Below are 57,671 nucleotides of genomic sequence, written 5' to 3'. Positions count from 1 at the left end.
GGATTATATTTCAGCTGGTCAAGCCTCGATGATATTCACGGCGATCACCTTAAACGACCTGCTAAAACAATGCCATTGAGTGTATCGCTGGTCTCACCGTCAATCCCAATACAGTTGTTAAGTCAACGGGGTGTTTCCGGTTCGTTGCTGGGTGTGCAGCTAATCGAGGTCTTGGGAAAGCCGGTGTACCAATTGTCGTATCAACTGACCGACAGCAACGGACAGACGATGCGCCACGTGCAGTTAGCTGATACCCAAACGGGAAATCTTCGGGCTGAACTCACCAAAACCGAAGCCGTTGCCCTGGCGCAACAGCGGTTTGCCGGCTCCTCGGCAGTAGAACAGGTTGAGTACCTGACCACTACCAATGGCCACCACGAATACCGTGAAAAGCCGTTGCCTGCTTATGCTGTTACGTTTCAGCAACCAGCCCATGCCATAGTATATGTAGCGGCTCAACTAGGAGCCGTGCAGACCATCCGTACTGACCCTTGGCGCGTATTCGACCTGCTCTGGATGCTCCACACAATGGATTATCAAGGCCGGGATGACATTAATAATGGCCTGCTCCGGGCATTTTCTATTCTGGGTCTGCTGACTATATCCTCCGGCTTTGCCCGCGTCGGCGGTCCGACTGTATTTTGTGTCATCGCCCCGCTTCCGGCGCAATCCCAACCGGGTGCAAAAATCAACAATTGCTTAATCTATGTTTCATCCAATCAATTTCTGTAAATCAATGAAAACCATTCGTTTCTCATTAGCCGCTATGGCCTTCTCGTTTCTATCTCTCATCGCCTATGCCCAGTCAACGGCACCGGCGTTAACGGCTTATTATGGTGTAAAAGATGCGTTAGTGGCCACTAACGCTACCGAAGCCAAAACCAAGGCAACGGCTTTAGTGGCGGCCCTGAATAAGGTAGAGGCCGCCAAACTGCCAGCTGCCGATAAAAAAGCCCTTGCTACGGCCAAAACCAGTGCTGTGGCGATCAGCAAAACGACCGACGTGGACACGCAGCGTAAGCAGTTTGAAGACCTGTCGGCCAGTATGATCACGCTGGCAAAAGCTACCAAACCTGCTAAAACCTACGTGCAGTATTGCCCGATGGTTGCTGCCTCGTGGTTGAGCAGTACCAAAGACGTTCGCAATCCGTATTACGGCGATAAAATGCTCAAGTGCGGGTCAGTAAAGGAAGAAATTTAACTGGCACCAAGCCCGAAACAGCTTACAGGCTGTTTCGGGCACTACGTTTCGACGATGGCTCAACAGGAACTCTTTATCAAAAACATGGTGTGTGACCGTTGTATTCGGGTTGTTCGCCAAGAACTGGAACAGTTAGGCTACTTGGTTGCGGAAGCCGAATTGGGGCGAGCCGTTATTGACGGCCCATTAGCTGACTTGACCCGAATCGAATCCATGCTGGAAAGTCATGGCTTTGCGTTGCTGACTGACAAAACCACCAGGGTTGTCAGTCAGGTAAAAACGCTGATCATCGAGTTGATACAGAGCGGGCGTATTGCCAGTTTCAACATTACCCTGTCAGATTACTTATCCGGGCAGGTGGGATTGGACTATGCACACCTGAGCCACCTGTTTTCGACCACGGAGAACCTGACCATCGAAAAATTCTGGATTATGCAGCGGATCGAACGGGCCAAAGAATTGCTCAGCTATGATGAAGAACCCATCAGCGAAATTGCCCGGCAGTTGGGGTACAGCAGTGTAGCGTATCTAACCAATCAGTTTAAGCAGATAACCGGCATGACCCCCGCAGCTTACCGGAACCAGAACATCACGGATCGAAATCCGCTGGACTGGATTTAAGCGGGCAAAAAAGTTGACAGTCCGGGCGGGAATTCTGTAACGAAACCAAGCCGCTTCCCAGCGATATTTGTTCTATAACCAAGATTAAAGAACAAACGCTATGGAAACGATAAAAATGAAGACCAATATCAAGTGCGGGGGCTGCGTGGCTTCGGTTACACCTTTTCTCAACCAGTCGGTGGGCGAGGGTAATTGGCAGGTCGATACGCAGAATCCCGATAAAGTACTGACGGTGAAAACGGTCGGCGTAACGGCCGATACCGTTAGAAAAGCCGTTCAGCAGGCGGGCTATAAGGCCGAGGTGCTGTCGTAACGGATAGTTACTTCGTCGTGAAAAAGCCGCCTTTACCGGGCGGCTTTTTTATGGGCCGCCCCATCGAAACCAGATGCTTAATACACTCAGTTATGATTGAGGGCTTAATCAAATTTTCGCTCCGTAACCGGTTCATTGTCCTGCTCATTGCCGCCGGGCTGTTCGGCTGGGGTGCGTATTCAGTGAAGACGAGCAAAATCGACGCGATTCCCGACCTGTCGGAAAATCAGGTTATTGTCTTCACCGAGTGGATGGGCCGCAGCCCGCAACTTATTGAAGACCAGATTACCTATCCGCTCGTGACTAATTTGCAGGGGCTGCCGCAGGTCAAATACGTGCGCGGTACGTCCATGTTCGGGATGAGTTTTGTATACATCATCTTCAATGACAAGACGGATGTGTACTGGGCGCGGGAGCGGGTGCTGGAGCGGCTCAACTACGCGGCCCGGCTGTTGCCCGGTGGTGTAACGCCCACGCTCGGCCCCGACGGAACGGGGGTGGGGCATATTCTCTGGTACACGCTCAATGCACCGGGCATGGACCTCGGCGAACAGCGGGCCGTACAGGACTGGTACATTAAGTTTGGCCTGCAAAACGTGCCGGGCGTGGCCGAAATCGCGTCCTTCGGTGGGTTTCAGAAGCAGTATCAGGTGACGCTCGACCCAAACAAACTGACCTACTATGGGCTGTCGGTGCCGCAGGTAATCGGAGCCATACGATCAAATAACAACGAAGCAGGCGGGCGCAAGTTCGAGATGAGTGGCATTGGCTACATCATCAAGACAACGGGCTACCTCCAATCCATTGAGCAGATTCAGAACATCCCGCTCAGAACGCTCAATAGTGTACCGGTGCGCGTAGCCGACGTGGCTACCGTGCAGATGACGGGCGAAACCCGGCTCGGCATTTTCGACCTGAACGGCACGGGCGAAGCCGTGGGCGGCATTGTGGTGATGCGCTACGGCGAAAACGCTGATGCGGTAATTGCCAGCGTCAAAAAGAAAATGACGGAAGTGGCGAAGGGATTGCCCGATGGGGTGAGTTTCAACATCGTGTACGACCGCAGCGGCCTGATTCAGGAATCGGTCAACTCCATAACACACACGCTCATTGAGGAAATGGTGGTGGTGTCGCTGGTGGTGTTTCTGTTTTTGTTACACTGGCGGTCGGCTATCAGCATCATCATTCAGATTCCCATTACCATCGCCACGAGTTTTATTCTGCTCAATGCGTTCGATATTTCCTCCAACATCATGTCGCTAACGGGCATTGCCTTAGCCATTGGTGTTATCGTGGATAATGGCATCATCATGGCCGAGAATGCCTACCGAAACCTGGCTATCCGGCAGGCCGAACTAACGGCAGAACGGGATGAAAAGGAAAGCGTACCCAGGTCGCAAAATGGTACCGATACACCTGACAATGGCCACGGACGAGCCGGAAAAATAACGGGTCTGCCAAAAACCAAATCAACCCCGCAAACGCACGACTAACCATGTGGAAAAAACTAAAAAGCTGGTTTGGCAAGCCCATGTTTGGGCCAAAGAGCTACGCGAAGCGTCGCCCGGTCGAGGTGCCCGACGACGAACGAATCGCCATCATCGAGCGGTCGAGTATTCAGGTATCAAGGGGGGTGTTCTACTCCACCATTATTATCATCACCTCGTTCCTGCCGGTGTTTCTGCTCAGCGGGCAGGAAGGGAAACTGTTCCACCCGCTGGCCTGGACCAAAACATTTATACTGCTGGTCGATGCGTTTCTGGTCATCACGCTGGCCCCGGTCATGCTGTCGATTTTTATGAAGGGCCGTTTCAAGGACGACCATGCCAACCCCATCAACCGCGTGTTGGAGCGGGTCTATGAGCCGGTCATTCGCTGGGTCATGCGCTGGCGTAAAACCACCATCGCCATCAACCTGCTGGCGCTGGCCATTAGTGTGCCAATGTTAATGAGTCTGGGGTCGGAGTTTATGCCGCCCCTGGATGAGCAAAGTATTCTGTTCATGCCCGTTACACTGCCTGATATTTCCAACGCTGAAGTCAAGCGTATTTTGCAGGTGCAGGACAAAATCATCAAGTCGGTGCCGGAAGTAGATGAAGTGCTTGGCAAAGCAGGCCGGGCCTCCACCGCCACCGATAACTCGCCCATCAGCATGATCGAGACGATCATCAAACTCAAACCTAAAGCGCAATGGCGGGCGGGCCTGACCAAACGCGACCTCATCAACGAACTGGATGCTAAACTCCAGATTCCGGGCGTGGTCAACGGCTGGACGCAGCCCATCATCAACCGGATCAACATGCTGTCTACGGGCATCCGCACCGATGTGGGCATCAAAGTTCACGGGCAATCCTTAGACAGTATTTACGCCGTGTCGGAGCAGGTGAAAGCAGCTCTGCAGGGCATACCGGGCATTAATGACCTCTACGTCGAACCCGTTACGGGCGGCAAATACCTGACCGTCGATGTGAATCGGGAAGCGTTGGGCCGCTATGGGTTAAGTGTGGATGATGTGAATGGCGTGGTGGAATCGGCCATTGGCGGCTCCCCCATTGGTCAAACCATCGAAGGCCGTCGGCGATTTTCGATCAATGTCCGGCTGGCGCAGGATTACCGCAACAGCGTGGAGCGAATCCGGCGAATCCCTATTGCAACGGCCGCTTTCGGGACCATCCCGCTCTCGGCGGTAGCCACGATCAAGTTTGAGAATGGCCCGCCCATGATCTCGTCGGATAATGCGCTGTTGCGGGGCGCGGTCATGTTCAACGTCCGCGACCGCGACCTGGGCAGCACCGTGCAGGAAGCCATCGCCAAAGTCGACCAGAACATGAAACTGCCCAATGGGTATTTTCTGGAGTGGAGCGGGCAGTATGAAAACCTGATTCGCGGGCAGCGGACACTGCTCATTATTGCGCCGGTGGTGCTGATCGTCATTTTCCTCTCATTGTACCTGGCCTTTGGGTCGGCGCGGGAAGCGTTTTTGAGTCTGATTACGATTCCATTTGCCCTCATCGGCGGAGCCTACATGGTTTATTTCTACGGGGTAAACCTGTCGGTGGCCGTCGCGGTGGGTTTTATCGCCCTGTTCGGCATTGCCGTGGAAACGGGTGTTGTGATGGTCATTTACCTCAACGATGCCATGAAGCAACTCGTGGCCCGGCAGGGTAATTCCCGCGACACCATCAGCCGCGATGACCTCCGCGAAGCGGTCATCAACGGGGCCGCCAAACGGCTCCGGCCCAAAATCATGACCGTGTCGGTGGCCCTGTTCGGCCTGGTACCCGTGTTATGGGCGGCTGGCGTGGGCAGTGATGTGATGCTGCCCATCGTGCTTCCCATGATTGGGGGGGTGCTTACGTCCTCGACCCATATATTACTGGTAACCCCATTGATTTTCTTACTCACGAAAGAATATGAACTCCGAAAATTCGGCAAACTTGATGTACTGGCGGCATCCCATTAAGGCGGTTGTTAGCCGGTTGCCCTGGCTAATTAGCTGTGTGTTTTTTGTCCTGACGAATAGCCTGAGTCAGGCGCAGTCCGTACTGCCGCTCGACAGTATCCTGGTTCGTATCGATCAGGACAATCCACTGCTGAAACCCTACGGCAGCCGGGCGGCTGCTGCCCGTGCTTATGCCGAGGGGGCGCGTAGCTGGATGGCCCCGATGGTGGGGCTGGGGACATTCATGATGCCGTATCCGGGACAAACGGTGGAAGCGCAAAACCGGGGCAATATTATGGTGGCCGCTGAGCAGGACATTCCCAACGGGGCTAAACAACGCGCTACGCAGGTCTACCAACAGTCGAAAGCGGCCATTGAGGAAGCCAGCCGGGGTGTTACGCTCAACCAGCTTCGCAGTGATGCCCGACAGCTTTATTATGACTGGCTTGTACTGGGAAAACAGCGGACCATTTTGCTCGAAAACCAGCGCATTCTGCAACTGGCTAAAAAGCTGGCCGACATCCGCTACCCGTACCAGCAGGGCAGTTTGGGGAGTATTTATAAAGCACAGGGACGACTCGACGAACTGGCCAATATGCTGATCATGAACGAAAGCAACGCGGTCCGTAAACGCATTGGCCTGAATACACTGATGAACCGATCTAAAACGGACACGTTTCAAATTGACACCACCTACCGCCCACAAGAACCGGGACTGATGCTGCCGACGACGGAAGAAATTGGGGAGGCCCGCTCCGATATTCAGCGCATCGATCGTCAGATTTTGAGTATGCAGGCAGGTATCGAAGCGCAGCGGGCACAGGTGAAACCCGATCTTCGACTGAGTTTCAGTCATATGTCTCCCCTGAGCCGAATGATGCCGCAGATGTTCACGGCCATGGGTATGATTTCGATTCCGATTGTACCCTGGGCATCGAGGGGCTACAAAGCCGAAATTAAAGGGATGCAACTGGATATACAGGCCATGCGGGCCGAGCGGGAAGGCATGCTTAATGATACCCAGGGTATGGTTGCCCAGATGCTCACCGACATTCGAGCGCTAAGAACGCAGCTGGGTAATTACGAAACCCGGATTATTCCCGCTCTGCGCCGAAACTACGACACCCAGCTTATTGCCTACGAACAGAATAAAAGCGAGTTGCCCCTGGTAATCGACGCCTGGGAAACACTGAATATGACCCAGATGGACTACCTGAACCGGTTGCAGGATTATTATCGCATGATTGTGAGTTATGAAAAAGAACTGGAGAAATAGACGGATGCGCTGGCTGTCCGGCACGCTGGCTGGACTGCTGCTGGTAATGACCGGCTGCCAGTCATCTACGGAGAACAAGGAAAGTAGTTCCCCGGCAAACCGTGCGACCGGTACGCCGGTGCGGGACCGCCCCATTACCAGCGACCGGCCCGCCCACAATCACGGGGCCGAAGCCGTTCAGTACACCTGCCCCATGCACCCCCAGATCGTGCAGGATGCACCCGGCTCCTGCCCCATTTGCGGCATGGACTTGGTGCAAAAGCATCCGGCAGGTGGTGGCGACAGCATGGCCGTAACTGCCGACCTGAAAGCATTGCTCAAGCCGACCAACTCGGTTGTGGTGGCCAACATCGGCACCGTAGAACCCGTACGACGCAGCGAACCCCTTACCGTGAACGCCAATGGCATCATTACGTATGACACCCGCCGACTCTACACCATTCCGGCCCGGTTTGGCGGGCGCATCGAGAAATTGTATGTCCGCTATAATTTCCAGCCGATTCGGAAAGGACAGAAACTTCTCGAACTCTACAGCCCCGATATCGTCACGGCCCAGCGCGAGTTGGTTTACCTACTCGAATCCGATGCGAACAACGCGCCCCTGATTGCCGCAGCGAAGCAAAAACTCCGACTATTGGGGGTAATGGACGGCCAGATTGCCACCCTCGTCAACACCCATAAGCCAAGTTATTCATTAGCCGTATTCAGTCCTTACGATGGCTACGTGGTAGAAGCAACAACCCCGGCACCAGCCGCACCCTCCCAAACGGGGGTTGCACAGTCGGGAAGCGGCATGAACGGGGGCGGGATGGGTACCAATGCTGCCGGGTCAGGCACGGACGAAATTACGTTTGCGCAACCCGCACCAGCTGCCGGGGGGATGGCGGGAACGTCGCCGTTGCTGTTGCGGGAGGGGCAGTATGTATCTACCGGACAAACGTTATTTCGGGTAGTAAACGGCAGCCGGTTATGGGCGGAGTTTCGGTTGTATGCCCGCGATGCTGCCGGTATCAAAGTAGGTGACCCGCTTACCATCAGCTTCGATCAGACTGGCCAGCCCCCGCGTCCGGCGCGGGTGAGTCTGGTGGTGCCGTTCCTGGAAAATGGTGCCCGCTTTACGACGATACGGGCTTATTTATCCGGTAGCAACCGTATCCGCGTAGGTCAGTTGGCCCATGCCGACATTCGCCGACCGGCCACCGAAGGGCTGTGGCTTCCGGCCGCAGCCGTACTGGATTTGGGGAACGAACAGGTGGCTTTTTTACAAACGGGTAACGGTATTTTCCAACCCGTTCGGGTGCAGACCGGCCCGCAGGTGGGCGGTCAAATCGCCATTACGGGCGGGTTGACCGCCGATCAGTCCGTAGCCCGGGATGCTCAGTTTTTAATCGATAGCGAAAGTTTTGTCAACGTAGCCGCCAAAAAATGAACTATCTCAACATAATTTACGGGTTTATGCTGCTGACGCTGGTTGCCTGTACCAAACAGAACGACTCACAGCAAACCACTGATTCGACCGTCGCCCTGAACCAACACCTCGAAGGCCACCAGCATCCGGCCGGAACACAGTATACCTGCCCGATGCACCCTCAGATTGTGCAGGACGCACCCGGTTCCTGCCCCATTTGCGGTATGGACTTGGTGCCGATTAAAAAAAACGATGCTACCAATACCTCGCTCGTCCTGAGCGAAAGCCAGATACAGCTCGCCAACGTTACGGCACAGCCCGTATCCACTGGCAGCATCGGCAACAGCACCGTGCTGAACGCCCGCCTTGCCGCTAACCAGGAAAAAGCAGAAGTCATTAGCAGCCGCGTGGCGGGGCGTATCGAACGGCTGTACGTGAAAGAAGCGGGTCAGGTAGTGCGACGCGGGCAGGTGCTCTACGAGATATACAGCGAGTCGCTGCTTACCGACCAGCAGGAATATCTGGTGGCTCTCCAGCAGGAGCAGGCCTTCCCGGCGGAAAAACGATACACCCAGTTTCGACAGGCGGCTGAGCAGAAACTTCGGCTCTACGGCATGACCCCGGCCCAGATTAGTTTGTTGGCAAAAACCAAAACGGTGCAGTCACGCATCCCATTTGTGGCCCCATCGGGCGGCACCGTGACCGAGATAGCCGTTAGCGAGGGGCAATACGTAGCGGAAGGCGCGTTGCTGTATCGGTTGGTGAATCTGAGTCAGCTTTGGGTCGAAGCCGAACTATATGCCGGGGAATCGGGCTACGTGAAGGTGGGCGACCGCCTGCCGGTGCAGGTAGTGGGCAACGAAGGGGCGCAGAACCTGACGGCGCGGGTAGCGTTTATCAATCCCGAATACCAGGCCGGGAGCCAGGTGTTAACCCTGCGGGCGGTGCTGCCCAATCCGGGTGGGCAGCTTCAGCCGGGACAGCAGGCGCGGGTCACCATCCGGCATGGCGTACAGCGCGGCCTGACCCTGCCCGCCGAAGCCGTGGTACGGTCGGGGGAGGGGGCAGTAGTGTTTGTGCAGACTGATACCAATACCTTCCAGCCCCGCCGGGTGCAAACCGGTACCGAAACTGACCAGCGGGTAGCCATCACGGGCGGACTTACTGGTAGCGAAACTATAGCCATGTCGGGGGCCTATCTGCTATACAGCGAAATGGTCCTTAAAAAAGGCATCAACCCGTTTACGAAGCAGGTGGATACGGAAGGCGTTAAAACCACCCCAACCATTGAGTCGAACCCGGTGCCGGTAGCTAAAAACAAGCAGCCAACGCCCGTAAAATCAGCGAATCCAGTAAATACGTCAACTGTATCTCCTGCCTTTAAAAAGCAGCTTACGGCGGTGTATGACGCATCGTTGAAACTCACCGAAACCTTAATCAATAGCGATACAAAAAAGGCGAAAGCAGCCGCCGACGAGGTGGCGAAATCACTATCGGGAGTCGATATGATGCAGTTGTCGGGGGCCGCGCATACGGCCTGGATGACGCAGTTGAACGCTATGAACACGGCTCTGAAAAGCATTCGCCTGGGGGACGATGTAGAAAAGCAGCGCATGGCCTACGCCCGGTTTGAGGACGTCCTGTATCAGAGCGTAAAAGCCTTCGGCATCACGGAGAAGCCGGTTTACCGCCAGTTCTGCCCAATGGCTCAAAATAATAAAGGCGCTTACTGGCTGAGTGACAAAAAGCCGATTCGTAACCCCTATTTCGGGGAGCAGATGCTAACCTGCGGGGAAACGAAGGAAGTGATTCAATAAGTAATTGGTACATCACATGAAAACGCTCAAAGCAGTCGTATGGCACATCCGCAACCAGGGCAGGAAATGGCTTCAGCAGCTGGCTGCTCACCTGGCGGATTCGTTCGGATACGAATTTCTATCCAAAGACCAAACCGTAGCTTACCTAAATCCCTACCTGAACGCCCTCCATCCTGAGGGATATACGCTGCTTCCCGAAGTACGTGCCGTGGACAACCCGAACCGGATTATCTTTTCGGAAACAGAAATCAGTACCGCTTCCTCACTGGTCTGGCATTACACGGTAGACAGCAGACAGGCGACAGTTTTACGGTGCGGACTACTGATGACCGGCAGAAAAATCCTGAATACGGACTACTGGACGAGTGATGCGCTGCTGGACGGTTTTAAGTTAAGAAAAAGGCCGTTATTGAGGACTAAGGTGCTGTTGGCGCCATTTGGTCATTATTTTGACGGCAATTTCTTTGTAGGCTATTATGATTTTATTTTTCTGGTGGCCGCCAAATTATGCCGTATGAAAGAATCCGTTAGTGCTGAGGATTTTCAACAGGCTATCGTATCCTATCCGCTGATTGGTACTAATTACGAGCGCGAATTCCTGCATTTAATGGGCTTTAGTCCCGACCAGGTTGTAGACAGCCGACGGGTTAGGGTGCAAACCGACAGCTGTTATCTGGGTAATCACGATAATTGGACCCATCAGAATCCGGCGGATGTGCGTCTGCTAAAAAAACACCTTGCCCCACTAATTCAAACGCCACGCACGGCCCGCACCCGGGTCTATATTTGCCGTGCCGGTCGGCGACGGGTTTTGAATGAAGAAGCACTTATTACCTTGTTACTAACCTACAATTTTATTATCGTAGAAGACAAACCCCGATCACTGGCCGACCAATATGCCATTTACCATAATGCCTCATTCATTATGGGGCCTCATGGGGCATCGTTTACTAACCTGCTCTGGTGTGAACCAGGTACGCATCTTTTCGAGTTGTTTGCCGGGGCATACGCGCCCACTCATTTTCTTTATTTAGCTCAATTACTGGGTCTACACTACTCAGCCTATAGCAAAGACGAGGTTGATCCGGTAGATTACACGGCAATCGGTCAGGACATAGAGGTGTCCATCCCGGTACTTGAGCAGTGTCTGAACAAGATTTTCAACAGTGTATAATGAACAGCCCATCCGTAGCCTATCAGAACCATTAGAAACCATTTTTATACGGAGTAGGGCTATTGGGAAATAATTTCTGACTGACATCTACATACATTTTTTCCTTCAACCCCGTTTTGATCAGCCACCAGTTGACGGGATGAGCTATCGGTACCAGTTCTGTCCGATGGCCCGGAACGGCAGAGGTGCCTACTGGCTGAGTGATAAAAAGCCCCTCCGTAATCCCTATTTCGGCGAACAGATGCTGACCTGCGGGGAAACGAAGGAAGTGATTCAATAAACAGTTTTGGGCTGGCAACGACAACATTAACCGTTCATATACGTAGTGGGGACAGGCATTTGTTGCACATTCATCGTGTAAAAATGACCGGATACGATCAACCAGACGCATACACCCGATGATTTTGTAATTCGCTCAGAGAAATTTGCAAAGGAGTAATGAACAGCCAATAGACTCAAAATAATGTCCTGCCAACTATGCCTGAGTATAGTTGGCAGGACGTTATTTTGAGTACGCCAACCTGAGAAATTCAGGTCCTTTGACAGCAGTCATAGCCAAAAAGGTTTCCCGAACAACGGCTGACAGGCCTGTTTCCCTATTCGGTCAACCACAGATGGATTTAACGCATTGCCGGATACCATTGAGGTTGATACCTTCCTTTTTCAGCCTTTCTTCAAACTCTTTGGAGAGGTTTTTTTCACTCAGCAAACAAGTCAGCAGGCGGCACAAATCCTCTTTTCCGGTCGTGCCACGGGGCGGCTGGTACGGTTGATTTCCTCCCGCCCATACGGCTGCCGTAGCCGACTGTTCGCGGGTAAAAGGCACACCACGCCAGGTAACCCCCCTGGCCATGAACCGGGCATAATATATCCCGGCAGTCGTAGCCTGGGTAGTAGCCTCAAAAAGGCCTGGTTCAACTTCGTTTAGGGGCAGCGTAATCAATGAGTTTCCGGGGCGGGTTAGTTCCACCTGCGCCTGCGCCCGGTGTTCAACCGGAATGCCGTACTCCGTCAGCGTGGTCTGGAACGTCAGCGTAGCACCCGGCTCGTAGCCGTTCTGGCCCGACCTAGCCGACATTCTCAGGTTCGAGTAGGTATCGATGACAACACTGTACCGTGCTCCGTGCGTGGCAAATGCCTGAAACCGCTCATCCTTCCGGCGACGCATGACCGAAAGTGTTTTCTTGAAGTCGTCGTCGTTCACCCGCAATACTACCTGCCAGACACCCGATTGCTGACCAGCCCCTACGGCCACTGGCAGGGTGAAGCGGTAGTATTTGTTCTGCGTACCCACGATGTAGGAAATCCCCAGTCCGGGCGCATCGGCGGGCCTGATGAGTTTACCATCCGGCGTTTCGAGGTAAAACTCAACCACGTTCTCATCCAGCATCAGCAGGGCAGTGCAGTCAATATCGGCTTCATTCAGCCGGAAGGGAATACGAACTTCGGTGCCGGGGGCAATGGAACCGGATGGGTCGAGGATAATACTATTGTTGGTAACGCCCGACAGAATCTGCTGGAAGTACTTTCGCAGCCGGAAATAATCGTCAATGGAGGCACTGAGCAGGCCCGTCAGCAGCAGATACCCGCCCGTATTTTGCGTCAGTGCCCGGAGTGCCGTTGTATTCACCTGGCTTTCGTTACCCAACCCAATGGCAAATGTCCGGTTATCGATGGACCCCGTTACATCGGCTATCCATAGCGGGTCATTCTCCAGACCGTCGGTCAGCACAATCATTGCCTTACGGTCGTAATCGCCCATCGGCAGCGCATTAAGTATCTGACGCGCCCGGTCCACGCCATCACCCACCGATGTATTACCCGCCGGATTGACGGTATGGGCATTGGCAGCCGCAATGGCGGCCACCCGGCCCGGATTGATGTCGTTGGTAGTGATTGGGGTTACGGGTAGGCCCGGAAATGTCGGGTCATTGACGGCGTAGGCATTATGGTCGAAGCGAATTAGACCAACCCCGTTGTTTTGCGGAATCAACTCCATGAACGTACGGGCAGCATCTTTCAACACGTCGATTCGGCTCACGCCCGATGTACCGGCTGGCCAGGCCATACTGCCCGACTGATCGAGTGCCAGCATGACCGCTACTCTTGGCCGGCTAATGGCGTTGGCTTTCAGTACGAAGGCAAACTCTTTGCCATTTTCAGGGCATTCAAACGTAACTGAACCATCGGCTACCGGAACCATAGCCGCCCCGGCCGTGAAGGCCAGCCAGATACGAACATCTACGTACAGATTGGCCCCGTGATGGCCTACGACGTTTCCCGAAGCGGGATGTATGATGGAAAAAGGAACTGCCGGACCAGCGCCCGCTTTTACCCGGACGGTCACGTTGCCGCAGCCATAAATCCGAAAAATGGCGGCTCGTACCGCCGTTTCTCCCGTTGGTACATCGTTGAAGTTGACCACGGGCGGCAAGCCGCTGTTGAGTACCTGTACTAGCGGAATGGCCGTATCGTTGGTATCGTAGCAGGGTGGAAAAACGATGGAGGGGTGCTTGTAGTTACGGGCAATGCCCTGGCTTTCGGGAGCCGCCCAGGGGCGGGCATCATTGAACTCGCCGTGCCCCGAAGACCAGGGTTCTATGTTGTGATTGACGTTCTGAATATGGCCTGAAACCAACACATCCAGGTTGGCTTCGGACCCATATACGGTGGCCGGATCGACTCGTTCCAGATGGGTCGGGTTGGTTTGCCATTTGGCAAAAAGGCGGTCAACGTTGGAGTGTAGCAGAAACACAAACGGATCGCGAAAGGAAATATGCTGCCCGCCCATATTCACGAAGCCGTGCATGGCATCGTGCGAGGCTTCCAGTAAATTCCTCATCACCGCATAATCGCCAGCCGTAATTACGCCATTGTCGCTGCCAATGGGCGATCCATTCACCGACCGGTTAACCGCCACCGGAGGATCGGCAGCCGTTCCGCCCACCCCGTCCCGGTGCGGATTGGCACCCGGCACATAATAACCGGCGGTCTGCCAGGGGGCGCCAATCAAATTAAGGGAAGCCCCTCCATATCCCATAAAATCAGCGGAAAATAGATTCAGTGTGCCCGTTACACCTCCGCCCAGATTGGCATTGGGAATGCTGCGGGGGTCCTGGGTCCAGTCCCAATAGTGCATCGACAACTGGGGGTTTATCAGCCTCAGTTGTGATTCCATATAGTTGACAACCTCCCGGTGCCAGGGTAGGAATTCCGGGCCGCGATGCACGTGAGTAGCCTGGTGTATTTCGTCCATTTTGAACCACCAGCTAACCCCACCGGGTAGGGCATCGTTGCGGGAGCCAGGATATTTTCGCTGGTTTAGTTCAATAAGTGCGTCGCGGAGCATTGCCCGCTCTGCCGGGTCCACATGCGCAATGTTGCGCCGGATACCATCGCCAAGTGCCATATGTGTAGGGATTTAGGTGCTTTTTATAGCCCTACAAATAGACAAGATAACCTTCTGATAATCAACAGTATTGATACCGATCTTGTCAGGTATAAATACGGCTTTGGCTACACCGTGTAAAAATACGTGGTTGGTCAATACTCCAGAACGGGCCTGTTGAATACGATACCCGCGTGTATCCTGATCGCACCCGTTATCTTCTATTTCATGCTTCGCTTCAGCAACTGTGCGTTCAAAGCCACGATGACCGTACTCGCACTCATCAACACGGCACCGATGGCCGGACTAAGCACGAAGTGCGGATACAATACCCCGGCTGCCAGCGGAATGGCAATGACGTTGTACCCCGTCGCCCACAGCAGGTTCTGAATCATTTTACGGTACGTCGCTTTGCCAAACTCGACAAGGTTGGTAATGTCGGTGGGTTTGCTGTTGACCAAAATAATGTCGGCGGTTTCGGCGGCTACGTCGGTGCCGGACCCCACGGCAATGCCCACGTTGGCCTGGGCCAGAGCCGGGGCATCGTTCACACCATCGCCGGTCATGGCCACAAACTGACCATCAGCCTGTAAGTCTTTCACGATTTTTACTTTCTGATCGGGTAGTACTTCGGCAAATACGCCGTCCAACCCCAGTTCTTTCGCTACTGAATCGGCTACCTGCCTGTTGTCGCCGGTGGCCATATAAACCTTGATACCCGATTCCTGCAAGCGCCGTACGGCTTCCTTTGAATCGTCCCGGATGCGGTCGGCTAAGGCTACGTAACCCGCCAATTGGTTATCAATCAGCACGAATACGACCGTTTCGGCTCCGTTGCCGAACGCGTCTTTCGGCTGTTCGATATTTTTCTCCTTCAAATAGCCGGGGCTAACCACCAGCACTGGCTGTCCATTTACCGTTGCCGATACGCCTTTGCCCGTAATGGACTGGAAGTTGCTGATTGCAGGCAATGACAGTTCCCGCTTTTTGGCTTCCCGTACAATACCCTGCGCAATGGGATGCTGCGACTGCTGCTCCAAAGCTGCTACTGTGCCGAGGAGTGTTTTTTCGCCAACCTTTGCGTCCAGCACGCTTATTCTGGTAACGCCAAACTCGCCTTCGGTCAGCGTACCGGTTTTGTCGAAGACCATCGCCGTAATCTTGCGGGATTCTTCAAAAGCCGTTCGGTTGCGAATCAGTAGTCCTTTCTGGGCTGAGATTGCCGTCGAGATGGCCACCACCAGAGGAATGGCCACGCCCAGCGCGTGGGGGCAGGTCGTTACCATCACCGTCACCATCCGCTCCACGGCGAAAGCCACATCTTTACCGCCCCACAACCACGCAACAAGCGTAATGAAACCAACCGACAAGGACAGCAGCGTAAGCCAGCCAGCCGCCCGGTCGGCCAGGTTCTGGGTCTGGGATTTAGCCGTTTGTGCTTCTTCCACCATTTTGACTACCTTGTTGAGGTAGCTATCGGCACCCTTGTGTGTCACCCGGATTTTAAGCGACCCTTCGCCATTAACGGCTCCGGCAATCACGTTGTCCTTAACCCCTTTCTGAGCCGGGACACTCTCGCCTGTTAGCATACTTTCGTTTACGGCACTACTGCCTTCTACTACTTCTCCATCCGTCGGGATGCGTTCCCCGGGGCGAACCAGTACCGTGTCGCCTTTATTGAGGGTATCCACCTGCACATCAGTAATGGTCTGGCCATCTACTTTATGCGCTTCGGAAGGTAGCATCTGTACGATCAGTTCGAGGGAGCGCGAAGCCCCCGCCACCGATTTCATTTCGATATAATGACCCAGCAACATGATGTCGATCAGTGTAGCCAACTCCCAAAAGAAATCCATACCCCGCAACCACCCCACCGATACCGCCACGCTGTACACATAAGCGGTTGTCACAGCAATGGCCACGAGGGTCATCATGCCCGGCTTCCGGGTGCGTAGTTCGCCAATCATACCGGTTAGAAACGGCCAGCCACCATACACGTAGATGATGCTGGCCAGGCCAATGACAATCCAGTTGCGCCCGACAAAATCCAACTCGTAACCGACCAGATTCTGGAACATCATGGACAGGGCAATGACCGGCACCGACAGAGCAATACACACCCAGAACCGGCGCAGGAAATCGGCAATCATAGCCCCATGGTCGTGTCCACCGTGGTTCATTTTGCTGTGGTCCATTGCCCCGTGGTTCATTTTGCTGTGGTCCATTTTGCCCGTATCCATACCGGTGCCGCCCTTATGCGGCTCAGGATTGTCTGGTCCGCTGTGTCCATCGTGGCCAATGTGCTGGAGGGCTTCCTGCTCCGCTGGTGGCTCTACGTGCTGATAGGGCGTTGCTTTGGGCGCATCTGCCATGTTCTGATGCGCCGGGTCGGTAGTTGGCGTAGTCTTGTCAGGATGTTGCTGTTTCATCATATTAGCGGAATTAATCAAATTGATTATCAGACTATTAAACTATTTTTTCCTGTTAAAGGAACGGTATCAGGTATAACACCAAAAGCAGCAAAAGGGAACCAGGAATGGAAATCTTGCAACGATGTTCCTGAATTTTGTAATCGTCGCGATTATCACAACCTTAGTTTCGTTTGTTTACCAAAGAAGCAAAGATGACTAATGACTATCAATCCAGAAGAAACGGCACAACTACGAATTCGGGGCATGGTATGCGCCCGCTGCATCGATGTCGTGCAGACGGAGCTAAGCCATTTGGGGTTTGAGGTAACGGACATTGACTTAGGAAACGTCGCGTTGCGTGGAACTATAGATGAGCACGACCTCACCCGTATTGGTCAGGTGCTGACCAAACAGGGGTTTAGTCTGATTCAGGACCAGAAACCCACCGTTCACCAACTTGCCAAAGCCTTCATAGATGCTTACTTCGGGCAGGCTGATTTGAGCGAATCCAAAATCGAATCGCCGAACCGTCGGCTGTCGGCCCAGCTTCACGCCGATTTAGGACTGGAGTACGACACAATCAGCAGTCAGTTTGCCAAAGCAGAAGGCATCACCTTGGAAAAATATATCATCAGCAAGCGCATCGACAAGGTGAAAGAGTGGCTGGTGTATTCCGATAATACCCTCACCGATATTGCCTACCGTACTGGATACAGCAGTGTACAGCATCTCTCGAACCAGTTTCGGCAGGTGACGGGCCTCACACCCTCCTATTTTCGGCAGGTCCGGCAGCAGAAACTGGCGTTACAGCAACAGGCTGCAACTTGAACCAGCCAATCAGACTTATTTCGTACTCGATGGAGCAGGCCCAGCTAAAATCTCGTAAGCAGGCCGGGTAATTGTGTAACGCATCCGGGGGCCGGTATGCCGACCTTTGTCGTATAAATTCTGAACCTTATGGTACCCAACGATATAGAACAGCTCATAACCTCGCCTAACGCCAAAACAGGTAGCGAAAAACGAACGCACCAAACGTTTCCGGTGCTGGAAATGACCTGTGCGGCCTGTGCGGTCAGCGTCGAGTCGATGCTCGGCAACACGCCGGGTGTGGCAAAAGCGACGGTCAACTACGCCAACCAGTCGGCTACGGTGGACTATGACCCGGCGGTCATAACCCCCGCCGGTATGCAACAGGTATTGCAGGGCATCGGTTATGATTTGGTGGTCGATGTGGAAGACCCCGGCCAGGTGCAGCAGGAAGCGCAGCAGCGTCAGTACGAAGCCCTGAAAAAGCGTACGATATGGGCGGTTTTACTATCGGTGCCGGTAGTGCTGATCGGGATGTTCTTTATGGGTTCGGTTCCGTATGCCAATTACATGATGATGGTGCTGTCGGCTCCGGTGGTCTTCTGGCTGGGCCGGTCCTATTTTGTGAATGCCACAAAGCAGGCCCGCCACGGCAAAACGAATATGGATACGCTGGTGGCCCTCTCCACCGGCATTGCATTTTTGTTCAGTGCCTTCAATACGCTGTATCCGCAGTTCTGGACGAGTCGCGGCCTTGAGCCGCACGTTTACTTCGAAGCGGCTGCGGTGGTGATTGCCTTTATCTCCCTGGGTAAACTCCTCGAAGAACGGGCCAAATCAAATACCTCGTCGGCCATTAAAAAACTCATTGGTCTGCAACCCAAAACGGTACGCATCGTTGAGAACGGTACAGAACGCGAACTCCCCATTGCGCAGGTGCAGGTAGGTCAAGTGATTGTGGTACGGCCCGGCGAAAAGATTCCGGTGGATGGGCTGGTTGAGTCGGGTGAGTCGTTCGTGGATGAGAGCATGATTTCGGGGGAGCCGGTGCCGGTGGTCAAATTGGCCGGGGCGGAGGTGTTTGCCGGGACTATCAACCAGAAAGGGTCATTCCGATTTGCGGCCCGAAAAGTAGGTGCTGATACGTTACTGGCCCAGATTATCCGGCTGGTGCATGAAGCCCAGGGCAGCAAGGCACCGGTACAGAAACTGGTCGATAAAATTGCTGGTATCTTCGTGCCGGTCGTTATCGGTATCGCCATCCTGACGTTTATTGGCTGGCTAATTTTCGGGGGTGAAAACGCCTTTACGCACGCCCTGCTGACTTCAGTTACGGTGCTGGTGATTGCCTGTCCCTGTGCGCTGGGGCTGGCCACGCCCACGGCCATCATGGTTGGTGTGGGCAAAGGAGCCGAAAATAACATCCTTATCAAAGATGCCGAAAGCCTCGAACTCGGCTATAAAGTGACGGCGGTGGTGCTGGACAAAACCGGCACCATTACCGAAGGCAAACCCACCGTGACGGACCTGACGTGGTTCGTTGCCGATACCGACGTGCCGGGGCTACAACCCGTGCTGTACGGTCTGGAAGCGCAGTCGGAACACCCGCTGGCCGATGCAGTCGTGGACCGGTTGAAAGCTGACGGCATACAGGGAACTACGCTAACCGGATTCGAGAGTCTGACGGGTAGGGGCGTAGCGGGCCGGTATGCCAACAAAACGTACCTGACTGGTAATGACCGGCTGATGACGGAACGCGGTATTGCTGTACCCGCCGATGGGCAGACCCTGGCGACCCGTTGGCGCGGGGAAGCCAAAACGGTGGTGTATTTTGCCGATGAAACGCGGGTACTGGCCGTACTCGCCATTGCCGACCCAGTGAAGGAAACATCACGCGAAGCCATTCAAACGCTGCAAAACCGGGGCATTGCCGTGTACATGCTCACCGGCGACAATCTCCAAACCGCCCAGGCCGTTGCTGAAGCCGTCGGTCTGACCAATTACCGGGCCGAAACCCTGCCCGCCGACAAAGCCGATTTCGTGAAGGAATTACAGGCCACCGGACAGGTAGTAGCCATGATTGGCGACGGTATCAACGACTCTCAGGCATTGGCGCAGGCCGACGTGAGTATTGCCATGGGTCGGGGGTCGGATATTGCGATGGACGTGGCCAAGATGACGCTCATCACCTCCGATTTGAACAGCGTACCCAGAGCCCTGCAACTTTCTAAAAGGACGGTGCAGACCATCCGCCAGAACCTGTTCTGGGCGTTTATCTATAACCTTATTGGCATTCCCATTGCCGCCGGATTGCTGTATCCCATCAATGGTTTTCTGCTCAGCCCCATGATTGCCGGGGCTGCCATGGCACTCAGTTCCGTATCCGTCGTGACCAATAGTCTGCGGCTGAAATCCGTTAAGCTGTAATTACTCAAGACTCGTTGTCCTGAGTGCTTCTAATTTTTTTTAGTTAAACCAACAAAAACCACGTTTATGGAAACTTTGAATTTCAAGACTGACATCAAATGCGGTGGCTGCGTGGCCGCCGTTACCCCTTATCTCAACGACATCGAACAGTTAGATGGCTGGAACGTAGACACCAATAGTCCAGATAAAATTCTAACCGTTCAAACCACCGACAATCGCGTTGGCGATACGGTCAGAAAAGCCGTTGAGCGGGCCGGTTATAAAGCGGAACCGATGCCACGACCGTAGCAGGAATTTTCGTAATCCACTGGCCAGAAGCCGCTTTGCCTATCAGGTGAAGCGGCTTCTACTTTATTAGGCCCATGCTACCCGCCAAATATTCTGTTATCCAGCCGGGCAATCTTACAAAAACCCTATTTGATACATGGGGTTCAATGAACAGTATCAAACTATTTATCAACTCAACACGATGAACGTAACTTTTCTGGTCAGGGGCATTGGTGTTATTGGTTTTGGAAAGTTCTGTTCCACGAATTGGTTTGCCTGCCTTCCTGCGTCGAATAAAGCGAGACTGCCTCCAACGCATTTAGTTACAGAATTTAACCGGCGTATTGTAGAATTTATGGTTACTGCTCCTTTCTGCTTTTCAGCGTGTTATAGTAGTAACAATCACAACGTTATACCATGATATCATCACTAAAACGAATTAATCTTCTTTTGATTAACGGGCTAGTAAACAGAACACTTCTTCAGAAATATGTCGGCATCCTACTTATTATCAGTGGCTTTGTTCCCGATTATAGCTTCGCACAAACTGCCGATAGTTTACTGAATCAGGAATACACACTTACCATCCGTAAAGAAACCGTGAACCGGGCCGGAAAAGAGGTAACCGGCATGACCATCAACGGGGGAATCCCCGGCCCCACCATCCGGTTTAAAGAAGGCGGTAGGGCGGTTATTTACGTAAAAAATGAGATGGACGTGGAAACCTCCGTTCACTGGCATGGTCTGCTGGTGCCTAACTTCTACGATGGAGTACCTTATCTCACGACCCCACCCATCAAGCCGGGCCAAACCCAGAAGTACGAATTTCCGCTGAAGCAGTCCGGCACGTACTGGTATCATGGTCATACCCAACTTCAGGAACAAAGTGGTGTATATGGCTCCATTGTGATTGAGCCGAAAGAAAAAACGCTGGACTACGACAAAGAACTGGTGCTCGTACTGTCGGATTGGACTAATCAGAAGCCTATGAACGTGCTGCGAAACCTGAAGCGGGGGAATGAGTGGTATAACATTCGTAAAGGGACGTCCACACCCCTAAACCGGGTTATCCGGCGCGGAGCCTTCGGTGCCCAGCTGAACTTCTGGAAACAGCGCATGGAAAGCGCCGACATTGCTGATATTTATTACAATGCCTTTCTGGTGAACGGTCAGAAGACGCAGGAGTACCCGGATTTCAAACCGGGAGAACGGGTGCGGGTGCGGTTTATCAACGCATCGGCCTCCTCCCAATACTGGCTGACGTTCGGGGGAGAAGACCCGCTGCTGGTAGCCGCCGACGGGCTGGATGTAGTGCCCGTAAAACACAATAAAACCTTTATTGCCATTGCCGAAACGTATGATTTCATTGTCATGATTCCACAAAGTGGGAAGCTGGAGATACGCGGGTCGGTGCAGGACGGTTCGGGGCAAACGTCGGCTTTTCTGGGGCAGGGGCCCATCGTAGCAGCTCCGGATGTACCCCGGCCCGATAAAATCGGGATGATGCAGCAGATGGCGAAGATGGATATGCGGATGGGTGCTCCGGCCATGAAACTCGACCCTGACCATGAAGAGCCCCAGAAGCTGATGGAAAACTGGGGCATGAAAATGGGCAAAAAGAAGGGAATGGCAGGTATGGCTGGCATGAACCATTCGACCAAAAAATCAACCATGGCCGGTATGGAAAAGTCAGAATCTATGGATATGTCGGGCTCTATGGCTGGTAAATCCATGCCGGGCAAAACTATGCCGATGGATTCGATGAATCACGCCGGAATGAACCATGGACAAGCGGATGCCCAAATGGATAAAATGCCCATGAACATGAATCACGAAAAGATGGGCGATATGGCTGACATGAAAATGGACGCTGATACGGGTAAGATGAGCATGGATAAGAAAATGCCGGGCAAATCCATGCCGGGCATGACTATGTTTGCTCAGTATAACTACGACTACCTGAAATCGCCCGAAAAGACCATCATTCCTACTGATGCCGGAAATCAGCGCCCCGTCCACAAAATTCTACTTAACCTGACGGGCAATATGTGGCGATACATCTGGAGCATGAATGGGGTGCCGCTATCAGAAGCGGACAAAATCAAAATAAAACAGGGGGAGGTGGCCCGTATTACCATAAACAACCTGACCATGATGCACCACCCGATGCACCTGCACGGCCATTTTTTTCGGGTTCTTAATAAAAACGGCGACTATTCTCCGCTAAAGCACACCGTGAACGTGCCCCCCATGCAAAAAGTGGTGATTGAGTTTGACGCAAAAGAATATGGCGACTGGTTTTTCCACTGCCACGTGCTATATCACTTGGTGGGCGGTATGGGCCGGGTGTTTAGCTACGATACCCTCCGCGACCCGCGCCTGAAGGGCTACCCGCTGACCAAACTCACCAACGAAGGCAATCATTTTTACACCTGGGGCGTAGCCGATGTGGCCTCCCATATGACCCAGCTCAATCTGGTATCGTCCAATGTTCGGAATCAGTTTAATGTTATGGGTGTGCGGGGATGGAACAAACGCTTTGAAGCCGAGGTGTCCTACGAGCGGTATATCTACGACTACTTCCGGGTGTTTGTGGGCGTAAATGCCGAAAACGAACGACAGTCCCAGCCCAACGAAATTGTCACGACGGCCATAGCGGGGGTTCGTTTCCTGACTCCCTATCTGTTTAACCTGGATGTGCGGATCGATAGTCGGCTGCGGCCCCAGATAAGTCTGAGCCGCTCCATCATGATTTTCCCGCGTACAATGCTGTTTGGTGAGTACGAGTATCAGGCTGATTTTGGCTGGACCAAGCGACCACCCCGCGAAGGTGAAACCCCGGCTCAGGCCAGCGCGTACCGGCAGGAAGTGACCTGGTCGGCGGGCATCGAATATTTTTTATCCCGCAATATGTCGCTGATGGGCAGCTACGCCAACCGCTTTGGGGTGGGCGGAGGGGTAACCATGCGCTTCTGACGAATACTGCACGTTTATAAAAAAGGCCATTCCCAGTGGGCTATGGCCTTTTTGTTATTTATCCATGCGAGCTAGAATGGCTTTCATCTGCGCGATTTCGCGTTCCTGAGCGTCAATAATATCCCGGGCCAGTTTCTGCACTTCGGGGTCTTGCAGGTTAGCCTCCCGGCTGAACAAAATGGCCGACGAATGGTGGGGAATCATGCCCTGCATATACTGACGGTCGCCAACAAACGTCTGGGTTCTGACCAGTATCAGTACAATAATAAACGTAGCGATACTGCTGCCGAAAATTAGGGCATTCATGCGTTTGTCTTTGTACATCGACCCCATGAATCCCAGCATGATCATCGCCATTAGTGCCACCATCAACGCGGCCATGTAAAGCCTGGTTAAGCCGATGTATACGTGGCTGAAATCGGCCACGTTCAGGTACATAACGCTCAGCATAACCACAAATGAGACGGCCAGCATCAGGGCAAATTTCCGGTAACTTCCCTGTTGCATTTTTTGCATATCCTTTGGGTTCGATTCAGTTATATTCATACAAATTGATTGGCTTACGTGTCCCTGTATAACTCCTACAGATGGGGTGAGTTTTTACAAGATTTCGCTTTTAACTTACAGAATTTTTAGTCATTAAAATGGTAGAACCTAAAACCGGCGTATGATGAGTTTGGCAAAACACGGTTGATTGGGCAATTCTATTTTTAATCCTTTTTCGATGTCTACTGAGTCGTTTTCTCCATTGATCGATAGCTATAAACACAACCCAGATCTTGTCTATCAGAGCTGGTTTCTGCATAATGAAGACCGCCTGAAAGCGTTTCGCTCCATCCGACGCGGAGTGCTGCAGGTCATCAGCGATATCAAAGACGGGACTTTTCCTAATGATTTCAAGGTCGGACCGCCGATGCGGTAGTTCGCTGGAATTTGTGCTAACCTGTATCACTGAACAGTAACAAGTTTTCGAGGGAGCATCACATCCCTTTTACTGGAAACCGAAACTACATATCCCGGATATTTATGAGAATCAGGACCACAAGCGATACTTCGGGCAGTTTCTGGAATGCTGCCTGAAAGCGACTAAACCCGAAACTATCATTCGGGAGATTGAACGGCTGGATGCCTATAAAATAAAAGGACTGGGACCCGCCGTGGCGAGTATCCTCTATTTTCTTCATCCCACGTGGGTACCCCCTTTCAATACAGCTATCATTAATGGCTATAACCGGCTGTTTAATGAACGGCGCAAGCTGGGTTCCTGGACTGAGTATCTGGCCATTCGGGAGAAGTTGCTAGCTGTCAACAACAAGTATTGCGCCAGCTTATCAACTGATTTAGGGGCATTGTCGGGGCTATTGTTTGAAATTGGAACGGGTAATCTATTGGTGCCCGGTCTAGCCGATCAGCCCGTTGAGGAACGTGAAAAAATCCAGAAACAGATTGAGAAACGACATCAGAAAGTAGTGGATGAGCAGCGGGAAGAGCAAACGCACAGCGAAATGCAGTTTCATTTGCTAACGATCGGTCGGGCGTTGGGATACAATGTGGTAGCGGCCCGTAATGATATGTCACGTTAATATAACGGCAATTTCTTTTCATTCCTGAGTTTACCCAGTCTGCCTCCGTTGCCCGTACCGGGCGAAACGAGTCAAACCATTAGCCTGATTGATGTAATGTGGTTAGACAAGGCGACTGGCCATATTGTCTGCGCCTTTGAAGTAGAAAAGAGTACCTCTATTTATTCAGGCATTCTGCGACTAACCGACCTGGCCAGTTCACTACCCAATCATGCGACAGTGCTCTACTTAGTTGTGACGGATAGTCGGCAGAAAGAGGTTGAGATGCAACTAACCCGACCATCTATTCGGCAAACGAATACCTCTATTTATTACATACTGATGTCAGCGTTACGGACCCATTGCGATGCCCTCTGTAAACTTGGGGATAGCCATCTCATTCTGGAAAAGATTGCCTGCACCGTTAACTAAATCAGATGATTGCAGCAGCAGTACATTAAATCGATAAAAAACCAGTTTCAGATTCAAATAGAGCGGCTTTTTAGTCTGATAAATTTTTTTGGAGTTGGAATCGGATGGCTGAGCGGCCAACCTTCCGCGACGGTGTACCTTGTTGAAGACCGGAAACTAAAACCTAACCATTCTCTTTTACAGCCTCGCCAGCCCAAGCCGGAATTTAACGTTTAAATGAATAAATTTGGGGTTGACCCGTCCTGATTTGTGTTAACCGTTTGTCCAATCCTGAAAATAAGCGGTCTGCCGTAGCGGTTGTTATCTTTTAGATGAGTAATGGATAGTCAAAATTAGTCCTAATAGGGGAGGGTTGTCGAATTGAATACCAAATCTCCATCACCTATTTTTTGCGGCCCCGATTCGAGGCAAATATTACACAATATGACCCGCGTTGGCCCGCTGTATAATGCTCATCGGAGTCTCCTCACGATGATGTTGGCATCAACCCGGTATGTATGACCCGCATCAGCTACCCGGCTGATGCAGATCATACGGTAGCCTTCGCCGACGAACTACCTTTGACCCATACTTATTTAGCAAACCAATTTCTTATGAAAAACGCAGCGAGCATACTCGTAATCAGTCTATTGATTGGAATCGGCAGTGTACAGGCTCAGACCCCAGCCAAAACAATGATGCACAAGCCCGGACAGATGAAAGACAACGGCATGACCCATGATTGTGTGGTAATGAAAGACGGCAAGATGATGGTGATGCAGGGCGAAAAGATGATGCCGATGACCAAAGAGATGACCATGACCGACGGCACCAAATGCCTGACCGATGGCACCTGTCTCAAAAAAGATGGCTCCAAAATGACCATGACCAATGGGCAGTGCATGATGATGGATGGGAGTATGACCACAATGGACAAAATGATGAAGGGCGGTACGATGAAATCGGGCCACAAAATGAACAAGGCCAAATCGTAACCTGTACAGTCAACAATCCAACGAAATAATGTCCCTGTATCAAGATGACTGACCTAAAACCAGGTATGTTTATGGCGCCAGTTATCGCCCTGATAGCCATCGCGATACTGTACAACCATTTTCTAAAGAAAGCGCCCGACAAACTACTTTTCCGGCGATTTGTCGGTGCAGTAGCCGGTTTGTCATTTCTGCTGAACTATGCCTGGGAAATAGGTCATTGCCCGTTATATACAGTTTGTACGTATGATCTGTCGCACTTTATCTTTCTGGCGTTAGCCTCGTTGGCTGATGTCATAATGGTCGGTTTACTTTATTTTGGTTTCGCATTGATCCACAGGAATGGCCTTTGGGTAATGAACCTGACGGCTTCCCGGGTTTTTTGGTTGATGATAGCGGGTGGTGCCGGAGCCACCCTATCGGAGATAGCCCATTTAGTCGCCGGAAATTGGGCATACACTGATCGCATGCCCATCATTCCCGGCATTGAGGTAGGACTTACGCCCGTTTTGCAATTTGCGATACTGCCTGTCTTGATTTATAGTCTGAGTAACTTACTCGCACTCAAATTCTATGCGACTTCCCATTGAGCAAAAGTCTATAAAGGTGTATACGGATAGGAAGCGGGTCAGTATCCATTACTTTTTTGTGGGCGCCGGCGCCGGGGGATCTGCTGATGATTTTACCGATACAGTAGATACCCTTTTCTATACCCTGGCCAGTTCCAGCCGGAACCTGATTGTTAAATGAACAACTTCGATCTATCACGTAACAATTCCTGGGTGGTAAATTCACCAGCCTTCTCTGGCTATTAATAAAGCGTTAACTTGAACAACCAGCAGGAACAAGCCTGCTGATGATAGCCTACGGAAACCGGCTCGACTAGAATCGATTAAAACTTTAGATTCTGTACCCGTACTGCATTCAGGATTGCCAGCATTGCCACGCCAACATCGGCAAAAACGGCCTCCCACATCGTGGCCAGACCGCCCGCGCCCAGCACCAGGACAATGCCCTTGACTACCAGCGAGAGCGTAATGTTCTGCCAGACGATTCGGCGCGTGGCCCGACCAATCTCGATGGCCGTAGCAATTTTGGCTGGTTCGTCATTCTGAATAATAACGTCGGCCGTTTCGATGGTCGCGTCGGAGCCCAGGCCGCCCATCGCCATGCCTACGTCGGCCAAGGCGACGACCGGTGCGTCGTTCACACCATCGCCAACGAAGGCCAGCTTTGCCGGGCGACGCTTCGTCTTTGCGTTACCCGCCAGCTCCGCCTTGAGCCGTTCGACCTGGGCTACTTTGTCTTCTGGCAGCAGGTCGCCGTGCCATTCGTCGATACCCACCTGCTTTGCCACAATCTCGACCACCGCCGATTTATCGCCCGACAGCATGACGGTGCGGATACCCTCCGCTTTCAGGCGTTTAATGGCCTCGGCTGCGTCGGGCTTCACCTCGTCGGCGATGGTAAAATAGCCCGCAAACTGACCGTCGATGGCTGTCATCACAATCGTGAACGGAATCTGGGTCAGGGCCTCATCGAACGGGACGTTGAACTTACGGAGCAGTTTGGCATTACCGGCCAGCATTTCCTTACCGTCGACCCGTCCTTTCAGGCCGTGCCCGGCAATCTCTTCTACGTTTTGGACCGCTATTGTTTCGTAGCCCGTACCTGCATACTCGATAATGGCCGTGGCCACCGGGTGGGTCGATTTACTTTCCAGGGCGGCCACCAAGCGGGCCAGTTCGGGCGCATCGAGATTCCTGGGTTTTACCTCCTGTACCTTAAAAACACCTTTAGTGAGCGTACCGGTTTTGTCCATAACGACCGTTTTTAGCTGGGTCATCAGATCCAGAAAGACGGAACCTTTGAATAAAATACCCTGCTTCGAGCCAGCCCCGATACCCCCGAAATAACCCAGGGGAATAGAAATCACCAGCGCACACGGGCAACCAATGACGAGGAATACCAAGCCCCGGTAGAGCCAATCCTGAAACTGATAGTCCGGAACAATGAAATACGGTACTACCGTGATTAGCAATGCCAGGGCGCAGATGGCGGGGGTATAAATCCGGGCGAAGCGGGCGATAAATTCCTGGGTCTGCGCCTTGCGGCCCGTGGCCTGCTGCACCAGTTTGAGAATGCGCGACAGTTTAGAGTCTTGGTAGGGCGTGGTCACATCCATCTCCACCAGCGACTGCCGGTTGATCATTCCCGCCAGCACCGCTTCCCCTTTCGCAATGGTGCGGGGTACGCTTTCGCCCGTCAGCGCGGCCGTGTCGAAGGTGCCGTTATCGGAACGCATCGCGCCATCCAGCCCTACTTTCTCCCCCGGCTTTATCTGAATGACATCGCCAACCCCAACGGTGGCAGCCTTGACGGTCTGCGCCTGTCCGTTGCGCAATACGGTCACCTCATCGGGCCGCACGTCAAGCAGGGCCTTGATGGAGCGACGCGCCCGCAGCACGGCCGCATCCTGAAACAATTCTCCAATGGTATAAAATAGCATGACTGCCACGCCTTCGGGGTATTCCCGAATGGCAAACGCGCCAAGAGTAGCCACACCCATCAGGAAAAACTCGGTGAACACGTTACCATTGCCAATGCTACTCACCGCCCGGCGCAATACCGGCCAGCCTACGGGCAGGTAAGCCAGTACGTACCAGCCAAGCCGCCACGGGTCGTTGAACCACCGGGCCACCGGACCGTTTTTCGCGTAATAGTCGAGCGCAATACCGGCCAGCAACAGCACCAGGCTGATTACGGCCGGGGCATACGTGCGCCAGTCCTGATCCGGACCTTTCCTGGTCGGGGCCGCTCCGGCGGCTGTCGCAGTCGTGCCTTCCTTGCTTAATTCGACGTCGTCACTTTCGTCGTGGTCATGATCATGGTCGTGAGCCATTGAGGGGTCAGAGTTTAATGAAAAAGATGAGAATGCCGAAGGCAATCAGAATGCCGCCAGTTATGCGTTTTTCGTAGTGCTCGAGCCAGTGCGAATCCACCGCACCGGCGGACCGGCCGGGCCAGTTTACGCGCGCCAACCCCCGATACGATACTGCCGTTAGCCCCACCATGCAGGCAATGGTCACGACGGTATAGCTGACGGCCAGCGTGGCGATGGCGGTCCAGCCCAGAGTGCCGGCCGTGAAAAAGAATGTTTCGATTTCCAGACAGGGCGAAAAAAGCATCGCTACCGACAGCGTCGTAATGATGGTTAATTTTGAGCGACCCTTCAGTCCTTTCGGCACGTGTTGGTGGGGCGATCCGGCATTGGCGTCGTGCATCGCAAAGTAAACCAGCCCCATGAACACTAACAGCAGCGATGCGATCAGCCGGGTCTGCTCTTCCATCCGCTCGGATACTTCCATGCCGATGGTCCCGATCACGATGCCCAGCACAACCGTACTCAGCGTATGAAAGAAACCGCTCAGGGCTACGACGCCCAGCGTTTCCCGTTCTGACCAGCCCTCGGCCCGGCCAATCAGCACGACCGGTAGCCAGTGGTTAGGAATGGCTCCGTGAACGGATCCTAATAAGATGCTGCCAATCAGTAAGTTCCAGAGCATCTAGTTGTTTTTTGACTATACATTATTTCAGTTGTGCCACTTTTTTGGATTTAGTACGAGTCGTTCTGGTCGAAATAGCACCAGCACAATCCCCGGTAACACCAGCGAGAGTAAAAGGCCGTACAGATAACTCGACTGCCCGTGAATTCAGGCAATGGCCCACCACAGGTGCGGCAAAGCGAAGTGCGGACCGAATTTCCCCCTGCTGGCTGGCCTCGATGTGCTCCCAAATCAGCGTTTCCGACGCAATTCCGGCTTAACTGTGCTCCAGTCCAGCACAGCGTTATACCAGTAACAACATCGAATAGCATACATAGTTTGCTCCCACAATGGCCAGACCCACTCACGTAAACGCATCTTCCGGCAAACTAATGGCCCGAGCGAAATATCGTGTGGTGAAGCCCCGGCTTTGGACTACCTGAAAAGTTTCCCGCAGGTGGGAGAGCACGCTTTTAAGTAGTAGTCCCTTTTGTCAGGTATTGTCATGCCTGCTCATTTATTGGTAAATAGCTGACTGTGGTTTGATTACGATTGATGACTGCCAGACGACAATACCTGACTACGAATGACAACGTACGTAAGGAACCTACCATGAATGGGCTTAAGGATTTGCTCTACAGGTCGAAGTACGACAACGGTGTATGCAACCTGTAGTCATAAAGAAGGTTATGTTGATTTAATCAATTACGTGCGAAGGGCGTTATTGCAAGTGGGGGAAAGCCTGCTTTTTAATCCCGGGAAGGGCTTTCTCGCGACAACGCATTCGGTATTGAATGATAGCCGATGACAGGATCGTCAACAGACCAATAACTAAGACTGAGGCATTCAGGCCCAGCCAATCCGCAATAAAGCCCGTTAACAGGGCGCCAATGGCATAGCCTAAATCGCGCCATAGGCGAAAGATGCCAATAGTTTCTGCCCGCTGGGCCGGGTGGGTAAACCGGGCAATTGCCGTCAGAAAGGTGGGATACACCAGAGCGGTACCAATACCCAGCAGTGCCGATAAGCCCAGAAATGAAGCATAGGAAGCTACCCACAGCATGGCAATCAGGGCCAACCCCTGAAGGAGCATGCCCCAAACGAGCATGGTTTTTGGGCACACGTAATCCGCCAGCTTTCCCGTACCCAACTGGCCAACACCCCAGAAAGCCGGGTAAACAGCCACTATGGTACCGATCTGTTCCAGGGTAAAGCCTTTGGTCGCCAGTAGTACCGGAAACAGGCCCCAGACCATACCATCATTGAGATTATTGACTAAACCCGCCTGCGTTATCGACCCCAGATTACGATCCCGCCAGGTTGTCTCCCAAAAGATATGCTGCCGTTTGTGCTGCTTACTGGACGAACCTTCCAGATCCGCGTGACGACGGGTATCGTTTACCCAGAGCCAACTGGCCCCCAAGCCTATGACCGAAAAGGCGATCCCCAGGTAAAAGGGATATGGTTGAAGGCCGTAGCGGGACGCGATCCATCCCGTAGCAAAAGCTGAAAAGGCCACCGCCAGATAGCCGGCTGATTCATTGAGACCCATCGCCAGCCCCCGATTCTTTTCGCCGACTAAATCAATCTTCATCACCACCGTGGAGGACCAGGCCAGGCCCTGATTGATTCCCAGCAGCACATTGGCCATGATTACCCAGTTCCAGCTATCGGCCCACATGAGCATGAAAGGTACCGGCAAGCCAAACAGCCAGCCCACAACGAGTAGGTTTTTACGGCCCATGCGGTTTGCTAAACTGCCTGCGTAGTAATTGGTCAGCGCCTTGGCAATTCCGAAGACAACAATAAACGTTAGGATAGCAGAATGGGCCTCCAGACCGAAGACCGTTTCGGCGAGCCGGGGCAGGATAGTTCGTTCCAAGCCGATCATGCCGCCAACAAAGGCCGTTATCAATACCAGCAGAGAAAACTGACCCCAGTTTTGGCGCAAACCCAGTTGGATACTCATGGAGTCAGTGTAGTTTTGGTGAGTACTTCAGCCGTAACATAGAGAAAATCAATCGATTAAGGGCTTGTTTTTTGTTCATCCTTCTCAAAATGGCTGGAGTATGGCTACGTAAATGTCGTCAACTGGTTGTTGAGGAGTCATAAAAGAAAGCGGGTTCATGATCATATTCAGATCATCCGCAAATAACGGGCAACCCACGTATTTTCCAGTCCGGAAACCCTTCGTCGAGTCGGGCAGCCCGGTACCCTTTGCTTTTTAAATAGGCCACCGCTTCGTCAGCAAACACGCAAAAAGGCCCCCGGCAATACGCAATAACCTCCTCACCAGTGGGCAGACCTTCCAGCTTCTGCCCCCATTCGCCAGGCGGAACAGAGAGGGCATTCGGAATATGACCCATCCGATACTCTTCAGCGGGCCTGACGTCTAATAAGATAACTTCGTCACGCTCTAGTTTACCAATCAGTACATTCAGGGAAATGCCTTTCAACGCGCCCTGACCGGTTCGATAGTCCCGGATTACCTTTTCGACGTCGGGCAGTTGACTAATACTTAAGCCGCGCAGTGCTTGCCAGACCGCAAACACATCGGCATTCGCCAGGGTGTAGAACATATAGTGCCCCTGTTTACGAATCGTGACCAGACGGGCCTGTTTGAGAACCTGGAGGTGCTGGGAAGCATTGGCAATCGATACATCGATTTCGGTGGCAATCGCTTCAACCATTTTCTCCCCCTGCGCTAACAGGTCGATAATTTCCAATCGATGGGGGTTCGCCAGGGCTTTAGTCAACTGACCAATACCACCATAAACCTCATGTTTAAACTCTCTTTTTTCCACAAAACAGATCTGGATGTAAATGATGAAGGCAAAGATAATCTTTTATTCAATTATTCAATAGTTTAATTGAATAATTGAAGAACCTACATGTCCTGAAAACAAGTGGAGGTTTAATTGAACGCATTTTGGGTTGACACGTCCTGGAAAGTGTTGACCGTTTGACCCGTCCTGAAATCGAATGATTGTGCCGGTCTCATTGAATACTCGGGATAAAACATAGCAACGATACTGAAAGGTTGAGAAGGTTGATTTGTGTTGTCGTTAACCTGTTCTGTACTGTAGTAGAGTCAATCCGATTTGGCTGCGCAGTAACCAGAACCCCCGTTCAGATGTTACTGAAACGTTACATCCTTACAGATTAAATGAGCAATGAGACTTATAATTAAGTATTTGCAGGGGATTTTCGATGGTAAATTTGAGTATAGCCTGCTCCAGGAACTGGTGGAAGCAGGCCAGTACAAACGGGCACCCGTGGGCACCTACCTGATTCGGCCGGGGGAATACATCCGCTCGGTTCCTATTATTGTCAGCGGCTCGGTCAAGATCATGCGATCGGATCAGGAAGGCCGTGAAGCGCTGTTGTACTACCTGGGCGGGGTTGACACCTGCGCCATGTCGCTAACCTGCTGCCTGAGCAGAAAGCAGAGCGAGATTACAGCCGTTGTAGAGGAAGAGACCGAAATGATTGTCATTCCGGTCGAAAAAATAGACGCCTGGATGTGTCAGTATACCAGTTGGAAACAGTTTATTTTCCAAACCTACCAGAAGCGGTTCGATGATCTGCTCAGCACCATTGACGAGGTGATGTTTCACAAACTCGATGAGCGCCTGCTGGCCTACATTCAGAAGAAGGTGACGAGTTGTCAGTGCAGTGAACTGGCGATTACCCACGAAGAAATTGCGCATGAGCTGGCCACCTCCCGTGAAGTGATTTCCCGGCTACTCAAGCAGCTGGAAAAAATCGGTCAGATTAAATTGATGCGTAACAAAATAGCCCTCGTCGGCTAATTTTGACCTGTGTAACTTTTGTCACGGATAGTGAGACGGTAAGGGTCGTACTTCGCTTAAAATATGAACGAGTATGACTTCACTACAACTGGTAGGCTTCTTAGCCTCTATTCTAATCGGGGTTAGTCTGGGACTGATCGGCGGTGGCGGCAGCATCCTGACCCTACCGGTACTGGTGTATCTGCTGGGGTTCAATCCGGTCATTTCCACGGCCTATTCGCTGTTTGTGGTTGGCACTACCTCCCTGGTTGGCTCCGTCAATTACATGCGGCATCACCAGGTCAATTACAAAGCGGCCTTATTATTCTCCATCCCTTCTTTTCTGGCCGTTTACCTGACCCGCAAATACCTGATCCCCAACATTCCGGACCCGGTCTTTACTACCACGTCGTTTGCGCTGAGCAAAAACGTGGCCATCATGATCTTTTTCGCCCTGGTGATGCTGGCCGCGTCGATCAGTATGATCCGGGACAAAAAAACACCCGATCAACAACTGGCCGGTTCGCTGAATTTTAACCTGCCGGTGATCGCGCTCGATGGGGTGCTGGTAGGTCTGCTAACCGGTATTGTGGGGGCCGGTGGTGGTTTCCTGATCATTCCGGCGCTGGTCCTGCTGGTTCGGTTGCCCATGAAAATGGCCGTTGGTACGTCGCTGCTCATCATTGCCACCAATACCCTGATCGGTTTCTGGGGCGGGACGGCCAATACCGTGATCGACTGGTCATTTTTGCTGAAGTTCACCGCTATGTCCGTTATGGGCATCCTGCTGGGTACCTACTTGTCGCAGTTCATTCCGGGCCAGAAACTCAAAAAAGCGTTCGGCTGGTTTGTGCTGGTCATGGGCGTCTACATCATCGGCCGGGAAGTTTTTTTATAAGCCTGCATGGGTGATAAAAGTCACTGATTCCCGATTGTTCACCGGCTACTTTTGGCTATTCTATTTCTAGTTACTAATCAACGTATCGTTATGTTTTTCCAGCAAATTTACGACAAGACTCTGGCACAGGCCAGCTACCTCATTGGCTGTCAGAAGACGGGTGAGTCCATCGTTATCGACGCCAAACGCGATGTCGATACGTACCTCGACATCGCCAAACAGAACGGCCTGCGCATTACCCAAATCACCGAAACCCACATCCACGCCGACTTCCTGTCGGGTTCCCGCGAACTGGCAGCCCTCACCGGTGCCACGCTGTACCTGTCCGATGAGGGCGGTCTGGACTGGCAGTACGAATTCAATCATGTGGGCCTGAAAGATGGCGATGTAATTACCGTTGGCAACCTTACTTTGACGGTGATGCACACACCGGGCCACACGCCCGAAAGCATCAGTTTTCTGCTGGTCGATAAACCGGCTTCATCGGCACCTGTCATGTTGTTTACCGGCGATTTCGTATTTGTGGGCGATATTGGCCGGCCTGACCTGCTCGAAAAAGCGGCTGGTCTGGTTGGCACACAGGATGCCGGTGCCCGGCAGATGTACCAGTCCATCCAGCGGTTCGAAGCTTTGCCCGATTTTCTTCAGGTTTGGCCGGGGCACGGTGCCGGGTCGGCCTGCGGTAAGGCACTGGGCGCCGTGCCCAGCACAACGGTGGGCTACGAGAAGATCCGGAACTGGGCGTTCCAGCACGAAAACGACCCCAAAGGCTTTGTGAACTACCTGCTGGCGGATCAGCCGGAGCCACCGAAGTACTTTGCCATGATGAAGAAGCTGAACAAAGTGGATCGTCAGCTGATCACCCAGGTGCCCGTTCAGAAGAAGCTGACGGCCGAAGAAGTAAAGGAAGCGCTGGACCGTGGCATTAAGCTGATCGATACCCGGAACAAAGTGGCTTTTGCCGACGGATTTGTTACGGGCAGTATCAACATCCAGGGCAACAACGCCTTTGCTACCTGGATGGGCTGGTTCATAACGTACCAAGAGCCATTTATGCTGGTGGCCGATGAGTCAAAAATCGATGACCTGACCCGTAAACTGATGCGTATCGGCCTGGACAATGTCTATGGGTTTGTTACCGATGTGGCCTCGCTGGGAATCGATCTGCAAAAGGCCGACGTCATCGGTATTGATACATTCAAAACTTACCTGGACCGCGACGATGCGCAGGTGGTCGATCTGCGCGGTGCCTCAGAATATAAGAGTGGCCACGTAGAAGGAGCCGAGAATATTTTCGTAGGTAGCCTGCCCCAGCATCTTGACAAGATCAGTAAAGACAAGCCGGTGGTCATCTACTGCCAGGGGGGCGACCGCGCTACCATTGGCTATTCGCTGCTGGTTCGCAATGGATTCTCGAATGTAAAAAACTATTCGGCCAGTATGAATGAGTGGATGAACAAAGGAAATCCGGTTGTGACCGAAGAACTCGAGGCAACCGTCTGATGCTTCGGAAACGGGTTGTATATCCTGCAACCAACTCATTATTGACCCTTTACGCATTCACTGGATGCGTAGAGGGAAATGACCACCTACCATCTGCCCCATGAAAACCGATTGCTTTCAACTTGTTCCCGATCTGGTGGGTAATCAGGTAGAAACGGTTCGTCAGCACATGAGAAATCTGAAGGGCGTCTTCTCGGTGCAGGTTGATGGGAACTGGGCAACGATTATGATTCAGCATACCCCCACCCTCAGCCGCCGGGCACTGGCGGGCGAACTGCTCCGACTAGGCTGCCTGAGAGCCCCTGGCCCCTATCCAGGAGTGGATGAATCCGTTTGAACGGGCAATTGACTTAAACACAAATAACGAGATGAACGACCAACCGACTCCGATACCCTGCTTTGGTGATAAGCGTGGACGAAATCAAACGGACACTCATTACTCTCCAGACCGCTACCGAAAACAAATGCTCGATGCCGCTCAACTGGAAACCGGGCGACCGGGTCATTCTGCCGACACCCAAAACGGTTGAAGCCCTGGAAGAGCGGATACATGGTGACCTGGAGATGGTAGACTTCTACCTGGCCACAGAAACGCTTTAAGGGTTACGTATAAAGGATTACCGTTAGTAATCTGAACTTCCACCTGATAAAATACACAAGACAATGCCCGAATCAGTAGCAACCGGAATGCCGTACAAAAACGTACCTGCGTCCGAATTCAACCAGTTAATGGCCAATCGTGCCGACGCCATTTTACTCGACGTACGCACACCGTCCGAAATCCGTCAGCAATCCCTCGGGGCGGATATCTCCCTTGATTTTAACCAGCCAGACTTTGCCGAACAGGTGGCGAAACTGGACAAATCCAAAACGTATCTGGTGTATTGCCGGAGTGGCAACCGGAGTGGGCAAGCCTGCCAGCTCATGAATCAGCAAGGTTTTACGGATGTGTATAACCTGGATGGCGGGCTATTGAACTGGCCCTATTAACCACCGTATTATGCTCGATTTCTGGGACAATCGCTACCGTGAAAATGCATACGCGTACGGTACGCAACCCAATCAGTTTTTCAAAGCGATGCTTGACCGACTTACGCCCGGGCGGCTGCTGTTACCCGCCGAGGGCGAAGGGCGTAATGCGGTGTATGCCGCCCGCAACGGCTGGCAGGTAACCGCCGTAGATTTCAGTGCTGAAGCCTGCCGAAAGGCGCAGGAGCTGGCCCAGTCATACGGCGTATTCATCACGTACGAAGTAGAAGCGCTTGAAGATTTCTCGCCAAAAGAAGCTGATTTTGATTTAATTGGCCTTGTCTTCACCCACCTGCCTCCAGGAGTGAGGCAACTCCTGCACCAGCGCGTGGCAGGCTGGGTGAAAAAATCGGGCTATGTCGTGCTCGAAGCCTTTAGCAAGGCCCAGCTCGGCAAACTGTCTGGTGATCCTAAAGAGGAATCCTGGCGGTATTCAGCCACTATGCTGGCTCAGGATTTCCGGCAACTTGACATCCTGGACTTGCAGGACCGGAACATTACCCTGGCGGAAGGCCAGTATCATACCGGAGAAGCCTCTGTTGTGCAGCTGGTTGCCCGCAAACCCTGAATTTTAAGCCCATCTGAAACCCTGTTAATCGTATTTTTCGGCTGGACCGCTTTTTATGTGCTAACCTCCTGATCGTAGCTACGTTGCTGGTCTGGTTTGGTAGATTTCGGCATAAGCAAGTTAATATCAGTTGGGTAGGTAATTTTTGTCACATAAATAGCCCGCGAAGAGCCGTTACTTGCCCAAAAAAATACGGGTATGAAAAAGAACATGGGCTTTATCGATCGAACTATACGGATAGTAATTGCCATCGTTCTGGTTGCCTTATACGCCACAAGTGTCATTTCGGGGACTTGGGCCATTGTGAGCCTGGTAGTAGCGGGGATATTCGTGCTGACCAGTTTGGTTGTCACGAATATCCCCGCTTTACTTACCGTCTGGTATTCACACGAACCATACACGTAAACAACCCTCTTCAACCTATAGAATCAGGGACTCATTCGGATTGTCCGGCCTGTTTCGGGTAGCTTTGGCTCTGGAACGCCCTGGCCGACCATCAACCTTTGGTGGGGTGCCGGACATATTTCTGATACTCCAGGCCCTATGGGATACCGGGGGAAACCGGTGGCTCTGGTATGCCGGCGAAGGAATCATTGTAAATCAGCCTTTGGGCGCACTTACCCCCACCGCTGGAACGAGGGGAGATCCAAATAACGTATTGGGTACGCCAGCTAGAATAAGCGTACCCAACGAAGCGAAACACTTCTGTCGTGGTTGGGCTAGCTATGGAGCCGCTTAAAAGACACCCATTTTTTATTGAGGTGTCTTTTAACGTATGTGACAAATGTTACGGATTTTATAAATTGTACAGACCACCTTTGTCTTGTAGTCTACCGGTTACCGAAAAAACTACTGACCATGAAATCAACTCTTTTTGTCCTGACAAACTTTATCCTGATGGCATCCGTAGGCTGGGGACAATCGACACCGTCTAACCTGACGGTGCAGACTTTCAGCGATAAACTGCGGCAGACACCCTTCAAGACCGTACTCGATGTGCGCACGGCACCGGAGGTGGTGGATGGCATGTTGCCGGGGGCCATTAATATCGATTTTTTTACTCCTGATTTCACGAGCCAGCTGGGCCGACTGGACAAAACCAGACCTGTATTCGTGTATTGCGCCGTTGGTGGACGCAGCGGTAAAGCGGCCCGGCAATTGCAGCAGGCGGGTTTTAAAACCGTATATAATCTGGCAGGAGGTATGCAGGCCTGGCAACAGGCGGGCTACGTCACTGTAAAGAAAAAACCATGAAGCAGTCGTTTATTGGGTGGCTTACACTGCTGACTCTATTTGCCGGTCCATTGTCGGCGCAGGCAGTGCGCAACCCGCGTTTTGACCGGTTGCTCCGGCTAATGCTGAACCGATCGGTGCCCACCGTTTCGGTCGATGAACTGCAGCGGCAACAGGGTGACGCGCTGGTGCTGGATGCCCGGGAGCCAGACGAGTTTGCGGTGAGCCACCTGGCGGGGGCTATTCCCGTTGGCTACAAACACCTCGACCTGCGGGCACTCGACAAGGTAGCTAAAGACAGATCCATTGTTGTTTATTGTTCGGTGGGTTACCGGAGTCAGAAAGTGACGAAGACTCTGGAAAAGCAGGGCTTCACGCGAGTCAGGAACGTGTACGGGGGCATCTTCGAGTGGGTTAATCGAGGGTATTCCGTTATCAATGCCGCCGGACCAACTGAAGCTGTTCATGCCTTCAACCCTTCCTGGGGCCGCTGGCTCGAGCGGGGGCAGAAGGTCTATAACTGATATAAAGCATGGATGAGTATATCAAAACATTTGTGAACGGGTACGCTGGTTATGGAGAATATCTGATGAACGAGGTAATTCATCCCGGCTGGACGAATTATTTCTACCTGCTTATCCTCATTTCCCTGACTGTCTGGGTGCTGGAACTGCTGTTTCCCTGGCGAAAAGACCAGCCCGTTTTTCGGCAGGATTTCTGGCTCGATACGTTCTACCTGTTCTTTAATTATTTCCTGTTCTCCCTCGTTGCCTACAATGCTGTTTCGGATGTGGGGGTTAAGGCCTTCAACGACTTTCTGGGCCTTTTCGGCATCCGGAACCTGGTGGCCATCAATGTGGCGAATCTGCCGGGCTGGGCGCAACTGTTGATTCTATTCGTGGTCCGGGATTTCATTCAGTGGAACGTTCACCGGCTGCTGCACTACTCGCCCTGGCTGTGGGAGTTCCATAAGGTACACCATTCGGTCGAACAGATGGGTTTTGCCGCGCACCTGCGGTACCACTGGATGGAAACGATTGTTTACCGCTCGCTGGAGTACATTCCGCTGGCTATGATTGGATTCGGGCTGACCGATTTCTTTATCGTTCACCTGTTTACCCTGGCCGTTGGGCACCTCAACCATGCAAACCTATACCTGCCCATCGGCCGGCTGCGGTACGTGTTTAACAGCCCCCAGATGCACCTCTGGCACCACGCCGAAGAACTGCCGCCCCACAGTCGGGAGGGGGTCAATTTCGGGCTGACCCTCAGCGTGTGGGATCACCTGTTCCGCACGGCCTACCAACCCCACGAAGGCAGTCACATCAAACTGGGCTTTCGGGGGGTGAACCGGTTTCCCAAAACGTTTTTCGGGCAGCTGCTATATCCGTGGCGCAAATCCACCCAACCCAAACGCGCCCCGGGAGTTTATAAACTACGCCGACCTGTAACCCACTAACTGCACTGACCTATGAATACGATACCATCTGCTCTGACCCCTGACGTCGATTCGGTTTTGGCTGATTGCCTACCTGACGCTGGGCCTGGCCCCCTACCTGCCGGAACCCCACGTGGTGGGGGAAATTCGCTGGCTACTGGGTGGCGCCACCGGCATGAAACTCATCGACTAGGGCGATCTGTTCCTGCATGGACTACCCTGGGTTGGCCTGCTGGGTAGCCTGGTCTGGTCATTTACCCGTAGAAACCGTATATGAATCAGCCAATGGATACGGGAAAAGACCACCGGGTAGTTTTTCAGTTTGTCGCCAGCGATCGCCCCTCGCAGAAGGCGCTGATCAGCAACCTCCGAAACCTGCTGGACTACTGGCCCGAAGCCGAAGTCGAAGTCGTTTTTCATGGGCCGGGTATCACTATGGTCACCACCGCCGACGCACCCTTGCCTGAACTGCTGCGGACATTGGTCCATGGCTATCATCTGCGGCTGGTGGTTTGTGGAAACACGCTGCGGGGGCATAAATTAACCCAGGCGGATCTTCTGCCGTTTGTTGGAACGGTGCCCGTTGCCATCGCCGAGCTCATCCGCAAACAGGAAGAGGGCTGGGCGTATATCAAAGCCGGGCTTTAGCCGATTTATCAACCGTCGATGCATGGAACCTTAGGCATGGATTGACACGACGAATTAACTGATTCGTAATATTTATCACTGACCCTCCGCGTAGCTAGGGCCCATATTTGAAGAATAAACCGTTAATGGCCATTTCCGATGAACTTACCCGACCAGGACCCTATTATTCGTAATCTGACCCGCAGTTTCTGGGCGTTAGCCGCTCTGCTCATGGTGGCAGCGGGTTTACTTTGTTATGTGCTCATATACCAGTGGCAGGTAGCACACCCAGCGGTTGCCGAATCAATTCCACCCACTTCAGTCGCGCCTAAAGACACCAATTTTACCCACCTCTGGACGCCCCCGTCCGATTGGCGCATGACGAGGCTATCGGTCCGGGACCAGAAACTCGTTCGCTACGGGCGCGAACTGATTGCCCACACGGCCGACTATCTGGGCCCGCAAGGCTCGGTGTTGCCCATTTCCAACGGCATGAATTGCCAGAACTGCCACCTCAATGCCGGTACTCAGCCATGGGGCAATAACTACTCGGCTGTGCAGGCTACGTACCCTAAATTCCGGGGCCGTTCGGGAAGAGTTGAAGATGAGGTGAAGCGGGTGAACGACTGTTTTCAACGCAGCCTGAACGGTAAATCACTCGATTCGACCAGCCACGAGATGCGGGCTATTGTAGCGTACATCAACTGGCTGGGCACCGACGTACTGCCCAAAACAACACCCCGTGGCTCGGGCATTTTTAAACTGAAAGGCTTAAAACGGGCCGCCGTCCCAACGAAAGGCCTGACAGTGTACACTCAGAAATGCCAGAGCTGCCACCAGGCCGGTGGGGACGGACTTTTGGCCGAAAATAAAAAAAGCTATACCTACCCTCCGCTCTGGGGGGCGCATAGCTACAACGAAGGAGCGGGCCTCTTCCGGCTGTCGAATCTGGCGGGTTATGTGCGGTACAATATGCCGCTGGGTGCCACCTACGACCGTCCCCAACTGACCGACGAGGAGGCTTGGGATGTGGCGGCTTATATCAATTCGCAGCCCCACCCGGCCACAGATACGAGCCACGACTGGCCCGACCTGGCGTCTAAGCCCTTCGACCACCCGTTTGGCCCTTACATAGACCCCTTCAGCGAACAGCAGCATAAATTCGGTCCCTTTAAACCGATAAAAGAGTGGAAAGAAGGGCACAAAAAGAAAGTTGCGCCGTTGGAGGTGGCCATACGGCAATCCCGCCCGCAGTAACTTCACCATATATCAGAGTCAGGTTACGGGAATTGATTATCATTTTTTCGGATATGTAACATTTGTCACGGAATCTGGAATCGATGCGCTCTAGCTTTGGTGCATGATTAAACAGTTACCCGTTACCCGACTATTGGCAGTTCTTTTGGCCGGCACCTGTTCTACGCCTGAGGCCGATGCCTTTCCGTCTGGTTCGGATACGTCCCGCAGCGCCATCCACCAGCCGGGAGATTCCCTGTCCGGTGCAGGCCGGTTTCTGCGAAGCGGCCACCTGTCGGTTCGTGGGCGGCTGTACTGGATGAATACCAATAATCGGCAGGGCCTGAGTGATTATTACGCCCTGGGCATGGGCGCGGGCGTGGGCTACCGAACAGCCCGGCTGGTGAAGCATATTGAACTTGGCGGCAGCGTTTTTTTTAGCAAAAACCTGTTCTCATCAAATCTGGCCGCCCTCGACCCGGCTACGGGTCTGGGTAATCGGTACGAAGCAGGCTTGTTTAACGTGCAGGACCCCGCCAGCCGGGCGGTGCTTAGTCGCCTGGAGGAACTGTATGCCACCTACCAGTTTGGCCGGAAATCCCGCGTTGTCCTGGGCCGTCAGTTACCCCATTCTCCTTTTCTCAATCCGGCGGATGGCCGGTTATCGCCCACCTTCGTGGAGGGCCTAATCGCCGAATGGAAAGAGTCGGACAATACTCAGATTCAGGTCGAGTATCTGACCCGGATAGCGCCCCGCTCAACAATTGGCTGGTATGGAGTGGGCGAAAGCATTGGACTATACCCGGTGGGCATCGATGTAACGGGCAAACCGGCTCAATACGGCGGAAATACTCGGTCGGCCAGCGTCATTCAGGTTGGGGTTACGCAGAAAGCAGGCCACGCAACCCTGCAGCTTTGGGACACCCGCGTTCAGAACGTGTTCAACCTGCTGTACGCCCGGGCCGACCTGGTCTGGCCAACGGCTGAACAGCGGCAGTGGACGGCGGGAGTGCAGGTGGCCCGGCAATGGACGATTGGTAACGGCGGTAACCCTGATCCAGCCAAAGCCTACGCCCCGCCCGGGAATCGGTCACTGGTGCTTTCTGGTCGGGTTGGGTATCAGACTCCCCGCTGGGCGGCCTACGCCAACGCTACCCGGATTACGGCGGAGGGCCGTTTTCTATTCCCGCGCGAATGGGGCCGGGAGCCTTTTTATACCTTCCTGATGAGGGAGCGCAACGAAGGCTTCGGCGACTTGACCGCTGTGAGCGCCAACGTGTTTTTTACCCCAACACCCCGCCTGAAGATTGAAACAAGCCTGGGTCTGTACGGATTGCCCGACGTGAAAAACTATGCGCTGAACAAGTACGGAATGCCTGCTTACCGGCAAATAAACCTCAACCTCACCTATCGGCTTAAAGGCTCGCTGAGCGGGTTTGATACGCAGGTACTGCTGGTACACAAAGGGGCCGTTGGTACTACCTACGACAATGACCGGTACGTACTCAACAAGGTGGACATGAATCAACTCTACGTTATTCTCAACTATAAACTATAACCAACAACCATGTCGTATTTAGAAATTATTCGCCAACCCTGGCCCTGGTACGTGGCGGGTCCACTCATCGGCCTGACCGTACCGACCCTGCTGCTGATTGGCAACAAATCGTTCGGTATTTCCTCCTCGCTCCGGCACATTTGCGCGGCCTGTCTGCCGGCTAACATCTCCTTTTTCAACTATAACTGGAAGAAGGAAGCCTGGAACCTGTTCTTCGTGGCGGGGGTGTTGCTCGGTGGTTTTGTGGCTACCTACTTCCTGTCGAATCCCAGTGCTTTTACCGTAGCCCCTGCCACTGAAGCCACCCTGCGCAGCTACGGAATCCACGATTTTTCGGGCCTGATGCCCGCCGACCTGTTTGCAACGGGCAACCTGTTTACGCTGAAAGGCCTTGTCTTCTTCGTCATCGGTGGGTTGCTGGTTGGTTTTGGCACCCGGTACGCGGGGGGCTGCACATCGGGTCATGCTATTATGGGCCTTTCGAACCTACAGTGGCCTTCATTGGTGGCTACCTGTTGCTTTATGGTGGGGGGCTTTACCATGACCCACCTGATTTTACCCTACATTTTTAAACTGGTCAACTAAACGAATCTCATGCAGGCAGAACCATTAATAAAGGAAATAACCCCGACGGGGCAGGCGGCCGTGTGCGATGCGCCGAATAACACGAAAAAAACCGAGGGCAGGTTGTCCAATCTGAAATACCTGATCGTTGGACTCCTGTTCGGGGTGGTGTTCGTGAAGGGCGAAATCATCTCGTGGTTTCGGATTCAGGAAATGTTCCGGCTCGACTCGTTCTATATGTACGGCGTTATTGGCAGCGCGGTAGTGGTTGGAATGGTATCCGTATTCCTCATCAAACGCTTCGGCATCAAAACTATACAGGGTGAAACGGTGCATATTGCCCCCAAGAAGTTTAACAAAGGGCAAGTATACGGCGGGTTGATTTTTGGGCTGGGCTGGGCGTTAACGGGTGCCTGTCCGGGACCAATTTTCGCTCAGATCGGCAGCGGATTTCTAGTGGTAGGTGTCACCCTGCTGAGTGCCGTTGCCGGTACCTGGCTGTACGGCTACTTTCGTGACCAGCTGCCGCACTAACACAACAGCTACTGCGTAAGAAAGGCGATTTGGATATCGCCATCCTCGATCCGGCGGACCATCATTATTACCCGCCCGCCTGGACCTTAGTGGGTGGTGTCTTTAACATCAGCGATACCCAACGCCCGGAAGCGTCCTTTATTCCCAAGGGAGTTACATGGATTAAAGAAGCCGCTGACGTATTCGAGCCGGAAGCGAACCAGGTAAAAACGGGAAAGGGAAACGATTTTACTTACGACTAGCTGGTCGTTTGTCCGGGTATTCAACTGGACTGAGACAAGTTTCCGGGACTAAAGGAAACGTTGGACAAAAATGGGGGTGCAGCAATTATGCTTACGAGTAGGCCCCTTCAACCTCAGAAAAAATCGCCCATCGACCGCTTGTGAACGGCCGATGGGCGATTTTTCAATCCAGAGAACCAAACTTCACGCCCGTATTTCGGAGCGCAAAGGCAATGGCATCAGAGTTGGCTAGGGGTGCATGATTGCCCAGCCTTCCTGCTGGCGGAGAATCAGTTCTCCGTTGCCGCTGGGTACGTAGCTAACGAACGGGAAAAGTTCTTTTTTATCGATCTTACGCTCGCGCATGGTGTTCTCGCACATGGCCAGAATTACCCCCCGGCTTTGCAGCCCTTTCACCAGCTCTTCGTAGGGCTTATCGGTCCGATAGACGGCTACTCCCGCTCCGTGAACTACCAGTTCTACCTCCAGTTTACCCTTCAGCCGGGGGTCGTCGAGGGCGTTTTGGATGTTTCGCAGCGTACCCTTTATTTTGCCGTCGTCATCGGTATTGAGTTGGTAAACTACCTGATAGTGGGCTTTCGTTGGGGTGGCTCCATGAAATTCAGCCGGTTTTTTCTGGGCGTTAACCGTAATTGCGGCAGTCATCAGAAAGCTCACAGTCAGCAATAGGATCGTTTTCATTGTGTTTGTTTTTGTAGGAAATTTGATTGAAAGAATTAAGCAGATGCAACGCTATTGACGCCACAACTTTAGTACGGGTATGCTGTCGATCAGCGGCCGGGTTTATAGAGCGATGTCAGGTACTGCCGGAATTCGTCCGTATCGTAATTGGCCATCCCTTCGATGCGTTGCGCGATCTGGCCATTCGAGTCCATAATGAGTGTGGTCGGAATGGCCGATGCGTTGAACGCTTCGGGCATCTGGCCACCCGGAACGTAGACCGGAAAGGTAAATTTCTTCTGGTCTACCACCTGGCGGACCTTCTGGGGGTCTTCGTCCAGGGAGAGCATCACAAAGGCAATCTTGTTTTTATCGACCGACTGGTACAACTTTTCAATGGCGGGCATTTCGGCCCGGCAGGGCGGGCACCAGGTAGCCCACTGGTTCAGAAAAACGACCTTCCCTTTCAGGTCGCTGAGCTGGACCGACTTCCCATCCAGGGTAGTTAGTGTCAGTTGATAGGGATACCCCGATAAAGCCCGTTGTTGGGAAACCGGTGCCGGTTCACCCGCCGTTGGCGCGTCTTTGAGGCCGGTTTTAAGCAATAACTGCTGAATGCCTCCGCGCACCGAAGTGCCTAGCTCGGTGAAGAACAGGACCAGGATTAACCCGGCGAACAGGACGTACTGAATCCAGTTGGTTTGTTTCTTGGTTTGTGGTTTCATGATTTTACTGGTTGTGCGTTTATATTGATTGATTTACGGCCACCCGTTTTTCGGAGGGCCTGTTTGCCGGTGCCCTGAGTCGAATCGGTTCACCGTCTTTTACCTGTTCCGTGGGCTGGGCAACCAGCTGGTCGCCGGTCTGGAGGGCGCCAAAAACTTCGACGGAGTCCTTCGACAACAACCGGCCTTTACTAATGGGCACCCACTCCGCCCGCGCCCCGGCAACCCGAATCACAAAAGACTGGTCGGCCCGGTTTATCACCCCCGTTACCGGAACCGCAATGCTGGCTTTAGCCGGTTGCATCGCGAACGTAATGTCGGCGTACATACCCGATTTGAGCCGGTTATCGGCGTTGTCGACGTCGAGCTCGATAAGTTCTGCCCGCAGGTCATTCATCAGTGCGTCTGCTTTTCGCTGAAAAATGCCGGTGAACGGTTGCCCCGGAAAAGCCTGCACCGTAAAGGGTACTTTCGTATGGGGCAGCAGCAACTGGCCGGCGTATTTTTCCGGGATGGCTACCACCAGCCGGAGCCGGCGACTGTTTTCCAGTTGGAACAGGGGTTTGCCCCCATTGCCGCCACCCGCCCCAACCAGGGCTCCGACGGAGACATTCCTGGTGCTGATTACCCCATCGAACGGAGCCGTAAGCGTCAGGTACTGATTCAGCTCTTTAGCCGCCTGAATTTCCGACTGAGCCGCCTGCATGGTAGCCTCGCTGGCCAGCATCGCCCCCCGCGCCCGATCCAGGTCATTGAGGGATATCGTACCGGCATCGGCCTGACTGGTCCGTTCCAGTCGGTCAAAATTGGTTTTGGCCGTAATGTAGTTGGCCCGGGCGGCCTGAAACTGTGACCTGGCTTTGGCTAACTGCGTAATGAGTTCCGGGGCTTCAAGCAGAGCCAGCCGCTGCCCTTTACGGACCACCGAGCCCCGATCCGCGTAAAGGACTTTGACATACGCGTTGACCTTGGCGAATAAATCGGCCTCGTCGTAGGGTTTCAGGTCACCGGGCAGGTGGATTGATGTCATCCGCCGGCTAAACTGAACCGGAAAAGTTGACACCGTCGGAACGGTCGGTTTTTCCGGTTTTTGTTCCTGGGCTTCGTTCGGCCCGGATGAGCAACCTGCCAGTAGCAGCGTGCCCAGCGCGATTGTCAGATAAAATGGGGAGTGCGTTTTCATTCGTGTTCGACTAGCGTTAACGGTGTTTCTTCAAAAGGTTGGGGGAACAGGGAAACTGACTCGAAGCCTGCTTTTTGCTGTACCCACGTAAACAGGGATGGAATAACCAGCAGGGATGTCAGCGTTGAGGCCAGCAGCCCCCCGATAACGGCCTGCCCCAGCGGAGCAATCTGGCCGCCCCCTTCCCCCAGCCCCGACGCCATGGGAATCATCCCGGCAATCATGGCGATACTGGTCATCAGGATGGGGCGAATACGGGTACCGGCCGCGCTGATAGCTGCCTGACGGGCGTCCCGGCACTCCATCCGCGCCTGTTCCGCACTGGTAATTAACAGGATGGCATTGGAAACGGATACTCCCACCGACATGATGATACCCATGTACGACTGCAGGTTGAGCGTGGCTCCGCAGGCCAGCAGCATCAGTAGCGAACCGGCAATGACGGCCGGCGTGATACCCAGGACCACAGCCGAGATTTGGAACGACTGGAAGTTAGCGGCCAGTAATAGAAATATAACGACGATGGCCACCAGCAGTCCATTCTGTAAACTGCCCAGCGTTTCATTTAGCAACTGACTTTGGCCCACCATATTGACCACCACGCCTTTGGGGGGTGTGCCCATTCGTTTTATCACCCCACGCACAGCCTCGCTGGCTGTTCCCAAATCTTTATGCTGAATGTTGGCCGTGATGCTGACCAGTCGATAAGGGCCCAGCCGGTCGATTTCCCCGGCAACAAAGCCGGGCGAAATGGTGGCTACATCCATCAGCGTTGGCCGGGTTCGTCCTGGTTTAACGGGAATGTTTTCCAGGTCCTGTAGCTGGGTCATCTGGCTTTCGGGTACCTGTACCTGCACCTGATAGCCCAAGCCCGAAACCGGGTCGAGCCACAGATTTTTGTTGGTAAACCGGCTCGATGACGTTGTGGCAACCATCGACCGGGTGATATCCTGACTACTGACGTCGAGTTGGGAAGCGCGCTCCCGGTCTACGTCAATGGCCAATACCGGGTACCGCAGCGGCTGGGCAATCTGAACATCCCGCAGATAAGGTAGCTGCGTCAAACTGTCCAGTAAGCGCAGAGCGAACTGATTGGCCTGTTTTAGGTTTCGCGCGCCAACGTTCACCTGGAGGGGTGTCGACGCTCCGTCGCTCATTACTTTTTCAACCAGTTCGATGGGTTCGAACGAGATGGCCAGATCGGGCCGTTTTTCGGCAATAGCTTTCCGGAGCGATTCCTTGAGTGCCTGCATGTTTCCCGAGTAGTGCTCCGTCATGGCCACCTGGAGCAGGGCTTCGTGCGGCCCGCTGGTAAAGACGAAAATAGAGTTGACGGCGTAGCTGGCGGGCTGCGTACCCACAAAAGCTGACGTAATCTCAATATTGTCCGGGCCGACCTGCTGTTTGATGATGTCGGTAACCTGGGCCAATGATTTCTCGGTCTGCTCAAAGCGGGTACCCGTTCTTTCCCGAATCCGAAGCTGAAACTGGGGCGAATTGGACAGGGGAAAAATATCGGTGCCAATCCACAGAAAGCCCAGAATCGATAAGCCAATGGCGCCGATAAAGTACACCCCCAGCACGGTTCTCCGGCGACGGATGAGTTTGCCCAGCACCTGTTGATATCGGTGTTTGAACCGGTCAAAACCCTTCGTTTCCGTCGGGTCAATCAGGTCAGCGTGTCCTTTTTTGTCGTGCGTAACCACGTGGTCTTTCAGCAGCCAGTTGGCAATAACGGGTACAAACGTCTGGGACAGCAGGAACGATGCAATCATGGCAAAGCCTACCGATAGCGACAGGGGCATGAACATAGCCTTTGGTATGCCTTCCATCACGAAAGCAGGCGCAAAAACAGCCAGTATACTCAACAGAATCAGCAACTTGGGCAGCGCAATCTCGCGGCAGGCATCCCAGATGGCTAAAGACTTTGATTTGCCGCCGGCGGCCCCGCCCATTTCCAGATGCTGGTGAATGTTTTCGATGGTTACCGTCGCTTCATCCACCAGCACCCCAATGGCCAGAGCCAGCCCCGAAAGGGTCATGATGTTGATCGTTTGTCCGGCCAGATTGAGGAGAATAACGGCCGATAGCACCGACAGGGGAATGGTCAGGATCACAATAATGACGCTCCGCCAATCGCGAAGGAACAACAGCACCATCAGCCCCGTCAGTAGAGCCCCCAGTATACCCTCCGTAATCAGGTTTTTCAGCGAGTTGGTCACGTACACCGACTGGTCAAAGGCGTAGGTCAGTTTCACATCGTCGGGTAGCAGGGCCTTCAGTTCCGGCATTTTTGCTTTGACGTTATTGACCACATCGAGCGTTGAGGCACTGGCTTTTTTGATGACCGGCATATACACTGCCCGTTTACCGTTGATAACGGCGTAGCCCGTGGTTATGTCGGCCCCATCCTGCACCGTACCGATGTCACGCACGTACACATTGGGGCCCGAACCCGTTCGGATTGGAATATCCAGAAAGTCGGCCGGGGTTTTCAGCAGCGAATTCACGGGAGCCATGTAGGCTGTCTGACCCAGTTTTACGTTGCCAGCCGCCGATGGCTGATTATTGTTGACGATGGCCGTCACCACATCGTCGGGTGTGAGGTTATAGCTGCGCATCCGCTGGGGATCGGCGTTAACCACAACGGTGCGGATATTACCGCCGAAGGGCGCCGTTGAGGTGACCCCCGGAATACTGGTAAACATTGGGCGCAGGCGGGCCGAGGCATAATCCTGCAGCTCGGTCAGACTGCTTTTGTCACTTTCCAGTACCAGCTGACCAACGGGTAACGAGCTGGCATCGAATCGAACCACCTGGGGCGGCAGTGTGCCCTGGGGCATGAACGCCGTAGCGCGGGATACCTGCGTGGCTACCTCCGCTGCCGCCTGCGCCATGTTGGTGCCGGGATAAAACGACAACTTGATGAGCGTAAGCCCCTGAATACTTTTGGTTTCGATTCGGCGAACCCCGGATACGAACAGGAAATTATTCTGAAACTGATTGGCGATGAAGCCATCAAGCTGATCGGGCGAAAGGCCGCCGTAGGGTTCAGCCACGTAGATGGCCGGGGTATCGATCGCCGGAAAGATATCCACGGCAATGCTGCGAATGGCGACCACTGCAAAAAACAGAATGGCCAGAATACCCACCACTACGGTTATGGGCCGCGTTAGGGCGGAGCGAATGAGTGAATACATGTTTAGGGACGTAGCGCGTTAAAAAATAAAGAGAAGTCACCCGTTGCCGCCGTCTTTCTCAACAGCGCTTGCCAGGCCTGGTTGGTAATCAGCAACTGGTCGATTTCGGCCTTGCGGAGGTTGTAAAGGGCCTGCGTCAGAGCCGTCAGATCGCCAAGCCCCCCGTCGTAAAGCAGCGTTTGCTGCCGATACGCCCGGCTGGCCGCCCGCAACTGAATGGGTGCCTGTTCGGCCTGAAGCCCGACTAGTCGCAGCCGCTGATCCGCCAGCACAACCTGATTGTCGAGTTCAAGTTTAACCTGCTGGTACTCATCCTGCTGGCTCTGCGCCCGGTATACCTCCTGGCGGGTCAGGGAGTGAATGCGGGTATAATCCAGAATATCGAAGGTCAGCCCAACGCCCAGTGCGTAATTGAGCCGATTGGGGGGTAAGCCGCTCAGCCCACCGTTTATTTCCCCATTCGGCGCAATACCCGACCCTCTCGCCCAGGTTGCTCCCAACAAACTAACCCGTGGCCGGTAACTTCTCCGTAATACCGCAATCCGGGCGTCGGTCAGCCGGATAGTCTGTTGCTGGAGAGCAAGTTGGGGATGTAGCGTTGGCTGGTTCGATTCGATGGTAGACAGGACCGGCAGCTGACTGATAAAAACAGAATCCAGTTGCCACGCCTGCGTCCGTAGTCCCAGCAGGGTAGCCAGTTGAGTGCGGAGCCTGACCGCCCGATCCTGCGCATCGAAGAGGGCTAATTTCGCCTTCGCTACTTCGGCATTGGCAAATTCAGTATCGACACCGGGTCGCAGGCCGTTTTCAGTGAGCCGACCAACGATTTGCCCCAGCGTCGTGACCCGGTCGACGTCCTGCGTTTGTACGCGCTGGTACTGCTCTACCGCCAGCAATTCCAGATACGTTTGGGCAACCCGGATCTGGTGGGCAAAATCATCATTTGCCAGATCCGCAACGGCTACCTGAACGCCCTCTCTGGCTTCGTTCAGGCGGGCCTGATACTGCCCGAACGTAATGGGTGCCCACTCACTGTAGAGCGTGGTCGTGCTGCCGAACGTTCCCCGAAAACTGGCCTCATTGGCAAACGACCCCGTCGTAGGGATAATGGTGCCAAAGGGCAGTAAAATTCCGGCGGTAGCATTGGTGGTGCCGTAATTCAGTTGCTCACTTACCCGTAGTGAAGGGAGCCGTTGCGTGTGGGTAAGCTGAACGCCTTCCGAAGCCAGCTTTACTAATTCTCCTTTGGCTTTCAGGGCCGGATAGTTTTGTTTGGCGGTGCGCAGTGCTTCCTGTAGGGTCAGCGGATTGGGTTGGCCTGCTGCTGCGCTGCTCAGCAAAAGACGATAACCCCCAGCAACGGGCGGGTACGCGCAATCCCCCCCCACCGCCAACTGTTTGGTTGACTAGTCATACTAAATCATGGGAAAAAGTTGATAGAGAAGCCGATCAGACAGACCGGTTCAAACCAGATACGGCAGCGGGGTGCTTACTAATCAGCGCGAAGTAGCCTCCTGTGAATTCCAAACCAACGCCATGTTGAGCCCTGCCGTGAAATAGGGCAGCAGCCAGCAACGGATGGAAAACGATGAGAAACGCCTGATTCAATAAGAAGCAGCTCTATGCCGTAGCGCAGACCGGTGGAGCCTTATTCGGATTTGCCCGATGAAGAGCCATCAACCTGCGGGCCGATGGAGAAACGAAGTAATCACCTGCCGGAGAGACAGGCAAAAGAGATTGGACCAGGTACCGAACAAAGCCATTGACGTAACCGGCACTGACTGGCGGTACCGCAGGCTTCTGTGCTTTCTGACGAACCGTTGGGGCACTTATCTGCTCCTTGCCGTCGGTCAGCTTCTTTTTACAAAAACTCCCTTTGTGCGAAGCCTGCGAATGAGACGAGGAGGCATCGGGCGTATACGCAATAGCATTAGTCGCCTGGCACTGGAAGAACATCCCCCAGAAAGCGATAAAAACTAATTTTGCCAATGCCCTGTTTAACATAATTTTTTTACGTGTACTAACCCTAACGCTGTTTAAGGTTGGAATGTTACAAATTGCTAAAATGAATTTGGCTGACCACAGTATACTAGTTAAGTAACTGAAAAACAGATAGTTGACAAACTGTATTCGATGAGATTAATCGGTGCGAACCAGTAATTCGTAAAAACTATTTAAAATTTTGAAGCGGTAGTTCTATCGCTTATGGTTATCAGGCAGCTACTTTCCAGGACGAATAGTTTATTGCTGAGTAGCTGACAATAGGGGAGACGCGCTGGTGGTCGCACCGCTGAAAAAGAACGTCCCGGTCATTTTACCATTCAACGGAGGAGCGATACGGTAAGGATGCTATCTTCGGGAACCGACGTGCCAATCCCAATGTACTTAGTGGTAATGCATAATACCATTCTACATAAACACTGGCGGCCTTTACTTTTAGCTGGCCTTTTGCAGGGGGTAAGCTGGTTGGCTACAGCGCTACCGGCATTCACCAGTCCCGCTCCACCACGAAACCGGAAGGTTCAGCTCGTTTATAAAACGACTATCGGTAACGTACTGACCGGGACGAAGAAACTGGAACTCTGGATACCTGTTCCGCACAACAACCTTTATCAGCAAATCAGCGATCTGACCATCACTTCGCCTTATCCCTATAAGCTGGATACGGCGCAATATGGCAACCAGTTCCTGCACCTCCTTCTGAAAAATCCACCGGCAGCAGGCTTTGTGATTAGTATGCAGTTTACCGCCGTTCGTAAGGAACGGATTAGCCAAATCCATCAATCGCAGGAAGCCAATGTGGCCAGGCTGGATTCCTCGGATAAGTGGCGCTGGCTGCAACCCGATCGGCTGGTACCCATCGACGGTAAAATTAAGGAGTTGGCGCGGCAGGTGGTCGATTCTGTGGGGGCTAAAACCGATATGGAGCAGGCCCGGGCCATTTACGATCACGTTATTGCCACCGTAAAGTACGACAAGACCGGAACCGGCTGGGGGCGGGGCGATATTTACTACGCCTGCGATGTCCGGCGCGGCAACTGCACGGACTTTCATGCCATCTTCATTGGTTATTGCCGGGCGCTGGGTATCCCGGCCCGGTTTGCTATCGGCGTTTCGTTACCGGCCGACCGACCCGGTGGCCAGATAAGTGGTTACCATTGCTGGGCTGAATTTTACAGTAAAACAGCCGGGTGGGTACCAATCGACGCGTCGGAAGCCGCTAAAAATCCGGAGAAGCGGTCGTACTATTTTGGAGCTCACGACGAAAATCGGGTTGAATTCAGCGTGGGTCGGGACCTGCTGCTTTATCCCCGGCAGGAACAACCGTTGAATTACTTCATTTATCCTTACGGGGAAGTAGATGGAAAGTTGTTCAGTCTCGCGAACCCAATCGTAACTTATATAGACCTGAATGACCGGTGATTTTGTCGGAGGTATAATTGAACGCTGACCAGGTGAGAGGGAAGTAATTAAAAACACTCTTTTTTACGTTCACTTTAATCGTTCAGCGTTTTTGATCAGGTTAAGGTTTTTCTGCCCAGAATTCACTTACCATTTATGACACCACCGCCTTTCCTGCCTATTATGACATACAGCTATACCAGATAAATTTGGAAGTCTGCCAAATGGCGGCTACCTTAGTGACATAAAATATCAACCTAGTGGAGCTGACCACCGATACTGAATGGACAGAGGATGGCTTTGCCATCGTGGAGCAAACCCGAGCCGGGGTGAGCCGGGCGAAAGCCTATGAAATTGCCCGGCCTTTGGGCCTGACCGACAAAGAGATGGCGCGTATTCTGAATCTCTCGGAACGGACCCTGCACCGGCTGCGGCCGGATGCCCGGTTGGACAGCAATGCCTCGGAGCGACTGCTGCTGCTGGATGTCCTCATTAAGCATGGATTAGCCGTTTTTGACGGGAGGATAGAGGTGCTGGGCCGCTGGCTCCATGGCCCCCTGCCCGAGCTTCGTCGGCAGGCACCCGTGGCACTCTTGGATACGACCACTGGCTTCAACATGGTCCATACTGTGCTGGGTCGGATTGAGCACGGCATCTATTCCTAGCTTTCTTCATGGCCTTGACCGAACCGCCGGTGCGCGTGTACCGACTGATCAAAGAACGTTTTCTAAGTACCCCCCTTTCGGCTGAAGGGGCCCGGCGGCTGGGCGGCCGTTGGAATCCCCCCGGCATTGGTGTGCTGTATACATCCGCCAGTCCCGAACTGGCCTTGCTGGAACAGATCGTTCACTTACGTTCCTTGCCATACAGTGATTTACCCCGGTTAGTCTTGCTTACGCTGACACTCCTGGAACCACCCCGTTTGCTTCGTCTAACCGAGTTACCGGAAAACTGGCGGGACGAGTCTAATTTCAGCGAAAACCGTCAGCTCATCGTCCCCTGGCTGACTCGACCAGACGTGTTGACCCTGGGGGTTCCGTCAGCGGTGGTACCCGATTCTTTCAACTTCCTGATTCATCCATTACACTCTTCGTTCGAGGGGGTGACGGTCGAGCGAACCTCGGCGTTTTCGGTTGATGCGCGTTTGTGGCCTTAGCCGGGAGCATGCGGAAAAGGAGTTCCTGCCGTACCCATGATTAGACTAGGCATGATCCGGACGATATAGTTAGGACTTACGCAAAAGAGTGAAAATAGGTAAATTTCAGTATGAAAACGACTAGTCAATTATACTGTCAATACTTGCTCTCTAGCCAAGTTAATTACACTTGTACGAATTTGGCAGACCACTTTGCTGACCTTTCTCACGATGACGTTGCCGCTTTCTCAAAGAAGAAAAACTTACCCCCAGAATGCTTTGGGAAAAGGTAAATTCTCCTTACTCAAACACTTCCTGGAGTCCGCTTTATGGCCCTCGGAACGCTATTATGAAACCAAGCCCCGCCTTCACAAAAAGCTCACCGACTGGGCACGCCAGCTACTCTTGCAAACCAAACGGTGGGCAGTTGATCGGCAGGTAGTAGCAGTCGGTGATAGCACGGGGCAGCCCGGCGGCTATGCGGTCATTGATCTGCTGACTGCCTTGCAGGGGCCGGTAAGCCTGATTAGTCGCCTGCGGCTGGATGCCGCCTTGTATGAGTCTGTGCCGATACCGACTGGTATAGTGGTCAATCCCAGGCAGTAGACTACGTTACTGGCACTGCCCTATTCGGGGCGGCCCGTGCCGTATCACACGGGCAAAAAGCCCGTAGCGATCGATCCGGTGGCTGTTGATTGGGCTGGAGAACAAGCTGACAGGCTTGGTTAGCAACGATCCAGGTTTGAGAGCGGATGAGATGATCGGTTATTTTGTGCGCCGGTGGTCGATTGAGACAACGTTTGGCTTAGTGCGGGCGCATTTGGGTGTAGAAACGCAGCGGCAATGGAGTAATTTGGCTATTGATCGTATCCCCCCGTGTTAATGGGTTTATTTTCAGTGGTTACCTTGTTGGCTAATTCACTCCAAAAGAGGGGTCAATTGGTTTGTCAGGTGAGTATTTGGTATATCAAAGAAGAACTAACCTTCAGCGATACTTTGGCTGGTGTCAGGCACTATTTATGGCAGGAAATGATTTTTTGCACATCGGAAAAAGAGGTGGTACACGTAAAAATAAGCCAATAGCAGCGGCTGCCGCAGTAGTATCAGTTATGGCAGAACGCCTTAGCGTGGGCTGCGCAAGGCTAAAGTCAAGCTTAGGGAGCGACTGCAAAAAAAGGCCCTGCAATTCAGCAGGGCCTTTTTTTGTTGCTTTATCTTTATTGACCAACGCTCAAAGCCAGCACCTCGGCTTGCCGTTCCGGATCAGCCAACCCTGCTACTTCACCAATCACGATGATGGCGGGATTATCGATACCGGATTCCGCTACCCGTTCACTAATCGTCGAAACGCGGCCGAAAACAGTGCATTGTTCGGGTAATGAACCGTTCTGGATGATGGCAACGGGAGTGTCGGTTTTGCCACAACTGGCAAACGTCGTCATGATGTCCGCTAGTTTATGCATCCCCATCAGGATAACGACTGTAGCAGATGATTGGGCTGCCAGGTGCAAATCAGCGGAGAGTTTCCCGGCTTTGGTGGTACCGGTTACGACCCAAAAACTCTCGGACAGGCCACGGGTAGTGAGGGGTACACCGGCTAGGGCCGGTACGGCGTAACTGCTGGAAAGGCCCGGTACAATGGCGGTTTCGATACCGTGCTGCCGGGCAAAGTCAATCTCTTCATACCCCCGCCCAAACACGAATGAATCACCCCCTTTCAGCCGGACTACATGGCCGTACTGCTGCGCGTAATGCACGATAAGTGGATTGATGTCTTCCTGCACGCAGGAGTAGGCACCCCGGCGCTTGCCCACGTACACCGTCAGGGCATCGGGACGGCAGTAGTTGAGCAAATCGGGGTGGACCAGGGCATCATACATCACCACATCGGCCTGTTGCAACGCCCTGATGCCTTTCACCGTTATCAAATCCGGGTCACCAGGCCCGGCACCTACGAGGGTAAGTTTCATCTTTTGAATGAGTGAATGAGTGAATGACTGATGTTACGCAGCCTTGGCCAATAGAGTAGATTGACTTTTGAGGCTGTTGAGTTCCTGCAAAGCCAACTTAGTTGCATTTAGCGTCAGCAATTTCTTTAAAGCAAAAT

Annotated in this window: 54 protein-coding genes and 2 pseudogenes (1 of these 56 running past the window's edge); 42 read left to right on the top strand and 14 right to left on the bottom strand. The window is 53.1% G+C overall.

Annotated features, from left to right (window positions below):
- From B157_RS35770 to B157_RS0119255, 11 genes and pseudogenes are all read left to right on the top strand, one after another.
- Positions 1 to 732: the 3' portion of a hypothetical protein gene (locus B157_RS35770; protein ID WP_342664706.1), read on the top strand. It extends 90 nt beyond the left edge of the window; the window shows 732 of its 822 coding nt (coding positions 91-822); the start codon falls outside the window, past its left edge; the stop codon is at positions 730 to 732.
- 4 nt (positions 733 to 736) lie between these two features.
- A complete protein-coding gene (locus B157_RS0119300) occupies positions 737 to 1,201 on the top strand; it encodes a DUF3347 domain-containing protein (protein ID WP_020604952.1) in 465 nt (154 codons plus the stop codon).
- A gap of 54 nt (positions 1,202 to 1,255) precedes the next feature.
- The gene (locus B157_RS0119295) at positions 1,256 to 1,822 is read left to right on the top strand and encodes a helix-turn-helix domain-containing protein (protein WP_020604951.1); all 567 of its coding nucleotides are present in this window, start codon (positions 1,256 to 1,258) and stop codon (positions 1,820 to 1,822) included.
- Between the two features lie 100 nt (positions 1,823 to 1,922).
- Entirely contained in the window at positions 1,923 to 2,135 is a 213-nt protein-coding gene (locus tag B157_RS0119290) for a heavy-metal-associated domain-containing protein (RefSeq protein ID WP_020604950.1), read from the top strand.
- 92 nt (positions 2,136 to 2,227) lie between these two features.
- Positions 2,228 to 3,628, top strand: coding sequence for an efflux RND transporter permease subunit (locus tag B157_RS0119285; protein ID WP_020604949.1), 1,401 nt, complete (start codon positions 2,228 to 2,230; stop codon positions 3,626 to 3,628).
- A 2-nt stretch (positions 3,629 to 3,630) separates the two neighbouring features.
- Positions 3,631 to 5,598, top strand: coding sequence for an efflux RND transporter permease subunit (locus tag B157_RS0119280; protein WP_020604948.1), 1,968 nt, complete (start codon positions 3,631 to 3,633; stop codon positions 5,596 to 5,598).
- Positions 5,549 to 6,853 carry a TolC family protein gene (locus tag B157_RS0119275; RefSeq protein ID WP_020604947.1) on the top strand — a complete coding sequence of 435 codons (1,305 nt, stop codon included), beginning with the start codon at positions 5,549 to 5,551 and terminating at the stop codon, positions 6,851 to 6,853. The genes B157_RS0119280 and B157_RS0119275 overlap by 50 nt, the downstream gene beginning before the upstream one ends.
- Entirely contained in the window at positions 6,831 to 8,282 is a 1,452-nt protein-coding gene (locus B157_RS0119270) for a heavy metal-binding domain-containing protein (RefSeq protein ID WP_026308810.1), read from the top strand. The genes B157_RS0119275 and B157_RS0119270 overlap by 23 nt, the downstream gene beginning before the upstream one ends.
- Entirely contained in the window at positions 8,279 to 10,078 is a 1,800-nt protein-coding gene (locus tag B157_RS0119265; protein WP_020604945.1) for an efflux RND transporter periplasmic adaptor subunit, read from the top strand. The genes B157_RS0119270 and B157_RS0119265 overlap by 4 nt, the downstream gene beginning before the upstream one ends.
- 16 nt (positions 10,079 to 10,094) lie before the next feature.
- Positions 10,095 to 11,252, top strand: coding sequence for a glycosyltransferase family 61 protein (locus B157_RS0119260; RefSeq protein WP_020604944.1), 1,158 nt, complete (start codon positions 10,095 to 10,097; stop codon positions 11,250 to 11,252).
- Between the two features lie 154 nt (positions 11,253 to 11,406).
- Positions 11,407 to 11,532: pseudogene (locus tag B157_RS0119255) on the top strand (DUF3347 domain-containing protein); the annotation flags it as partial.
- A gap of 324 nt (positions 11,533 to 11,856) precedes the next feature.
- Here the strand turns inward: B157_RS0119255 and B157_RS0119250 are convergent.
- Together B157_RS0119250 and B157_RS0119245 are read right to left on the bottom strand one after the other, a co-directional pair.
- Positions 11,857 to 14,661 carry a tyrosinase family protein gene (locus B157_RS0119250; RefSeq protein ID WP_020604942.1) on the bottom strand — a complete coding sequence of 935 codons (2,805 nt, stop codon included), beginning with the start codon at positions 14,659 to 14,661 and terminating at the stop codon, positions 11,857 to 11,859.
- A gap of 200 nt (positions 14,662 to 14,861) precedes the next feature.
- Positions 14,862 to 17,072 (bottom strand): heavy metal translocating P-type ATPase, encoded by a 2,211-nt coding sequence (locus tag B157_RS0119245; protein WP_020604941.1) that lies wholly within the window; start codon positions 17,070 to 17,072, stop codon positions 14,862 to 14,864.
- A 198-nt stretch (positions 17,073 to 17,270) separates the two neighbouring features.
- On the opposite strand from B157_RS0119245, the gene B157_RS0119240 reads away from it, so the two are divergent.
- From B157_RS0119240 to B157_RS0119225, 4 genes are all read left to right on the top strand, one after another.
- A complete protein-coding gene (locus B157_RS0119240; protein ID WP_020604940.1) occupies positions 17,271 to 17,879 on the top strand; it encodes a helix-turn-helix domain-containing protein in 609 nt (202 codons plus the stop codon).
- Positions 17,880 to 18,008: 129 nt separating this feature from the next.
- The gene (locus B157_RS0119235) at positions 18,009 to 20,285 is read left to right on the top strand and encodes a heavy metal translocating P-type ATPase (protein WP_020604939.1); all 2,277 of its coding nucleotides are present in this window, start codon (positions 18,009 to 18,011) and stop codon (positions 20,283 to 20,285) included.
- Between the two features lie 66 nt (positions 20,286 to 20,351).
- Positions 20,352 to 20,573 carry a heavy-metal-associated domain-containing protein gene (locus B157_RS0119230; RefSeq protein WP_020604938.1) on the top strand — a complete coding sequence of 74 codons (222 nt, stop codon included), beginning with the start codon at positions 20,352 to 20,354 and terminating at the stop codon, positions 20,571 to 20,573.
- Between the two features lie 396 nt (positions 20,574 to 20,969).
- On the top strand, positions 20,970 to 23,528 hold the full coding sequence (locus B157_RS0119225; RefSeq protein WP_020604937.1) for a multicopper oxidase domain-containing protein: 2,559 nt from the start codon (positions 20,970 to 20,972) through the stop codon (positions 23,526 to 23,528).
- 54 nt (positions 23,529 to 23,582) lie between these two features.
- Here the strand turns inward: B157_RS0119225 and B157_RS0119220 are convergent, their stop codons facing one another.
- Complete coding sequence (locus B157_RS0119220) at positions 23,583 to 24,074, bottom strand: DUF305 domain-containing protein (protein WP_020604936.1); 492 nt, start codon at positions 24,072 to 24,074, stop codon at positions 23,583 to 23,585.
- A 611-nt stretch (positions 24,075 to 24,685) separates the two neighbouring features.
- Here B157_RS0119220 and B157_RS40570 point away from each other — a divergent pair.
- The 5 genes from B157_RS40570 to B157_RS38390 all read left to right on the top strand — a co-directional run bounded on the left by B157_RS40570 (position 24,686) and on the right by B157_RS38390 (position 27,243).
- Positions 24,686 to 25,111 carry a hypothetical protein gene (locus B157_RS40570; RefSeq protein ID WP_026308806.1) on the top strand — a complete coding sequence of 142 codons (426 nt, stop codon included), beginning with the start codon at positions 24,686 to 24,688 and terminating at the stop codon, positions 25,109 to 25,111.
- Between the two features lie 48 nt (positions 25,112 to 25,159).
- Entirely contained in the window at positions 25,160 to 25,522 is a 363-nt protein-coding gene (locus B157_RS40565; protein ID WP_026308805.1) for a hypothetical protein, read from the top strand.
- A gap of 593 nt (positions 25,523 to 26,115) precedes the next feature.
- The gene (locus B157_RS35760) at positions 26,116 to 26,496 is read left to right on the top strand and encodes a DUF6799 domain-containing protein (protein ID WP_041952204.1); all 381 of its coding nucleotides are present in this window, start codon (positions 26,116 to 26,118) and stop codon (positions 26,494 to 26,496) included.
- Positions 26,497 to 26,567: 71 nt separating this feature from the next.
- Positions 26,568 to 27,083 (top strand): hypothetical protein, encoded by a 516-nt coding sequence (locus B157_RS0119185; protein ID WP_245565147.1) that lies wholly within the window; start codon positions 26,568 to 26,570, stop codon positions 27,081 to 27,083.
- Complete coding sequence (locus B157_RS38390) at positions 27,067 to 27,243, top strand: hypothetical protein (protein ID WP_020604931.1); 177 nt, start codon at positions 27,067 to 27,069, stop codon at positions 27,241 to 27,243. The genes B157_RS0119185 and B157_RS38390 overlap by 17 nt, the downstream gene beginning before the upstream one ends.
- 142 nt (positions 27,244 to 27,385) lie before the next feature.
- Here the strand turns inward: B157_RS38390 and B157_RS0119175 are convergent, their stop codons facing one another.
- The 4 genes from B157_RS0119175 to B157_RS0119160 form a co-directional block, all read right to left on the bottom strand.
- On the bottom strand, positions 27,386 to 29,395 hold the full coding sequence (locus B157_RS0119175) for a heavy metal translocating P-type ATPase (protein WP_020604930.1): 2,010 nt from the start codon (positions 29,393 to 29,395) through the stop codon (positions 27,386 to 27,388).
- Positions 29,396 to 29,402: 7 nt separating this feature from the next.
- Positions 29,403 to 30,059 carry a hypothetical protein gene (locus B157_RS0119170; protein ID WP_020604929.1) on the bottom strand — a complete coding sequence of 219 codons (657 nt, stop codon included), beginning with the start codon at positions 30,057 to 30,059 and terminating at the stop codon, positions 29,403 to 29,405.
- 700 nt (positions 30,060 to 30,759) lie between these two features.
- Positions 30,760 to 32,007: an MFS transporter gene (locus tag B157_RS35755; protein ID WP_020604928.1), complete on the bottom strand. Its 1,248-nt coding sequence runs from the start codon at positions 32,005 to 32,007 to the stop codon at positions 30,760 to 30,762.
- A gap of 172 nt (positions 32,008 to 32,179) precedes the next feature.
- Positions 32,180 to 32,842: an ArsR/SmtB family transcription factor gene (locus tag B157_RS0119160; protein WP_020604927.1), complete on the bottom strand. Its 663-nt coding sequence runs from the start codon at positions 32,840 to 32,842 to the stop codon at positions 32,180 to 32,182.
- A 369-nt stretch (positions 32,843 to 33,211) separates the two neighbouring features.
- Between B157_RS0119160 and B157_RS0119155 the strand changes: the two genes are divergently transcribed.
- The 17 genes from B157_RS0119155 (at position 33,212) to B157_RS0119075 (ending at position 45,259) form a co-directional block, all read left to right on the top strand.
- The gene (locus B157_RS0119155) at positions 33,212 to 33,850 is read left to right on the top strand and encodes a Crp/Fnr family transcriptional regulator (RefSeq protein WP_020604926.1); all 639 of its coding nucleotides are present in this window, start codon (positions 33,212 to 33,214) and stop codon (positions 33,848 to 33,850) included.
- 73 nt (positions 33,851 to 33,923) lie between these two features.
- Positions 33,924 to 34,727 carry a sulfite exporter TauE/SafE family protein gene (locus B157_RS0119150; RefSeq protein WP_020604925.1) on the top strand — a complete coding sequence of 268 codons (804 nt, stop codon included), beginning with the start codon at positions 33,924 to 33,926 and terminating at the stop codon, positions 34,725 to 34,727.
- 90 nt (positions 34,728 to 34,817) lie between these two features.
- Positions 34,818 to 36,230 carry an MBL fold metallo-hydrolase gene (locus B157_RS0119145; protein WP_020604924.1) on the top strand — a complete coding sequence of 471 codons (1,413 nt, stop codon included), beginning with the start codon at positions 34,818 to 34,820 and terminating at the stop codon, positions 36,228 to 36,230.
- 100 nt (positions 36,231 to 36,330) lie between these two features.
- Positions 36,331 to 36,567 (top strand): hypothetical protein, encoded by a 237-nt coding sequence (locus B157_RS0119140; RefSeq protein WP_020604923.1) that lies wholly within the window; start codon positions 36,331 to 36,333, stop codon positions 36,565 to 36,567.
- Positions 36,568 to 36,632: 65 nt separating this feature from the next.
- Positions 36,633 to 36,830 carry a peroxiredoxin gene (locus B157_RS38385; RefSeq protein ID WP_245565153.1) on the top strand — a complete coding sequence of 66 codons (198 nt, stop codon included), beginning with the start codon at positions 36,633 to 36,635 and terminating at the stop codon, positions 36,828 to 36,830.
- Positions 36,831 to 36,893: 63 nt separating this feature from the next.
- Positions 36,894 to 37,220, top strand: a complete 327-nt coding sequence (locus B157_RS0119130) for a rhodanese-like domain-containing protein (RefSeq protein ID WP_020604921.1) — start codon at positions 36,894 to 36,896, stop codon at positions 37,218 to 37,220.
- A 10-nt stretch (positions 37,221 to 37,230) separates the two neighbouring features.
- Entirely contained in the window at positions 37,231 to 37,827 is a 597-nt protein-coding gene (locus tag B157_RS0119125; RefSeq protein WP_020604920.1) for a class I SAM-dependent methyltransferase, read from the top strand.
- 198 nt (positions 37,828 to 38,025) lie between these two features.
- On the top strand, positions 38,026 to 38,232 hold the full coding sequence (locus tag B157_RS39825) for a YgaP-like transmembrane domain (RefSeq protein WP_063881398.1): 207 nt from the start codon (positions 38,026 to 38,028) through the stop codon (positions 38,230 to 38,232).
- 453 nt (positions 38,233 to 38,685) lie between these two features.
- Positions 38,686 to 39,081 carry a rhodanese-like domain-containing protein gene (locus B157_RS35745; RefSeq protein ID WP_020604919.1) on the top strand — a complete coding sequence of 132 codons (396 nt, stop codon included), beginning with the start codon at positions 38,686 to 38,688 and terminating at the stop codon, positions 39,079 to 39,081.
- Complete coding sequence (locus B157_RS0119110; RefSeq protein WP_020604918.1) at positions 39,078 to 39,584, top strand: rhodanese-like domain-containing protein; 507 nt, start codon at positions 39,078 to 39,080, stop codon at positions 39,582 to 39,584. Before B157_RS35745 ends, B157_RS0119110 begins: the two co-directional genes overlap by 4 nt.
- An 8-nt stretch (positions 39,585 to 39,592) precedes the next feature.
- Positions 39,593 to 40,519 (top strand): sterol desaturase family protein, encoded by a 927-nt coding sequence (locus tag B157_RS0119105; protein ID WP_020604917.1) that lies wholly within the window; start codon positions 39,593 to 39,595, stop codon positions 40,517 to 40,519.
- A 252-nt stretch (positions 40,520 to 40,771) separates the two neighbouring features.
- On the top strand, positions 40,772 to 41,146 hold the full coding sequence (locus B157_RS0119100; protein ID WP_020604916.1) for a DsrE family protein: 375 nt from the start codon (positions 40,772 to 40,774) through the stop codon (positions 41,144 to 41,146).
- Positions 41,147 to 41,284: 138 nt separating this feature from the next.
- The gene (locus B157_RS0119095) at positions 41,285 to 42,382 is read left to right on the top strand and encodes a c-type cytochrome (RefSeq protein ID WP_020604915.1); all 1,098 of its coding nucleotides are present in this window, start codon (positions 41,285 to 41,287) and stop codon (positions 42,380 to 42,382) included.
- Between the two features lie 103 nt (positions 42,383 to 42,485).
- Positions 42,486 to 43,919, top strand: a complete 1,434-nt coding sequence (locus tag B157_RS0119090; RefSeq protein ID WP_020604914.1) for an OprD family outer membrane porin — start codon at positions 42,486 to 42,488, stop codon at positions 43,917 to 43,919.
- A 9-nt stretch (positions 43,920 to 43,928) separates the two neighbouring features.
- Positions 43,929 to 44,504, top strand: a complete 576-nt coding sequence (locus B157_RS0119085) for a YeeE/YedE family protein (RefSeq protein WP_020604913.1) — start codon at positions 43,929 to 43,931, stop codon at positions 44,502 to 44,504.
- A gap of 9 nt (positions 44,505 to 44,513) precedes the next feature.
- Positions 44,514 to 45,017, top strand: a complete 504-nt coding sequence (locus B157_RS0119080; RefSeq protein WP_020604912.1) for a DUF6691 family protein — start codon at positions 44,514 to 44,516, stop codon at positions 45,015 to 45,017.
- A gap of 29 nt (positions 45,018 to 45,046) precedes the next feature.
- On the top strand, positions 45,047 to 45,259 hold the full coding sequence (locus B157_RS0119075; RefSeq protein WP_020604911.1) for a hypothetical protein: 213 nt from the start codon (positions 45,047 to 45,049) through the stop codon (positions 45,257 to 45,259).
- A gap of 228 nt (positions 45,260 to 45,487) precedes the next feature.
- On the opposite strand, the gene B157_RS0119070 is transcribed toward B157_RS0119075, so the two are convergent.
- The 6 genes from B157_RS0119070 to B157_RS0119045 form a co-directional block, all read right to left on the bottom strand.
- Positions 45,488 to 45,940 carry a DsrE family protein gene (locus B157_RS0119070; RefSeq protein ID WP_020604910.1) on the bottom strand — a complete coding sequence of 151 codons (453 nt, stop codon included), beginning with the start codon at positions 45,938 to 45,940 and terminating at the stop codon, positions 45,488 to 45,490.
- An 89-nt stretch (positions 45,941 to 46,029) separates the two neighbouring features.
- Positions 46,030 to 46,644: a TlpA family protein disulfide reductase gene (locus B157_RS0119065; RefSeq protein ID WP_020604909.1), complete on the bottom strand. Its 615-nt coding sequence runs from the start codon at positions 46,642 to 46,644 to the stop codon at positions 46,030 to 46,032.
- Between the two features lie 19 nt (positions 46,645 to 46,663).
- Positions 46,664 to 47,827, bottom strand: coding sequence for an efflux RND transporter periplasmic adaptor subunit (locus tag B157_RS35740; RefSeq protein WP_020604908.1), 1,164 nt, complete (start codon positions 47,825 to 47,827; stop codon positions 46,664 to 46,666).
- A complete protein-coding gene (locus B157_RS0119055) occupies positions 47,824 to 51,027 on the bottom strand; it encodes an efflux RND transporter permease subunit (protein WP_020604907.1) in 3,204 nt (1,067 codons plus the stop codon). The genes B157_RS35740 and B157_RS0119055 overlap by 4 nt, the downstream gene beginning before the upstream one ends.
- Before the next feature lie 2 nt (positions 51,028 to 51,029).
- A complete protein-coding gene (locus B157_RS0119050; RefSeq protein WP_169521759.1) occupies positions 51,030 to 52,367 on the bottom strand; it encodes a TolC family protein in 1,338 nt (445 codons plus the stop codon).
- Between the two features lie 280 nt (positions 52,368 to 52,647).
- Positions 52,648 to 53,016, bottom strand: a complete 369-nt coding sequence (locus B157_RS0119045) for a hypothetical protein (RefSeq protein WP_157618504.1) — start codon at positions 53,014 to 53,016, stop codon at positions 52,648 to 52,650.
- 405 nt (positions 53,017 to 53,421) lie between these two features.
- On the opposite strand from B157_RS0119045, the gene B157_RS0119040 reads away from it, so the two are divergent.
- The 5 genes and pseudogenes from B157_RS0119040 to B157_RS38380 all read left to right on the top strand — a co-directional run bounded on the left by B157_RS0119040 (position 53,422) and on the right by B157_RS38380 (position 56,170).
- Positions 53,422 to 54,450: a transglutaminase-like domain-containing protein gene (locus B157_RS0119040; protein ID WP_157618503.1), complete on the top strand. Its 1,029-nt coding sequence runs from the start codon at positions 53,422 to 53,424 to the stop codon at positions 54,448 to 54,450.
- A 239-nt stretch (positions 54,451 to 54,689) separates the two neighbouring features.
- Positions 54,690 to 55,094, top strand: coding sequence for a type II RES/Xre toxin-antitoxin system antitoxin (gene parS / locus B157_RS0119035; protein WP_020604903.1), 405 nt, complete (start codon positions 54,690 to 54,692; stop codon positions 55,092 to 55,094).
- An 8-nt stretch (positions 55,095 to 55,102) separates the two neighbouring features.
- Positions 55,103 to 55,585, top strand: coding sequence for an RES family NAD+ phosphorylase (locus B157_RS0119030; RefSeq protein WP_020604902.1), 483 nt, complete (start codon positions 55,103 to 55,105; stop codon positions 55,583 to 55,585).
- A gap of 110 nt (positions 55,586 to 55,695) precedes the next feature.
- Positions 55,696 to 55,880, top strand: a pseudogene (locus B157_RS40560) (IS701 family transposase); the annotation flags it as partial.
- Positions 55,844 to 56,170, top strand: coding sequence for a hypothetical protein (locus tag B157_RS38380; RefSeq protein WP_026308803.1), 327 nt, complete (start codon positions 55,844 to 55,846; stop codon positions 56,168 to 56,170). The pseudogene B157_RS40560 and the gene B157_RS38380, both read left to right, overlap by 37 nt.
- 611 nt (positions 56,171 to 56,781) lie before the next feature.
- On the opposite strand, the gene cobA is transcribed toward B157_RS38380, so the two are convergent.
- Complete coding sequence (gene cobA / locus B157_RS0119020) at positions 56,782 to 57,534, bottom strand: uroporphyrinogen-III C-methyltransferase (RefSeq protein ID WP_020604900.1); 753 nt, start codon at positions 57,532 to 57,534, stop codon at positions 56,782 to 56,784.
- Between the last annotated feature and the right edge of the window lie 137 nt (positions 57,535 to 57,671).

Origin of the sequence: Spirosoma spitsbergense DSM 19989 (assembly GCF_000374085.1) — a bacterium.
Taxonomy (GTDB): domain Bacteria; phylum Bacteroidota; class Bacteroidia; order Cytophagales; family Spirosomataceae; genus Spirosoma; species Spirosoma spitsbergense.
The sequence above is the reverse complement of the archived record's forward strand: the minus strand, read 5'-3'. Positions and strand labels throughout refer to the sequence as shown.

What these genes read in the sequence shown, in the direction of transcription:
- B157_RS0119300 (WP_020604952.1), top strand. Translation starts at nt 737, where the DNA reads ATGAAAACCATTCGTTTCTCATTAGCCGCTATGGCCTTCTCGTTTCTA.
- B157_RS0119295 (WP_020604951.1), top strand. Translation starts at nt 1,256, where the DNA reads ATGGCTCAACAGGAACTCTTTATCAAAAACATGGTGTGTGACCGTTGT.
- B157_RS0119290 (WP_020604950.1), top strand. Translation starts at nt 1,923, where the DNA reads ATGGAAACGATAAAAATGAAGACCAATATCAAGTGCGGGGGCTGCGTG.
- B157_RS0119285 (WP_020604949.1), top strand. Translation starts at nt 2,228, where the DNA reads ATGATTGAGGGCTTAATCAAATTTTCGCTCCGTAACCGGTTCATTGTC.
- B157_RS0119280 (WP_020604948.1), top strand. Translation starts at nt 3,631, where the DNA reads ATGTGGAAAAAACTAAAAAGCTGGTTTGGCAAGCCCATGTTTGGGCCA.
- B157_RS0119275 (WP_020604947.1), top strand. Translation starts at nt 5,549, where the DNA reads ATGAACTCCGAAAATTCGGCAAACTTGATGTACTGGCGGCATCCCATT.
- B157_RS0119270 (WP_026308810.1), top strand. Translation starts at nt 6,831, where the DNA reads ATGAAAAAGAACTGGAGAAATAGACGGATGCGCTGGCTGTCCGGCACG.
- B157_RS0119265 (WP_020604945.1), top strand. Translation starts at nt 8,279, where the DNA reads ATGAACTATCTCAACATAATTTACGGGTTTATGCTGCTGACGCTGGTT.
- B157_RS0119260 (WP_020604944.1), top strand. Translation starts at nt 10,095, where the DNA reads ATGAAAACGCTCAAAGCAGTCGTATGGCACATCCGCAACCAGGGCAGG.
- B157_RS0119250 (WP_020604942.1), bottom strand. Translation starts at nt 14,661, where the DNA reads ATGGCACTTGGCGATGGTATCCGGCGCAACATTGCGCATGTGGACCCG.
- B157_RS0119245 (WP_020604941.1), bottom strand. Translation starts at nt 17,072, where the DNA reads ATGATGAAACAGCAACATCCTGACAAGACTACGCCAACTACCGACCCG.
- B157_RS0119240 (WP_020604940.1), top strand. Translation starts at nt 17,271, where the DNA reads ATGACTATCAATCCAGAAGAAACGGCACAACTACGAATTCGGGGCATG.
- B157_RS0119235 (WP_020604939.1), top strand. Translation starts at nt 18,009, where the DNA reads ATGGTACCCAACGATATAGAACAGCTCATAACCTCGCCTAACGCCAAA.
- B157_RS0119230 (WP_020604938.1), top strand. Translation starts at nt 20,352, where the DNA reads ATGGAAACTTTGAATTTCAAGACTGACATCAAATGCGGTGGCTGCGTG.
- B157_RS0119225 (WP_020604937.1), top strand. Translation starts at nt 20,970, where the DNA reads ATGATATCATCACTAAAACGAATTAATCTTCTTTTGATTAACGGGCTA.
- B157_RS0119220 (WP_020604936.1), bottom strand. Translation starts at nt 24,074, where the DNA reads ATGAATATAACTGAATCGAACCCAAAGGATATGCAAAAAATGCAACAG.
- B157_RS35760 (WP_041952204.1), top strand. Translation starts at nt 26,116, where the DNA reads ATGAAAAACGCAGCGAGCATACTCGTAATCAGTCTATTGATTGGAATC.
- B157_RS0119185 (WP_245565147.1), top strand. Translation starts at nt 26,568, where the DNA reads ATGGCGCCAGTTATCGCCCTGATAGCCATCGCGATACTGTACAACCAT.
- B157_RS38390 (WP_020604931.1), top strand. Translation starts at nt 27,067, where the DNA reads ATGCGACTTCCCATTGAGCAAAAGTCTATAAAGGTGTATACGGATAGG.
- B157_RS0119175 (WP_020604930.1), bottom strand. Translation starts at nt 29,395, where the DNA reads ATGGCTCACGACCATGATCATGACCACGACGAAAGTGACGACGTCGAA.
- B157_RS0119170 (WP_020604929.1), bottom strand. Translation starts at nt 30,059, where the DNA reads ATGCTCTGGAACTTACTGATTGGCAGCATCTTATTAGGATCCGTTCAC.
- B157_RS35755 (WP_020604928.1), bottom strand. Translation starts at nt 32,007, where the DNA reads ATGAGTATCCAACTGGGTTTGCGCCAAAACTGGGGTCAGTTTTCTCTG.
- B157_RS0119155 (WP_020604926.1), top strand. Translation starts at nt 33,212, where the DNA reads ATGAGACTTATAATTAAGTATTTGCAGGGGATTTTCGATGGTAAATTT.
- B157_RS0119150 (WP_020604925.1), top strand. Translation starts at nt 33,924, where the DNA reads ATGACTTCACTACAACTGGTAGGCTTCTTAGCCTCTATTCTAATCGGG.
- B157_RS0119145 (WP_020604924.1), top strand. Translation starts at nt 34,818, where the DNA reads ATGTTTTTCCAGCAAATTTACGACAAGACTCTGGCACAGGCCAGCTAC.
- B157_RS0119140 (WP_020604923.1), top strand. Translation starts at nt 36,331, where the DNA reads ATGAAAACCGATTGCTTTCAACTTGTTCCCGATCTGGTGGGTAATCAG.
- B157_RS0119130 (WP_020604921.1), top strand. Translation starts at nt 36,894, where the DNA reads ATGCCCGAATCAGTAGCAACCGGAATGCCGTACAAAAACGTACCTGCG.
- B157_RS0119125 (WP_020604920.1), top strand. Translation starts at nt 37,231, where the DNA reads ATGCTCGATTTCTGGGACAATCGCTACCGTGAAAATGCATACGCGTAC.
- B157_RS39825 (WP_063881398.1), top strand. Translation starts at nt 38,026, where the DNA reads ATGAAAAAGAACATGGGCTTTATCGATCGAACTATACGGATAGTAATT.
- B157_RS35745 (WP_020604919.1), top strand. Translation starts at nt 38,686, where the DNA reads ATGAAATCAACTCTTTTTGTCCTGACAAACTTTATCCTGATGGCATCC.
- B157_RS0119110 (WP_020604918.1), top strand. Translation starts at nt 39,078, where the DNA reads ATGAAGCAGTCGTTTATTGGGTGGCTTACACTGCTGACTCTATTTGCC.
- B157_RS0119105 (WP_020604917.1), top strand. Translation starts at nt 39,593, where the DNA reads ATGGATGAGTATATCAAAACATTTGTGAACGGGTACGCTGGTTATGGA.
- B157_RS0119100 (WP_020604916.1), top strand. Translation starts at nt 40,772, where the DNA reads ATGAATCAGCCAATGGATACGGGAAAAGACCACCGGGTAGTTTTTCAG.
- B157_RS0119095 (WP_020604915.1), top strand. Translation starts at nt 41,285, where the DNA reads ATGAACTTACCCGACCAGGACCCTATTATTCGTAATCTGACCCGCAGT.
- B157_RS0119090 (WP_020604914.1), top strand. Translation starts at nt 42,486, where the DNA reads ATGATTAAACAGTTACCCGTTACCCGACTATTGGCAGTTCTTTTGGCC.
- B157_RS0119085 (WP_020604913.1), top strand. Translation starts at nt 43,929, where the DNA reads ATGTCGTATTTAGAAATTATTCGCCAACCCTGGCCCTGGTACGTGGCG.
- B157_RS0119080 (WP_020604912.1), top strand. Translation starts at nt 44,514, where the DNA reads ATGCAGGCAGAACCATTAATAAAGGAAATAACCCCGACGGGGCAGGCG.
- B157_RS0119070 (WP_020604910.1), bottom strand. Translation starts at nt 45,940, where the DNA reads ATGAAAACGATCCTATTGCTGACTGTGAGCTTTCTGATGACTGCCGCA.
- B157_RS0119065 (WP_020604909.1), bottom strand. Translation starts at nt 46,644, where the DNA reads ATGAAACCACAAACCAAGAAACAAACCAACTGGATTCAGTACGTCCTG.
- B157_RS35740 (WP_020604908.1), bottom strand. Translation starts at nt 47,827, where the DNA reads ATGAAAACGCACTCCCCATTTTATCTGACAATCGCGCTGGGCACGCTG.
- B157_RS0119055 (WP_020604907.1), bottom strand. Translation starts at nt 51,027, where the DNA reads ATGTATTCACTCATTCGCTCCGCCCTAACGCGGCCCATAACCGTAGTG.
- B157_RS0119040 (WP_157618503.1), top strand. Translation starts at nt 53,422, where the DNA reads ATGCATAATACCATTCTACATAAACACTGGCGGCCTTTACTTTTAGCT.
- B157_RS0119030 (WP_020604902.1), top strand. Translation starts at nt 55,103, where the DNA reads ATGGCCTTGACCGAACCGCCGGTGCGCGTGTACCGACTGATCAAAGAA.
- cobA (WP_020604900.1), bottom strand. Translation starts at nt 57,534, where the DNA reads ATGAAACTTACCCTCGTAGGTGCCGGGCCTGGTGACCCGGATTTGATA.